The following is a 40,400-nucleotide window of genomic DNA, read 5'->3' as shown; positions in this document are numbered from 1 at the left end:
GTGCACTTAGCACTCTTTATTTTTTATTGGCACTTTAATTCTATCCAAGCGTTATGTTTTAGCGAGTCATTAGAGTGTTGGATCTTAACGTACCGCAATAGCTTCAATTTCAATTTTGACATCTTTAGGCAGACGAGCGACTTCCACACAAGAGCGAGCAGGATAGTTGGCCACTTTATGTTCATCAAAAAATCGCCCATAAACTTCATTAACTGCAGCAAAATCATTGAGATCTTTAACAAAAACAGTCATTTTAACAATGTTAGAGACGGATAAACCAGAAGACTCAACAACGGCTTTCACATTATTTAAGGATTGGCGAGCTTGCTTGGCAATATCATCTGAAACAATCTCTCCGGTAGCAGGTATCACTGGGATTTGCCCTGAAGTCATTACCATATTACCCAGATCGACACCTTGAACATAAGGACCAATAGCGGCAGGTGCTTGTTCAGTATGAAGTACTTTAGTCATTTTATATCCTTTATATTTCTTATATTGTTGTTCTATGTGAAGGCATTAGTCTGCAATAATCGGTTAGGCTTCGTCAAAGCTTTTGTTGCTAGGAATAATTCTATAGCGTTACTGTGCCCTATTTTAAACCATTCTTAGTTGTTAGCTTCTCTCGGTGACGATTTCACGAGAGAATACTTTCTCGCAATATTTGCATCTCAACTGAATTTTTTCGGCTTTCTTAATGACATTAAAGCTACTATCAACGGGTTCGCCATGACTGATACAGTTACTGTTTGGACAAGAGAATATAGCTTCTATTTTATCAGGAAGAGAGAGGGTTAATTTTTTAATGACCTCGTAATCTTCAATTTGATTTACCGTTGCTTGCGGTGCGTACAGCGCGAGTTGATTTGCTTGCTCTTCCGAAATATAAACATTTTCAACTTTAATCAGATCTTTGGCGCCTAATGCCGATGATGGTAGGTTTAGTCCCATAGTAATGCGTTGTTCGCTTTTATGCATCTGAAATAATTTGAGAACTTTAATGCCTACATGAGCAGGAATATGGTCGATAACGGAACCATTTTTAATTGCTTCTACTTGCAGTTGTGCTTTGTTTACCATTTTTTATGCCTCGCTTAAAGATCGTTATTCAGAACTAATGCTAGTAGGGCTTGACGCGCATAAACACCATTTTCAGCTTGTTGAAAATAGTAAGCGTGTTTGGTTGCGTCAACGTCGGTGGTTATTTCATCTACTCGTGGTAATGGGTGCAGAACTTTCATATTGTCTCGTGCTGTAGAAAGTTGGTTAGCTGAAAGAATAAATGCTGATTTTATATGTACGTATTCAGATTCATCAAATCGCTCTTTTTGAACTCGAGTCATGTAAAGAATGTCGAGTTCCGGTATGACTTGATCCATCTCGATATGCAAGCTATAGGGTATTTTGGCTTCGTCCAACTCTTCACAGATATAATCTGGCATAGCGAGTGCTTCTGGAGCGATAAAAAAGAATCGATTATTATCAAACTTCGCTAACGCTTGAGTGAGTGAATGCACCGTACGACCATATTTTAAGTCACCGACAAACGCGATATTAAGGTTGTCTAATCTACCTTGAGTTTCATAGATTGAGAATAAGTCCAGTAAGGTTTGTGTCGGGTGTTGATTTGCGCCATCTCCACCATTGATAACTGGAATATCGTTGGAGAACTCAGAAGCGAGTCTAGCCGCACCTTCTTGAGGGTGGCGCATAACAAAAGCATCAACATAGGATGAAATGACTTGTACAGAATCAGCCAATGTTTCCCCTTTTTTTGCTAATGATGTATTACCCGCATTATCAAAACCAACAACGGTTCCACCTAAACGTTGAACCGCCGTTTCAAATGAGAGGCGAGTACGGGTAGAGGGTTCAAAAAAACAGCTTGCGACGATTTTATTTTTTAGTAATTCTGGGTTAGGTTTCGATTTTAATTGGCCAGCTGTTTCTACAATGAGTTCTAGTTCATTCCGTTCAAGCTCTGGGATGGAAATAATGTGTTTATTAAACAGCGAATTCGCCATGATGCTCTTCCCTCTAAGGTTGGTAGAAATCTTTTTTTGACTTTTTTCATGCAAAAAAAAGCCCCCTTAATTAAGGAGGCTAATTCAAAAATAGTAGAAATAGAAAAGAATATAGCACCGATACAAGTCGGTTGATTACCTGACATTTAACAGTAATAACGGCCATTTTCTATCTCTATTTCGATAAATTGCGGCAATTATACTCGGCTTTTATGTGAACGCAAGCGATTACGTGGAATGTTTGTGAAATGCATTACATTGATGTTTTTGATTAGTCTTTTTTGTTGTTATTTCTTTTTATATCAAGTGGTTGAGTTTTAATTTGTACAGTCCAATAAGCTCGAATTTATTCGCTTTGGCTTATTGAACTGGGAGAGTTGAACAATAGTTATTATGTTTATTGACCGAGGGTAGCAACCATCACTGCCTTGATTGTATGCATACGGTTTTCTGCTTCATCAAAGACAATAGAATAGTCGGATTCAAATACATCCTCTGTAACTTCTAGTCCTGACATACCATACTTTTCAGCAATTTTTTTACCAATAGTGGTTTCATCATTATGGAAGGCAGGGAGACAATGCATAAACTTAACCTGTGGATTACCGGTAGCTTCGATGGTGTCCATATTGATTTGATAAGGCGTCATTAATTTTACGCGATCTTCCCAAGCTTGTTCCGATTCGCCCATAGAAACCCAAACATCAGTATATAAATAATCACAATCCTTAACACCTTGTTGAACATTTTCGGTTAAGGTAATTGATGCGCCGGTTTGGAGAGCAATTTTTTTACATTGTTCTACAAGTTTCTGTTCAGGCCAGAATTGTTTTGGTGCTATTAATCTAATATCCATCCCCATTTTTGCAGCACCAACTAAAAGAGAGTTACCCATATTATTACGAGCATCGCCTAGGTAGGCAAAAGTCATTTCATGTAATTTTTTACCACGACCATGTTCTAACATCGTTAAAAAATCGGCAAGAATCTGGGTTGGGTGGAACTCGTTAGTCAGTCCATTCCAAACTGGTACACCAGCATTTTCGCCAAGCACTTCGACAATCTCTTGACCAAAACCACGATATTCAATGCCATCGTACATTCGACCTAATACGCGAGCCGTATCTTTCATTGATTCTTTGTGGCCAATTTGTGATCCGGATGGACCAATATAGGAGACTTGTGCGCCCTGATCATAAGCGGCTACTTCAAATGCACATCGAGTACGAGTGGATGACTTCTCAAAAATTAAAGCAATATTTTTACCACTTAAGCGGGGTTGTTCATAACCACTATATTTAGCTTTCTTTAGATCGGCAGATAATTCTAAAAGATATTGAATTTCTCTCGGTGTAAAGTCCAATAATTTTAGAAAGTTACGGTTACGAAGATTAAAAGCCATTATAGTTCCCCCTTAAAAATTTGAATGGAAGTGGCTTAACTAAGATGATTTTATATAGACAGCTCACTTCAATTGCCTATATGTAACGTATTACGAGGTAAAAGTGAATAAATATTCTTAAATTTTGCAATAATATATGCTTCTGGCAAGGCTTTAGTCTTGAAAAGCAAGTTAGAAATTGGATAAATAATGAGACAGAGGATATTGCGTTGGTGTGCGTTATGTTAATAAAAAGAGGTTGGTATCAAATACCAACCTCTTTTTTAATGTAAAGCAATAAAGTGCTTAAACAGACAGAAGTAGCTTGCTAAGCTGAATAATTAGGAACGGTTAAATATTGTCTCTTTCTATTGGGCAACTCATACATCTAGCGCCTCCACGACCTCGACCTAACTCGTTGCCAGGAATGCTCAGTACGCTGATACCTGCTTTGTCATATTTTTCATTGGTGTAAACATTTCGTTCATAGCCAATCACCACTCCTGGTTTCACGGTAAGCACATTGTTAGCGTCATTCCACTGCTCTCGCTCTGCTTCGTAATTGTCGCCACCTGTTGTGATTAACTTGAGTTGATCAACGTCTAATGCCGATTCTAGTGCGGTAATATAATTAGGTAGTTGACGAACGTGCATTCCCCCATCATTTTTGGCTGTAAGAGACCATGTTTCTAACTTATCATTGATAATTTCTGGGTAAACGGAAAATGTATCCACATCTATATGAGTCATTACGGTATCTAGATGCATACAAGATCGATGTTTGGGTAAATTTAGCGCAATAACTTGCTTTGCTTGGCCCGATCTAAATAGGTTGGCAGCTAAATTTTCAACCCCTTGTACTGTGGTTCGTTCCGACATACCAATAAGTACCGAACCTTTGCCTATAACCAGTACATCGCCTCCTTCTATGTTAGCGTTATCGTAATGTAGATCTTGGTCGCCAAAGTAGTTGATAAAATCACTTCCTGCAAAAATGGGATGCCAACGATATATCGCTCTTAAATGGTTCGTCTCTCTTTGACGTGCAGCTTTCATCATTGGATTGAGTGAGACACCTCCGTAGATCCAACAGGATGTATCACGAGTAAATAAATGGTTTGGGAGTGGCTCAATAACAAAGTCAAGAGCCTTGTTCATCTTAGGCAAAATGGAAGATGACTGAATCGGCAATTCAGAATAAGCTAATCCACCTAGTAGAATGGTTGCTAAGTGTTCATTATCCATTTCCGCTAAATAGTTTCTTAGATCTTTGGCGAATGTTGGCCCATACCTGAAATCAGAAATTTGGTTAAGTAAAAGCCAAGTTTTTGCTTGCTCGATTGCAAGAGTGTCAACTAAAAGATTATGTAAAAGCAGAACTTCAACATCTTGGTCTCGTAGTGTTTTAGCAAAAATATCATGCTCTTCTCCCGCAGCCTCAACAGCAAGAACATCATCGAATAGTAAATCCTGACAGTTCGATGGCGTTAGGTGGGTGAGTGCTCTTTCTGGTCGGTTTAATAGCACTCTACGTAGTTGACCTACTTCTGAGCCCACGTACAACTGGTTCATTTTGTATCCTTACAACAATTATTATCCTGTCTTTATGACAAGCTTCTAGATAAGTTGCAAATTTAACGGGTAACTTTAAATATTGTCTATAATTATTTTTTTGGTTTTTAATTCTTATAATTTTATTTTTTTATCAATAAATAAAATTTTATCCTTTTACTAGCGAAAGGTTAATTTGATTGATTATGCTAAAAAAAAATACTGAGTATGTCAGTTATTTTACAAGTTAAATATTTTACTTATTGATTTTAAAGAAAAAAAATAATTTTCTTGTGCGGTGTGGCTATATGAAAGATTTGTTTTGAATAATCATATTAACGCAGTTTTTGTTCATTAGTATTAAATAGAATAAACATGATTTTGTTCTGAATATTGCCGCTAGAAGTGAAAATAGAGTGTGCTTAGCAAATAGATCATCATCAAGCTATGATTCGAGGTGGCATTTAAGGTCGATCCGTGACATATTTCACGGCAACTTAACGACCTTATTTTTAACTAGCTCATTTACTATCTGGAGTACATATATGTCTCACGAAGATGAATACCTATCTGTTGAAGCACTCATTGAAATTCAAAAAGAAGATACAAGGCAGATTATTGACGCTCTTTTGCAAGATGGAAGTGATCCGGATGCACTATATGATATCGAACATCATCTATTTGCTGAGAACTTTGAAACATTAGAAAAAGCGGTGGTTGAAGCGTTTAAAATGGGATTTGAAGTTTTAGAAGCGGAAGAAACAGAAGATGAAGATGGTAACCGATTACTTTGCTGTGATGCTACAATGGAATCAGCCTTAAATGCTGAGGCAATAGATGAACAAGTTGCTAAATTAGTCGAATTAGCGGAAAAATATGACATCATTTATGATGGCTGGGGAACCTTCTATGAAGGTGATGATGCCGATTATGAGGAAGAAGAAGAAGATCAATAATAATTAATTCTCCTATTTTTAAGGGTGCTTTAGTGCCCTTTTTTATTGCTTACCTTTAATACATTTATAGTTTATTTCCGTATATTTACTGCTTTTTTAACGCATTTATTGTTGTTTTCAGTGTATTTAGTGTTATATATAATTAAGAGTATTTTCTGGGTTTATAAATGATCTTTAATTTGTAAATTTTACTAAACTATCTTTAATGTATGCCGATATAAGATATCAGATAACAATGGATTGTTATTGTTTATTGCTTTTATCGCGACGAGGTTTTTCATGCACTTATCTTTAATTCAGCGAATTAGGCTGGGATTTATTACCATTACACTCTTTGCACTAGCAATTAGTACGTCTGCTTATTTTTCCCAAGTAAATATGTCACAACAGCTGAAGCTTACGGCTTCAACATTAACGGGGTTACTTGATCGCTCAAATGTTCTTGGTCAGCATTTGCAAAACGTTAATCGTTCGATGTTAGTTCATGCGAATAATAACCAAGAAGAGCAGAGAGCAGTATTGCGGTCGGAATTAAATGTGGCGAAGCAAGCTTACTTTGAAACCGTATCACTGTTTGAATCAGAGCTTGATAACTATCCAAATATCGCCAATCAGCTAACCGAGTTAAATGACAGAGCAAATGTATTCTTAGACGATGCTTCCGAGCATTTAAATTTGCATGATAGAAGAGTTCTTGCCCGGTCGGTTTCCACTAGTGAACTTACAAAGTTTGACGATGAATGGTTATTTTTTGAGTCGGATATTAATGATTTGATCGCGAGCGCCAAAGCAGACGATAATCAACAGTCTGCTTGGGATCTTGAATACTTGTTCATACAAGGGAAAAGTGCTGCGGATTATTTGCAAAAAGTGCTAACGGTGAACAGTAAAGAGGGTATCGAAGCGCCAAAGACTGAGTTATTAGCTCATTTAAAAGGGTTTAATGGCAAGGTAGACTCGATTTTAAAAGCAATGCCAAACTCTGAAAGTTCAATTGCTTTGTATCGTGATTTACTTGAATTTAATATTACTAATGAAAAAGGCTTATTACAGCAGCACATTAAATATATTGAACTAAATGAAACAAGCATCGCACTACTGGCAAAAATTGCACAAGAGGTCGATCAATTAATTTATCAGTCTGGCGATATCAGTGCAAAGATTCGAGCCATATCTGAATCGGCTCTTAAAAATGCGCAACAAGAATCATCCGATCTATTTATTTTGAATATAGCGCTGACCGTTATTTCGATTTTATTTGCAATCATTATTACTGTCACCGTTGTTCGTTCAATCAAACAGCCTTTGTCCGATATTATGCTAGCGATTGATAAGCTAGCAAATGGAGATTTAACTCATAAAATCAACCAAAACTATCAGTCTGAATTGGGATTAATTGCAGAAAATGTAAACAGTTTAGGGGATAAGTTGAGTGGTTTAATTTCACAAATTCAATCCTCAGCACAAACAGTAAGTGGCGTTGCTGATGAAAGTCATGCAATGAGTCAAAAGACCAATCAAAGAGTGTCTGAACAGAGTAAACAAACAGATTCAATAGCCGCTGCGGTAACAGAAATGGAGCAAGCTATTAACGAAGTGGCTTCTCATGCGGCACAATCGAGCAATGAAGTCGATCAAGTGACCTTACAAGCACATTCTAATATGGATAATATGCAAAAGAACTTGCGTTTTGTTGGGCGTTTACAAGATTCACTTGATGAAGCAACACAAGTCATTGGTCAATTGTCTAGTCAAAGCCAGCAAATAGGCGCAATATTAACCGTTATACAATCTATTTCGGAGCAAACTAACCTGTTGGCTTTGAATGCGGCCATTGAAGCTGCTCGTGCTGGAGAGCATGGACGAGGGTTTGCTGTCGTTGCTGATGAAGTTCGTTCACTTGCAAACAGAACGCAACAATCAGCCAATGAGATTGGTGTGATGATAGATACTTTGCAAGAAAAAGCAGATCAAGCGGTGGGTATTGTTGAAAATAATTTAGTCCATGCAGAGCAATCAGTTAAACAAACGAATGAAACCAATGAATCTTTAGAAGATATGCTAGCGCGTTTAACGCATATTAACGAAATGAGTCGTTCTATTGCCACTGCCTCTGAACAACAAACAGCAGTAGCACAAGATGTAGCAAAAAATATTGTACAGATATCGGATATGACGTTGAGTATCGCAGATGATGCAAAAGAGGCGGCACAAAATAGTGAATCTCTCAATCAATTATCGTCGGAACAAAGCCAATTAATTGCCCAGTTTAAGTTATGCCAATAACTAATATTTAGTTAAACTATTTGGAATGGAGATCAAAATTTTATGGGTCTCTATTCTACTATTCCAGAGAGAAGAATATGCTGCGGATAATTTATTACGTATACTATAATAAATTGATCTAGCGCAAGTATATTATGCAATTACCCCTTTCAGGACATTGGCAACTATCACCTTTAACCGATCTATCTTTACCGCAAGATGATCTCTCTTTTCCTGCGCCTTTTAGCCAAGTTTTACCAAGTCACTTAACCGAGTCGCAAATTTTACAACAAGAGTGGCATTTAATGCATGATATTGAAGTGACTGAGAATATGCTTATATTTCCGGTGGTTGACCTCGTTATTGGAGGGGTAGACTATTATGCGGAGGTAAGGGTCAATGGCGAGGCTGTGTTCGATTGTGATGGCAGTGAAATGTGCTATCGAAAAGATATTCAACAACATTTGCGTTTAGGCCGAAATCGCATTGAAATCTTATTTTTAGATCAAGATGACGATTGGTTATTTGAAGATGATGAAATATGTACCCTAGGTGGGCAGTTGCCACGCAAACGCGATAATCGATTAGGGATATGGGAAACACCTTATTTAGATTTTATTCGTAATGTTCGCTTAGATTATGTCACTACTGAGCAGATTTGGCATCATGGTGGTGGTTGTGAGTTTAAGGTGACACTTTTTTATAAGGTATATGCTGCCGGTCTGGTTTCTGCCTCAATAAAATTTGACGGTGTTACTTATCAAATTCCACTAGATGTTCGGGTTAATCATGTCACTGCACTTTTTCAAATTGATGCCCCAAAGTTAGCCAAAGAAAACTTTTGCTATTTACTCGAAGTCGAACTTGATGAGCAAAAGCATACTCATCAAGTCGGGCTACATCCTAGCCGTAATGCCGAGCATTACCCTATTCATAGTGAAACAATTTGAACCCCTGATATTGTCATTGTTGGTTAAAGCATGCTGTTGATTGAAGACAATCTATAACCTGCCTACCCATTTACTTATAATATTTTTAGCATCCTAATTTCACAATCGGTGTGGCCAGTATTCCCTATTGGCTCATCGATTACCTCAAAACCAAGTGATTGATATAAAGCAACGGCTTCTACTAGGGCATTTGTGGTTTCGAGGTACATCTTCGAATATCCCATTTTCCTTGCTTGTTTAAAACATGTTACAGCGATCGTTCTTGCTAGCCCTTTACCTCTTGCTTCGGGAAGAAAATACATCTTTTGTAATTCGCAAATATCACTTTCGCCAGCAACTGGCGCGATACCTGCACCGCCATAGATTTTACCTTGTTTTTCTAACACCCAATACTGGCTTTTTTCTGCTTCATATACTTGATAAAGAGAATCAAGAGTCGGATCGGCGACGCTAAACCCTTTGTCTTCAGACAAACCATATTCAGAAGATACTTCTCGTATAATTGTTGCAATTATCTCGTTATCGCTTGGTGCTATAGGGCGAATATTGTAATTACATTGAATATTAGAAAGGGAGAGGGCTTTAATATACTTAGCTAAACTTGATTCAATCAGGTTGAGTTCATCGTTGTCAAATTGGTCGATAACTGCTTGAACTTGTTTGTTTCTTGAGCTCTCTATACTGTCTAAAATCTGCTGACCTTTTTCCGTTAAGCGATACAATTGACATCGTGCATCATTCGGATTGGTAATAGATTCAATAAGCAACTGTTTGGCTAAAGAAGTAAGAGTACGCTGAGCATTAGAACGGTCAATTTTCAGTTTTGTGGCGATTTGGCTGATGGTTAACCTTTCCTGGCCTAACTCTACGAGAGTGTGAACTTGAACAGGCGGTAAACTAAAATTTCCATAGTGTGTTTCTAAAGCACCTAAGCTACGAACAAGATCTCTAGAGGCTTTTCTTAGTTGTAATTTTTTCATTATAATTATTAAACTTTTATAGGATATAAAACTAATATGATTTCATATCCTAATAAAGTCAATAGAGAGGAAAGCGAATCAGAAGTGGTAGTATCAGTAATAACTAATTTATGCAGTTTTTATTGCTATTGTTCCACTGGTGGTCATTAATTCATGTCTACGAAGCCAGATTTTCTCATGAAAATAGTAGGCGACTGTATTGATACTCGGTTCAATTGTTGCCATTACTCCCCCAATAAATGCATCACCTGTTAGAAGATATGTCACAAGGAAAGCAACGTTAAAATGGATGAATGCAAAACTAGCTGTTTTCACGCGAGTTTTATCTTCATTTCTTTTTAAGAAAGGTAGTGTTGCCCATATTTTTTCGTGAAAATAAAAAGCGACAGTATTCACGCTTGGTTCTATCATTGCGATCAAGCTACCAAGTAGAAAGTCGCCAGTTAAAATATAAGCAACCGTTAAGGCGATAGTGAAATGTAAGCTGGCAAATGTCATTGTTTTAATCATGGCTGTATCCTCTCAAATAAAATAGATTAATTCTTAGCATCTAAATAGTATTGATAATTATTATCATTTAGGCAAGATAAATATGATAATTAATTTGATAGGTTTGAACGATGAATCAGGTTCATTGATTAGTTAAAATAAAAAAACGCTCGATGAACTTCATCGAGCGTTTTTTTATTTTTTGCTGTTAGTGACGTTTAAACGCCACTTTCTAAACGATAGCGAATGATTAAAGGTTGCTATCGTTTTTTAAATTCAGCAATTCTGTTTAAAGTGCTGCTATTGTTGTTTTTTGTTCTTCCAATTTCACTAACGTCTCTTTATAGCCTTCGAGTTTTTCACGCTCTTTAGCCACAACTGCTTCTGGTGCTTTGGCAACAAAACCTTGGTTGTTAAGCTTACCGCTAACGCGCTTTATTTCACCTTCAATTTTTTTCACTTCAGCATCTAATCGAGCCAATTCTACATCTTTATCGATAAGACCAGCCATTGGTATTAGTAGCTCAGATTTAGCCACAAGTGCAGTTGCACAAGCGGGTGTTTCTTCATCTTGGCTAAGAACGTGAACGCTATCTAATTTTGCCAGTGATAGGATAACGGTGAGGTTATCTTGCAAACGTTTTGTATCGGTATCATCTGCAGGTTTAAGCATGACGTCTAATGGCTTGCTTGGCGCAATATCATATTCTGCACGTAGGTTACGGATTGAAGAAATGAAGCTTTTAACCCATTCAATATCAGTAACCGATTTTTCATCATAACTATCAGCATCAAATTGAGGTAAAGCTTGAGTCATGATAGTTTCACCGTCAACATTGGCAATAGGTTTTACGCTTTGCCAAATAGATTCAGTGATATATGGAATAATAGGGTGAGCGAGACGCAATGTTTTCTCAAGCACAGTAATTAGCGTGTAGCGAGTCGCCATTTGTTGCGCTTCAGAACCTTTCCATAGAACAGGTTTCGTTAACTCTAAATACCAATCACAGAACTGATTCCAGATAAATTCATAGATGGTGTTCGCTGCCATATCTAAACGGTAGTTTTCGATATGAGCATTAAAATCTTTGGCAGCAAGTTGGAATTGGGATTCAATCCATTTATCAGCCAATGAGAAATCAAGATTAGTGATTTCTTGTTCCGATAATTGCGTGGCGCAATTTTGTTGTTCGGTATTCATTAATACGTAGCGACTTGCATTCCATAATTTATTACAGAAGTTACGGTAACCTTCTAGACGTTTCATATCCCAGTTGATATCACGTCCAGTCGATGCCATTGCAGCAAGAGTGAAACGAAGAGCATCGGTTCCGTATGGTTCGATACCACCTTCAAAGGTTTTACGAGTATTTTTTTCTATTTTAGCCGCTAGCTTTGGTTGCATCATATTGCCACAACGCTTTTCTACTAACTCTTCAAGGCCAATACCATCAATCATATCAATAGGATCAAGCACATTACCTTTAGACTTTGACATCTTATCGCCATTTTCATCGCGGATAAGACCTGTCATATAAACGGTCTTGAATGGAATTTGAGGTTGTCCATTATCGTCTTTGATAAAGTGCATTGTCATCATGATCATACGAGCAACCCAGAAGAAGATGATATCGAAACCTGATACCAAGACTTCTGAGGGATGGAAAGTTTTCATTGCTTCTGTATTTTCTGGCCAACCTTGAGTACCAAAGGTCCAAAGAGCGGAAGAAAACCAAGTATCTAAAACATCATCATCTTGACGAAGCACAACGACTGGAGCAAGGTTATGTTTTTCGCGAACCTCTTCTTCCGTTCGGCCTACGTAAACTTTTCCTTCATTGTCATACCAAGCTGGTATTCTGTGTCCCCACCAAAGCTGACGAGAAATACACCAATCTTGTACGTCTCGCATCCACGCAAAATACATATTTTCATATTGTTTTGGTACGAATTGGATTTGACCATCTTCAACTGCTTTTACTGCTGGCTCTGCAAGCGGTGCAGTGCGGACATACCATTGATCGGTAAGCATTGGTTCTATAACGACACCACCGCGGTCGCCATAAGGTATAGTGAGGTCATGGTCTTTAATTTCGCCTAACAACCCAAGTTGCTCAAATTCGGCAACGATGGCTTTACGTGCAGCAAAACGTTCCATACCGTGGTATTTTTCAGGGAGATCGCTGCTGAATAAGTCGCTTTCTTCACCGTTAGCGGTGAAAACTTCTGCTTGATCGCGAATTTCAGCATTAAACGTGAAAATGTTGATCATAGCTAGATTGTTGCGTTTACCAACTTCGTAATCGTTAAAATCATGAGCAGGAGTGATTTTTACACACCCAGTACCTTTCTCCATATCGGCATGTTCATCGCCTACAATAGGAATTAAGCGTCCGACAATAGGAAGTTCAACAAACTGGCCAATGAGATCTTTATAACGAGGATCTTCAGGGTTGACAGCAACACCTGTATCACCAAGCATGGTTTCAGGACGAGTAGTTGCTACAACAATATAATTTTTGCCATCCGCTGTTTTTGCTCCATCGGCTAATGGATAACGGAAATGCCACATGAAACCTTTTTTGTCTTTGTTTTCTACTTCAAGATCTGAAATCGCGGTATGTAGCTTCGGATCCCAGTTAACCAGACGTTTGCCACGATAGATCAAATCTTCTTCATATAAACGAACAAAGACTTCTTGAGTGGCAGCAGACAAACCATCATCCATAGTGAAGCGTTCACGTTCCCAATCTACAGAAGCACCTAAGCGACGTAGTTGTTGAGTTATTGTGCCACCCGATTCTGCTTTCCATTGCCAAATTTTATCGATAAACGCATCACGACCGTAGTCGTGTTTGGTTTTGTTTTCTTCAGCAGCTATCTTACGCTCTACAACCATTTGGGTTGCGATACCAGCGTGGTCAGTACCAACTTGCCATAACGTATTTTTACCTTTCATACGTTCACAACGGATTAAGGTATCCATGATAGTATCTTGGAAGGCGTGTCCCATGTGCAGGCTACCGGTTACATTCGGTGGCGGGATCATAATGCTATAAGCTTCTTTAGATGTATCACCGTGTGGCTTGAAATAGCCTTTCTCTTCCCATGTTTGGTATAGAGACTGCTCAATTGATTGCGGGTTGTATGTCTTTTCCATAGCGTCGTTAACTGGGTACTTTTGGTTGATTCCGAAAAATAAAAATTTTATGTCGCTTTTATTTTAAAAATAATAACCGCATAAAATCATAAATTAGTGTTGATAGTTGATATCAATAGTCTGCATTTGATATCCAGCTTGGCGATAAATTTTATACCTTTCGCGGGCATTTTGCTTCGCTTTTTCATCATAAGGAACAAAGTCTATCACTTGAGCAAAGGTTCCGGCAAAGTTTGTCTGATCTTTCGCCAAATTAATCACCAGTTGACGATTCCAACTTGGTTTTAATTCGGAGTGGCCTATTTCGATTAACGTACCATTTTTTGGCCCTTCACCGACTAAGTTGTGTGCCAAAAATAGATTAGGTTGTTGTTGCCATAATCGTTCATCCCAACATAATGAATCATCTTTATTTTCTGCATTAACATACAGTTTGACGCCTTGTTCACTAAAGTGCTTTAGAAGAAATAAAACATAGGCTTGAAATCCTAGTTCGTCACATTGAGGAGAATCAGGTTGAACGATATAAAAAGTAGCCGTATTCATGCGCAGTAAACCTGAAAATAGTATTGCCTAAATAAACCGGCATTTTTGAAATAAGCCGGTATTTTGTCATACACAACAATTGTCGAATTTTAACAAAAAACAGTGCTGGTATCTAAAATCATAAATGAGAGTTATAAATTTGTATTGTGAGATCTAAAAAAAGGCCTTTCGGCCTTTTTTAGATTAAATGCTTACTCTTCAATTTCTTGGCCGCTACGATTCAGTAAAAACTGAACAAGTAACGATACTGGTCGACCTGTTGAACCTTTAGCCGAGCCTGATTTCCAAGCCGTACCTGCAATGTCAAGGTGAGCCCAGTTGTATTTTTTTGCAAAACGAGATAAAAAACAACCCGCGGTTATCGTTCCTGCTGGACGCCCACCAATATTTTGCATATCTGCAAATGGACTTTGTAACTGTTCGTGATATTCGTCCGCCATCGGCAAGCGCCATGCTCTATCGCCAGCTTGTTCAGATGCATTAATTAATTCATGAGCAAGTGGGTTGTGGTTAGACATTAAGCCGCTAATATGATGACCAAGAGCCATAACACATGCACCTGTCAATGTTGCGATATCGACAACACATTCTGGTTCAAAGCGTTCAACATAAGTAAGAGCATCGCAAAGTACTAGGCGTCCTTCAGCGTCGGTATTTAAAACTTCTACCGTTTGCCCAGACATTGTGGTGAGGATGTCTCCTGGACGGTATGCATTACTTCCTGGCATGTTTTCACAGCCAGCGAGAATAGCAACGACATTGATTGGCAACGACAATTTTGCAAGAGCTTTCATAGTACCAAAAACCGATGCAGCACCGCACATGTCGTATTTCATTTCATCCATACCAGCACCTGGTTTAAGTGAAATACCACCAGAATCAAACGTTAACCCTTTACCAACTAAAACAATCGGTTTGGCATCAGGATCAGGATTACCTTTGTACTCCATCACTGACATCATCGATTCATTGCGAGATCCTCGACCAACGGCTAAGTACGAGGTCATGCCCAGTTTTTCCATTTCTGCTTCGCCAATGATCTTGGATGTTATTGATTCATAATCATCCGCTAAGCGGCGTGCTTGTGACGCTAAATAAGCTGGGTTAGCAACATTTGGTGGCATATTGCCCAGGTCTTTCGAAGCTTTAACGCCAGAGGCTATGGCTAAACCATGATTAATTGCTTTTTCACCTAAATTTAACTCTCGACGCGTTGGTACATTGAAAACTAGCTTGCGTAATGGTCGACGTGTTTCAGGTTTATTACTTTTGAACTGGTCAAAAATATATAGTCCATCTTTAGTTGATTCAACGGCTTGACGCACTTTCCAATAAGTATCTCTTCCCTTCACGTGAAGTTCTGTGAGAAAACACACCGCTTCCATTGAGCCCGTCTCATTCAATGTGCTAATTGTTTTTTGAATGATCTCTTTATATTGGCGTTCACCTAATTCACGTTCTTTTCCGCAACCGACTAACAATACTCGTTCTGATAAAACACCGGGTACATGATGCAAAAGAAGAACTTGCCCTGGTTTCCCTTCAAGATCTCCACGACGAAGTAACGCGCTAATATACCCGTCACTTATCTTATCAAGCTGTTCTGCCACAGGGGAAAGGCGGCGAGGTTCGAATACGCCCACAACAATACATGCACTACGTTGTTTCTCTGGACTGCCACTTTTTACACTGAACTCCATGTAAACTCCTACAAGTTAAAGACAAACAGAACTAAATGTTAGATAATCGTTGCTTACATTGTTCTAATTTGAACTAAAATAAAATGAATTAACCTAAGTAATATTTGGTCTAAATTTGAAAAATAAAAGGTTCATCGAGAAATTATAGTGATTAAAGCAAAAAAACAAGTTTTCTATAGGGTCTTTTAACGTGATTATTGTCAGATATTTGATCCGAGAGACAATCAAAAGCCAAATTGCGATTTTTTTCGTACTTTTTTTGGTTTTTCTTAGTCAGAAATTTATCAGTATTCTTGCACAAGCTTCTGATGGAGATATTCCTGCGAGCTTGATTATTACCTTAGTGGCTTTGAATATGCCTTCAATGGCAGGAATGATCTTGCCATTAAGTATTTTTGTCGGAATTTTGATTACTTTTGGCCGGTTATACGCTGAAAGTGAGATTACCGTTATGAATGCAACAGGAATAGGTAATAAATTTCTGGTTCAAGCGGCGCTTTATTTGGCGCTAATTACCTCGGGATTAGCCGCATTTAATAGTTTATGGTTAACTCCTTGGGCGCTAGATAAGCGTGCTGAAACACTGGAACAACTGTCGGCAGATAATAGTGTTGATCTTCTACAAAAAGGCCAATTTCAACGAACGCCAGACGGGTCGGCAGTAGTCTTTATTGGCGATTTGAAAGATAAAAAGTTGAGCAATGTTTTTGTCGCTCAGGTTGTATCTAAAGATTCTCTGAGACCGAGTGTGATGATTGCTGATTCGGGTTTAGCTAAAGAACTTGATGATGGTAGGCAGATTCTTTCTCTCTATGATGGTGCTCGGTATGAAGGAATACCAAGTCGGCTGGATTATATGATCACAGATTATGAAGAATACGATGCATTAATTGGCCAAAGAGAAGTACAAGAGAAAGGTCGAGACTGGGATGACCTGCCTACTTTGAGTTTGCTTAATAGCGCTGAACGAAAAGCTCAAGCTGAGCTTCAGTGGCGTATCTCGTTATTTGCTTGCATTCCATTGTTAACGCTTATCGTTATACCTCTTTCCTCAGTCAATCCGCGCCAAGGACGATTTGCTAAGATGGGGCCAGCAATATTGATTTATATGACGTATTTTCTTGCGCTTAGTGCTAGTAAATCGGGCATTGAGAGCGGCGGTTTATCGGTGTTGATAGGTATGTGGCCGGTTAATATTTCTTTGCTGTTTGCTGGGCTCATTCTGAATTATATGGACAGTATTGCTGTTAGGCGTGTTATAGATAATTTTAAACAAAGAAGGTTGGCTAAACGTGTTTAAAATCCTAGATCTCTACATAGGTAGGACGATTATTGCCACCACCTTCCTTACTTTATCTACTCTAGTGGGGTTGTCTGGCATTATTAAGTATGTGGAACAGCTAAGAAAAGTTGGCCGCGGTACTTATGATCTAATTCAAGCACTTTATTTTGTATTACTTGGTGTACCAAGAGATATTGAAATGTTCTTTCCTATGGCAACATTACTTGGTGCATTGATTGCGTTAGGAATGCTTGCTTCTAGTTCAGAATTAACCGTAATGCAAGCGTCTGGTTTTTCAAAACTAGATGTTGGTTTGTCGGTTTTAAAAACCGCGATTCCATTGATGGTTATGGTAATGGCTTTGGGTGAATGGGGTTCACCGCAAACCATTAAAATGGCGAGAGAATCACGTGCAATGTCTATTTCAGGTGGAACAATAGTGTCGGTTCGCAGTAGTGTTTGGGCGAAAGATGCGAACAATTACATATATATTGGGCGTATTAACGATGAATCGTTGCAAGCATTGACTGTCTGGCAGTTTGATAACGATAACAGCCTGAATAAAATTATTCATGCTAAAAGAGCGAACTATGTTGGTGACAATATATGGCAAATGAAAAATGTCGAATTAACGAACATGAAAGATAATGTACAATTGTCAAAAGAGAAGCTTAAAACCTACGATTGGAAATCAACAATAGAGCCAGACAAATTAGAGATTGTCACAGTTAAACCAGAAGAGTTGTCCCTATCAGGGATATATGATTATGTTAATTACCTTAAAGCGTCCGAACAAGATGCATCGAGATATGAGTTGGCATTTTGGCGGAAAGTAACTCAACCTCTTTCCATTGCTGTAATGATGTTAATGGCGTTGTCTTTCGTTTTTGGACCTCTACGGACGGTGACGATGGGGGCAAGAATTATTTCTGGTATTATTGCTGGTTTCACCTTCTATATATCCAGTGAATTTTTTGGACCCTTGAGTTTAGTTTATCAAATACCGCCAGTGGTTGGTGCTGTTGCGCCTAGTTTATTGTTTTTAGTCTTTGCTATTATGCTATTACGGCGAAAGTTATAATTTAGCTATAGGCAGAGTGAATATTGCAGAATGCGAGAGCGTCGTCATATAGTTAATATGATATTGTCATCATTTGTATAAATTAGCGTCACCTGCTTGTCATTTTTATCCCATAAGTTAGTCCTATGACGTTATTTATGAGGACAAGGGAATGCGTGCTATACAACCGATTGCTAGATTTGACTTAGCCGTTTCGTTACTTTTTTTGCAGCATAGATTTAATCAAGACGTTGCTCGAGTCAGTAAAGCTATCTCTCATACCGGAGATGGTCATTTATATGGAATAATAGGCCTTATTTCTTGGGGGGTAGATAAAGACTTAGGCACGATATTTCTTGTGGTTGGTTTACTGGCTTTTGCCATTGAATTACCGATTTATTGGTTTGCTAAAAATAGTTTTAAGCGTAAGCGTCCTGAAGAATTTTCTAGCCAATTAACCTCATTTATTAAACCATCAGATAAATACAGCTTACCTTCTGGTCATACCGCTGCCGCTTTTGTTATGGCAACCCTTTTAGGTCATTTTTATCCACAATTTTATGTTATCTATTTTCTTTGGGCTAGCCTTATTGGTATTTCTCGAATTTTGCTTGGCGTACATTTTTTGACAGATGTATTGGTTGGCGTAATTTTAGGAATCGGCAGTGCCACGCTTGCTCTTCAGATTGTGGGAGGCTAGAGAATGAAAATATTATATGGAGTTCAGGGTACTGGTAACGGACATATCGCAAGAGCGAGAGCAATGGCGTGTGCTTTAAAAGAAAGAGATGTTGACGTCGATTTTCTTTTTTCTGGTCGAGATGAGAATAAATATTTTTCTATGGAGGAGTTCCGCTCGTATCAAACGAGGAAAGGGGTTACTTTTGTTACCAATAAAGGAAAAGTCGATTATTTTAAAACCGCACTCGCAGCGGCCTCTTTACCGATCATAAAAGAGATTAACAATTTAGATCTTTCGTCTTATGATCTGGTCCTCAATGATTTTGAACCTATTACCGCATGGGCTGCGAAACGGCAGCAAGTACCTTGTATTGGTATTAGTCATCAGAATGCATTTCGATACGCTGTACCGAAAAAAAATCATCGTTGGTTAGACCGGAAAATAATTCAGCATTTTGCCCCTTCAGATTTCCATATTGGATTACATTGGTATCATTTTGGACAACCGATTTTGCCTCCAATAGTGCATAGAAACAGCCACACGATAGAACAAGGGAAGGATGTTTTAGTTTACCTGCCATTTGAAAGTGTCAATGAAATTACTGACGTACTACTCGGTTTTACTCAGACTCAATTTGTTTGTTATCACCCTGACATTACTGAACCGAGTTGCTTGGAAAATATAGAATTTAAAAAAACATCGCATAGTGCCTTTCAAAAAGATTTACATCGGTGCCAAGGTGTTATTGCAAATGGCGGTTTTGAGTTACCTTCCGAAGCCTTGTCGATAGGAAAAAAATTGCTTCTAAAACCTTTAACAGGGCAATTTGAACAAGAAAGCAATGTAGCGACATTAGAGCATCTTGGACTAGCACACTCGATGGACTATCTTGATTCTACCGCTATACGAGCTTGGTTAGATGTCTCCGAGGCGGAAAGTGTTACTTATCCTGACGTTGCGCAATCAATCGTTGATTGGATCCTCAAAGGACATTGGACTTCCAGTGAGCAACTTCAAACCGAGCTTTGGCAACAAGTCGACTTCCCAAGTTATGCATTGATTTAATGTTAGCCTAAATCATAGGTAATAAAATTAAATTCTCATCCAATGGTAATTAGGTGGCTGGCTTGAATGTAAGTCGCCGCTTTATTTTTTCAAAATGATCTATTTTCGTTTCACAATAATCAGTCATTTCTCAGATTTTATTACTCCCTCTTAAATAAGATTTATCTTTATTCTTTGTGTTGTTAGATGACCAAACTAGGCATTTAACAAATATTAATTTTATTTAACGCCATTACTAACCATACATAATTTCAATTAGTCTACTCCGGTACGGCTGTTTTATATACATGAATGAAATACACACTGTGAAATTTATTAACTTAAGCTATTTATACTTTTTTATAACTATTAATAATTTTAAATAAACTATTGTTTTATATTGGTTATTTTGCTTTTTAAGTAAATCAAAGTAATTATTTATAAAGGTTATTGAAAAGATAAGAATGATTGGTAGATAGTTGCATCAAACGAGCGATACCGCTCTATCAAAGCTTAAATATTAATCACAACTCTAGCGCTCTATTGTGGTGGCGACCGTTACCATATGGCTATAGAAAAACCTTATAGGTAAACATATGCAAGATAAATATGAATTAGACAATATTATCGTTAGTGAGCGAATTGAATCCACGTTACGTAGTGTAGATTTAAATCTCTTAACTGTGTTTGATGCGGTTATGCAAGAGCAAAATATTACTAGAGCTGCGCATAATCTTAACATGTCTCAGCCTGCGGTAAGTAACGCAGTTGCGCGATTAAAAATCATGTTTAATGATGAATTATTTATGCGTCATGGAAGAGGAATTCAACCTACCCAACGTGCTCGACAGTTATTTGGCCCAATGCGCCAAGCACTTCAGTTGGTTAGAAATGAACTACCGTGTTCGGTATTTTCTCCTGAATCTTCCACGCGGTTATTTAAGCTTGCGATTTGTAGTCCAAGCGATCTACGTTTTGCTCCTGAGATTTTGTCTGGTATCGCGGATGCGGCTCCAAATATTCAATTACATGTAGATGCTGAATCTGATGTGAATTTGAGTGAAAAAATGCGCTATCAAGAAGTTGATTTTGTTATTGATTATATTAGTTTTGATCAACAAGGCTTCTGTAGCACCGAGATTTTTAATGATGAATTGGTTGTGGTTGCGGCCTCTACACATCCACGAATTGCACATTCAATTTCAGAACAAATGTTACTGTCTGAAAACCATGCTAAGTTATCTATGATAAATGGGCTGCGCAGCTTTTCGGAACAAGCTTACAAGCATATTAAGTGTAAATCTTCTTATGAAGGGACGAGTTTAAGTAATGTTTTATATGTTGTTAGCCAATCCGAACTGATTACAGTTGCTCCTCGTTGGATAGTGGAAAAATTATCATCTAAACTTGATCTTAAAGTTGTTGATCTGCCTTTAGAAAACAAACAAATTTCAGGTTTTTTGAGCTGGCATGAATCGAGTGAAAAAGATAGAGGGCACATATGGATGCGAGATCAATTAATGCTAATATGTGGCGAAACCCTGGCTAAAGGTTCATAACATAGGCAATTTTTGTTTTGAATATTAAATAAGACCTCGGTGAGCTAAATAGCGTCCGAGGCTTTTATTGGCTTCTGATATGTTTGTTGGAATAGAATTACCGCTTCCTAAATCCTTTCAAAACAATCTTAGATCAAACTTAATACACAAATTTACTAATTTGCTTACATTTGAATACCATCAATTGTTGCCTTTTTTAATGCTGAATGTACACTTGTGCGCAGATTAAGCTTACATGTGTAAGCCAAAGGTAAAGACAATGGCTAATAAAGATTTTCACCTCATAAAAAACATTCGAGAGCAAATTACCAAAGGTGGGGATCGAATTGCTCTTCGCCACAAGGTCTCTGACATATGGCAAGGAATTAGCTGGAAACAATTTGGTGAGCAATTAGACTCACTTTCTTTGGCGCTCTTAGCCCAAGGGATAAATGTTCAAGATAAAGTGGGCATATACTCTAATAACATGCCTCGCTGGACTATTGCCGATATTGCAGCACTGCAAATTAGAGCAATAACCGTCCCTATTTATCCCACAAACACAGTAGAACAATCGGCTTACATTTTACAAAATGCCGACGTTAAAGTGCTGTTTGTCGGTGAGCAGGCTCAGTACGACTCTGCCCTTAATCTATTTGATCAATGTGGTAAATTAGAACTTATTGTCGCCATGTGTGATGACGTAGACTTAAAAGAGCATCCTTGCGCATACCATTGGAATGAGTTTGTAGCTCAAGGGAAACAGACGTTTCAAGAACAATTTGTATCAAGAATACAAAATGCTAATAATGATGATCTTTTTACCCTAATTTATACTTCTGGAACGACAGGACAGCCCAAAGGCGTAATGTTGGACTATGCAAACATCGGGGCGTCTTTTAAAGCTCATAACCAAAAAATGGAAGTAACAGAGCAAGATGTTTCACTATGCTTTTTGCCTCTTTCACATGTTTTTGAGCGAGCGTGGACTTTTTATGTACTCTACAAAGGAGCAACCAACTGTTACCTGCAAGATACTATGCAAGTGCGCGACGCCTTAGGGGAGATTCGTCCTACCGTTATGTGTGCTGTTCCTCGATTCTACGAGAAAATCTTTTCAGCAATACATGAGAAAGTAGCGAGGGCACCATTCCATCGTAAACTGATTTTTGCTTGGGCGGTCAATATGGGCGCCCGAGTTTCAGTGTGTAAACAAGAAGGTCGCCAGCCGTCTTATCTGCTTAAAAAAAGCTATCAATTAGCTGATAAATTGGTTCTAGCTAAACTGCGATCTTTACTCGGCAGCAATATTAAGTTTATGCCGTGTGGAGGAGCGAAGTTAGACGCGACTATTGGTCGTTTTTTCCATGCAATTGGTCTTAACGTAAAGCTTGGTTATGGCATGACTGAAACAACCGCAACGGTTTCTTGTTGGGATGATGATGTATTTAATCCTGACTCTATTGGCGTAACCATGCCTGATACTCAGGTTAAAATTGGTGAGAACAATGAAATTTTAGTTCGAGGGCCAACCGTCATGCGTGGTTATTATAAAATGCCAGAAGAAACCGCGAGCACTTTTGATGAGCATGGATTCTTGAAAACAGGTGATGCAGGTGAATTTGATGAAAATGGTAACCTCTTTATTACCGACAGAATTAAAGAATTAATGAAAACTTCCGGAGGCAAGTATATTGCGCCACAAGTCGTAGAAGGGGCAATTGGGAAAGATCATTTCATCGAACAAATTGCCGTTATTGCCGATACCAGAAAGTTTGTTTCAGCATTAATAGTGCCTAGTTTTGAATCTCTTGAAGAGTATGCTAACGAGTTAAATATCAAATATAAAGATAGACTTGAATTACTCAAACATCATCACATTGTCGAAATGCTGGAACAACGAGTGGCAATGTTGCAAAAGGATTTAGCTAAGTTCGAGCAGGTGAAAAAATTCACCTTGTTACCTAAAGCTTTTTCTATGGATAAGGGTGAATTAACACCAACACAGAAATTACGTAGAAAAGTTATTCATGAAAGGTATGAAGTAGAAATCGAAGATATGTACACTGATAAGAAAAAGACAGGCCATGATTCGTAATTAATACTCAAACCAATAACTGAGTTTTGTGATAAAAGCCCATTGATTTAGCAAAATCAATGGGCTTTTAACTTACCTTGAGAAAAATAATATATTAGTATTTCTGTGAATATTGAAATAATTTAGCATTTAATTCTGATTTATTTTTCTTTTCGTGTTTATGTTTTTTTTTGTTTTTTACTATTGATTTCCTAGGCAATAAGTCCGAAATTAGACTCACAGTAAAAGAGAATTTCTTATACTGATTCATGGATTATTGCACTTTTAAACGAAACTACTAGAGTTCACCTCTAACGTTAAAAGCGCAGTATTTTAGGCTACGAATAAGCCCTAACTATGTAATACGACAATCAGTAGGTCTTTGGTTACAAGCCAGAGATGACGACTTTGGGCTTATCGGCAAAGGTTGATTGGACGTATTAGGAGGCAATAGAATGGAAATGTTATCCGGCGCGGATATGGTTGTTCGCTCACTACTTGACCAAGGCGTTGAGCATATCTTTGGCTACCCAGGTGGCTCAGTTCTCGATATATATGATGCATTACACGAAAAAAGTGATATAGAACACGTACTTGTTAGGCATGAACAAGCTGCTGTGCATATGGCAGATGGTTATGCTCGAGCAACAGGTAAAACAGGTGTAGTGCTTGTGACTTCTGGCCCCGGCGCCACTAATGCGATTACTGGTATAGCTACAGCGTATATGGATTCTGCGCCAATGGTGGTTCTTTCTGGTCAAGTTCCAGGGACTTTAATCGGTAATGATGCATTCCAAGAATGCGATATGGTCGGAATATCTCGTCCTGTCGTTAAACACAGCTTTTTAGTGAATGACCCGAAAAAAATTCCTGAAATTATCAAAAAAGCTTTTTATTTAGCCTCAACTGGTCGACCTGGCCCTGTAGTTGTCGATCTACCGAAAGATATGCTTAATCCTTTATTAAAATTCCCTTATGAATATCCAGAATCGATTAAGATGCGATCATATAACCCAACTACATCGGGACATAAAGGACAAATTAAGAAAGGTTTAAAAACCTTGTTAGCAGCTAAAAAACCAGTGCTATATGTGGGTGGAGGTTCAATTATTTCTGAATGTCATGATCAATTATTACAGCTTGCAGAAAAGCTGAATTTACCGGTAGTTAGTACGCTTATGGGATTAGGTGCTTTTCCGGGGACTCACAAAAATTCGTTAGGTATGCTTGGAATGCATGGCTCTTATGAAGCCAATATGGCCATGCATAACGCAGATTTGATTTTTGGTGTAGGGGTTCGTTTTGATGATAGAACCACCAATAATGTTGAAAAATACTGCCCGAACGCCAAAATTATGCATATTGATATTGACCCATCTTCGATCTCTAAAACAATAAGAGCTGACTTGCCTATTGTTGGTTCTGCCGATGTTGTACTGAATGCCATGTTGAAATTACTAGATGAGCAAGAAAGTAACAATGATGTTGAAGTAATTGATAAGTGGTGGAATGAGATATCAACATGGCAGAGTCGCAAATGTTTAGATTATCAAAAATCTCCTGATAACATTAAACCGCAGCAGGTTATTGAAGCTCTGTATAAACTAACTAACGGCGACGCTTATGTTGCTTCCGATGTTGGTCAGCATCAAATGTTTGCTGCATTATATTATCCATTTGATAAACCTCGTCGTTGGATTAATTCTGGTGGGCTCGGCACGATGGGCTTCGGCTTGCCTGCAGGAATGGGGGTTAAATTCGCCATGCCAGAGGAAGAAGTTGTGATTGTTACTGGCGATGGCAGTATCCAGATGAATATTCAAGAATTGTCTACTGCTTTGCAATACGACATCCCAGTAAAAATTATTAACCTAAACAACCGATTCTTAGGTATGGTTAAGCAGTGGCAAGATATGATTTATCAAGGCCGTCATTCATCATCTTATATGGATTCTGTTCCAGATTTTGCTGCGATTGCTGAAGCTTATGGTCACGTTGGAATTAGAATTTCTTCACCAGATGAATTGGAGTCTGAATTAAAACGTGCATTGGATATGAAAGATAAGCTGGTATTTGTTGATATTACGGTAGATGAAACCGAGCATGTATATCCAATGCAAATTAAAGGTGAAGCGATGGATAAAATGTGGTTAAGCAAAACGGAGAGAACATAATGAAACATATAATTTCACTATTACTTGAGAACGAACCAGGATCTCTTTCTCGTGTTGTTGGCCTATTCTCTCAGCGTGGATATAATATTGAATCACTGACGGTATCGCCAACCGATGACGAAACCTTGTCGCGTTTAAATATAACCACTATCAGCGATGATTTGGTTCTTGAGCAAATCGAAAAGCACCTACATAAACTTATCGATGTACTTAAAGTACAAGAAGTGACTAAGCGTGAGTATATCGAAAGAGAACTTATGTTGGTTAAAGTGAAAGCTAGTGGTTTTGCTCGAACAGAAGTAAAAAGGACATCGGATATCTTTCGTGGTCAAATTGTCGATGTGACTCCAACTCAATATACGGTTCAGCTAACTGGCAACAGTGAAAAGCTCGATGCTTTTGTGAACGCGATTTCAGATGTTACAGAAGTGGTTGAAGTGGCTAGAAGCGGAATTGTCGGTATTGCTCGTGGTGAACGCGCTTTGAAGGCTTAGTTTAATTAACTATTTGATTTATTATTGCTTTGGCAAAGCGTTTTAGTTTCAAATAGAAAATGAATAGATATAAAAAAGAGAGCTTAACTAAGCTCTCTTTTTACATCTCGCTATAAAATAAAACGGTAAGTGTAGATTACAGTTTGTAATGGCTTACCATTAGTAGCGGCTTTATAGTACGTGTACCGAGGCGGTATTGGTTGTGCCTGAAGCAACAAGCGCACCAGAAACCATAATGACGATATCGCCTTTTTTACCAAGACCAGTGCTTAAAGCAAGTTCTTTACCATTTACGTAGAAATCGTCAGTATTCGAAATAGAATCAACAACGATTGGACGAACACCTTTAGTTAATACTAATTGTGCAGCAGTTTTCTTGTTAGTAGTTAATGCAAGAATATTTGCTGTAGGGAAGTACTTACGAACGGAACGAGCTGATTTACCACCGTCTGTAGCAACAACAATAAGCGGTGCTGCTAGTTTTTCAGCTGTGTCTACTGCACCTTTACATACAGCTTCTGTAATACGTAAACGTGGGCTGTCTAGGCGATCGCCAAGTTCAGCTTTAAGTGCGCTATCAGTACGGTTACAAATTTGAGCCATGATAGTTACCGCTTCAACAGGGTATTTACCTTTCGCTGTTTCACCAGAAAGCATTACTGCATCAGTACCATCCATTACTGCGTTTGCAACGTCGCCCGCTTCAGCACGTGTAGGACGTGGGTTTTGGATCATTGAATCAAGCATTTGAGTTGCAGTGATAACCATTTTACGAGCACGGTTACATTTTTCGATCATCATTTTTTGTGCAAAGATAACTTCTTCTGCTGGGATCTCAACACCAAGATCGCCACGAGCAACCATGATACCGTCAGAAGCAGCAAGGATAGAATCAAAGTTATCTACGCCTTCTTGGTTTTCAATTTTAGAGATAATGTGGATACTTTCACCACCATTAGCTTTTAGAAGCTCACGGATCTCTTTAACATCTTCTTCTTTACGAATGAAAGAAGCAGCAACAAAGTCAACGCCTTGCTCACAACCAAACTTAAGGTCTGCTTTATCTTTTTCAGAAAGGGCAGGAAGCTTAACTGAAACTCCAGGAAGGTTAACTCCTTTGTTTTCGCCTAAAGCACCGTTGTTAAGAACTTTACACTTAACTTCAGTATCAGTAATTGCGATAACTTCCATTTCGATTAGACCATCGTCAACTAAAATAGTGTTACCAACGGTAAGGTCGTTAGCAAAACCAGAGTAAGTTACAGCCACAACGTCTTTGTTACCTACAACGCTAGTATCAGTTGTGAATGTGAATTCTTGACCAGCAACGAGATCAACGTCATTTCCGCCTTCTAATTTAATAGTACGGATTTCTGGGCCTTTAGTATCTAGAAGGATAGCCAATTGCTTACCTTTAGCTTCCATTACAGAACGGAAGTTTTTGATACGTGTACCGTGTTCTTCAAAGTCACCGTGAGAGAAGTTAAGGCGCATTACATTCATGCCAGCTTCAACAAGTTGCGTTAATTTCTCTACAGATTCAGTTTTAGGGCCAATCGTACATACGATTTTGGTCTTTTTCATGGAAGATACTCTCCGGTAAGTATGTTTACATTCTAAATATTGGGTTACGGTTTAAACTACATAAGAAAGAAAATGACAACATTTTGTTGTAAATTACATCTCTCGCTTTTTCTAACTTATGCCGTTTTAATGTGTATAAAGTCTATCATTCAGCACAGCGACAAGCCGACTACCTGTTGAGGTTATTGCTATGGCTTATACTTTGTATTTTTTTGACTCTCCCTATGTTAAAGGAGAAAAGTTGCAAAAAAATAACGGTAATTTTTGTAATTAACTTTCTTTAGGGCGCGAATTCTAACAAATAATCCGATCAAGATCACTCTGCAGAGTTGTTCTAGGACAAACTTTCAGTGCAAAATTTTTAATTTTTAGCTCAAAATAAATGGACAAATAACTTTCAATTGAAATATAATTCTTTCGTTTTGTAATTATAAGATTTCATTTTATGACAAAAAGAAACACACAACTGAGACGTCACACAATATCAAAGTTAGTGGATGAGCTTGGTGAAGTGAGTGTCGAAACTCTTGCTCAGAAGTTTGATACATCAGAAGTAACGATTCGTAAAGATTTAGCTTCTCTCGAAGTTAATGGCCTTTTATTACGACGTTACGGTGGCGCTATTTCTTTACCTAAAGAAGTTATAAATGAGACGACTATCAATAAACTTTCGACTCGAAAGGTTAAGCTTGCGAAAGTTGCTGCAAAACTAATCAATGACCACAATAGAATTGTGATTGATAGTGGCAGTACAACCAGTGCACTCATCCCAGAATTAAATTTCAAACAAGGGTTAGTTGTGATGACTAATTCAATTCAGGTAGCGAACACTCTCAATGCCCTAGAAAATGAACCTACTCTGCTAATGACAGGCGGAACGTGGGATGTTCGTTCTGAATCTTTTCAAGGTAAAGTTGCAGAATCAGTATTGCGTTCCTATGATTTTGATCAACTGTTTATTGGTGCCGATGGTGTCGATTTATCTCGTGGAACGACAACGTTTAATGAGCTAATAGACCTAAGCCAAGTGATGGCGGATGTGTCTAGAGAAGTGATCGTTATGATCGAATCGGACAAAGTAGGGCGAAAAATCCCTAACTTAGAGTTGGCTTGGTCGCGAATCGATATAGTCGTAACCGATGAAAACTTAACCGATGAACAAATGGCGACAATTGAATCTAAAGGTGTGCGAGTTATTCGGGCATCTTAAAAAGTAATAATATTGTGAGCAAGCAGAAAGCTGCACGCAAATACAAATAATTGTAAAATTTGGAGAATTCAAATGTGTGGAATAGTGGGTGCAGTAGCACAACGTGATGTGGTTGAAATATTGGTTGAAGGTTTACGTCGCTTAGAATACCGAGGATACGATTCAGCCGGTGTTGCTGTGGTCGATGCAGACAAAAATTTAACTCGTGTTCGTCGTTTAGGTAAAGTTCAAGAACTTTCCGATGCAGTTGCACAACAAGCGGTTATTGGCGGAACTGGTATTGCGCATACTCGTTGGGCAACGCATGGTGAACCGTCTGAAATCAATGCGCACCCACATATCTCTGGTGATATTACTGTTGTTCACAACGGTATTATCGAAAACCATGAGCCGTTGCGTGAAATGCTACAAGCGCGAGGTTATGTATTTGAATCTCAAACCGACACTGAAGTCATCGCTCATTTAGTTGAATGGGAACGTCGTACATCTGATACTTTAGTTGAAGCATTGCATAAAACCGCCGCACAGCTAGAAGGTGCATACGGCACGGTTATCGTTGATCGTAACGATCCTGAATGCCTTGTCGTCGCTCGTTCTGGTAGCCCAATTGTGATTGGCTTGGGGATTGGTGAAAACTTCCTTGCTTCAGATCAGCTTGCTCTTTTAAGTGTTACACGTCGTTTTATGTACCTTGAAGAAGGAGATGTGGCCGAAATCACTCGTCGTGATGTGAGTATTATTGATGCTAACGGCCAAGCGGTTGAGCGCGAAGTTATTGAATCTAATGTAGAACATGATGCTGGCGACAAAGGTCAGTATCGTCACTTCATGCAAAAAGAAATCTTCGAACAACCCAATGCACTTAAAAACACAATGGAAGGGCGTGTCACTCAAGATTCAGTAGTAATAGAAAGCATTGGTGTGAATGCATTAGAAATTTTATCTAAAGTTGAACATGTTCAAATTATTGCGTGTGGAACGTCATATAATTCAGGAATGGCTGCACGATATTGGTTTGAAGGCTTAGCTGGAGTGAGTTGTGATGTAGAGATCGCGTCGGAGTTCCGCTATCGTAAATTTGTTACTCGTCCTAATAGTCTATTAATTACGCTTTCACAATCAGGTGAAACAGCCGATACATTAGCAGCGTTGCGATTGGCAAAAGAGAAAGGTTACATGTCAGCAATGACCATTTGTAATGTTTCTGGTTCGTCATTAGTTCGTGAATCAGATTTTGCCTTTATGACACGTGCGGGAACCGAAATTGGTGTGGCATCGACCAAAGCGTTCACCACTCAACTTGCAGCAATGTTAATGCTGGTAACGGCTATTGGTAAGCAGAATAAAAATATTGACGCTGAAAAAGAGAAAGAAATTGTACAAGCAATTCATGCTCTTCCTGTTCAAATCGAAGCTGCGTTAGCATTTGATAAAGAAATTGAAGCTCTAGCCCCAGATTTTGCCGATAAAGAACACACCCTATTTTTAGGGCGTGGCGAGTACTACCCAATTGCAATGGAAGCCGCGCTTAAATTAAAAGAAATTTCATACATTCATGCAGAAGCTTATGCCGCAGGTGAACTTAAGCATGGTCCATTAGCATTGATCGATGCAGATATGCCAGTGGTTGTCGTTGCTCCAAATAATGATCTTCTTGAAAAGCTCAAATCTAATGTTGAAGAAGTTCGTGCTCGTGGTGGTCTGTTGTACGTGTTTGCCGATGAAAAAGCCGGTTTTGAAGCAGTTGAAGGAATGAAGATTATTTCGTTGCCGCATGTGAACGAAATTGTCGCGCCAATTTTCTATACTGTTCCGATGCAGTTGCTTTCTTATCATATTGCTATCATCAAAGGAACCGATGTTGACCAACCTCGCAACCTTGCAAAAGCAGTCACGGTTGAATAAGTGCTAATTTAGCATTTATTGACATTGTATTCGGATAATAAAGTTTGATCTAAGTTAATAAAGTCTGATCAAAAGTAATAAAGTCTGATCAAAAAATAGCCTCTTGGTGTATGCTAAATACATCAGGAGGTATTTTTTATGCCAGACTCAAATAAACCAGTTCATCCAGCCGACTTCAAAAAGCTCAAAATACGTGGAAAAGGCGTAGGGAAAGATTATGAGCCTTTTATCTACATTCATGAGTTAAGCAGTTTGGGGGAAAGTTGTCGAAGCAATAGCGCTACGGTTGGTCGAGTTCATCACCTCCTATCCCGACTAGAGTTAGCTGCTTTCCTCTCATTTGATTATTCCTCCAATACTATCGATATTCGCGAGCAGTTTCCCATTCCTATAGAAGATACTTTGGATATTTGTCGCCAGTTAGGAATCAAACATCCTCAAGTTTCAGGCAAGCTCAAAGTTGTTACTACAGATTTTCTGTTAGATTTTAAAAAGCAGAAACAATTGGCATTGACCGTTAAGTATTCTGAAGAGTTAGTTAATCCCCGAGTTATCGATAAGCTCCAAATTGAAAAAGCGTATTGGGATAATAAGGGAGCTGACTGGCGTATATTTACTGAACGTCAAATTGAACCTGTCCTAAAAGAGAATCTACAATGGCTCCATCCTGCATTAGTTAATGATTCCGGTGAACGCTCAAACCAAGAACTGTTGAGCATAGTGGAGCGTCTGTTAACTCATCAAAACGTAAAAGTCGGTGGATTGTGTGCTCAACTCGACGATAGCTACCAAGTTGAACCTGGTTTTCATATAGAAGCTTTTAGATTAGCTATTTCGAGAAAGATAGTTTTAGCACCATTGGCGCTATCATTTTACCACTGGACAACAAGTGAGTTGGTTATTACTGAGCACTCCTTAGCGTTAAGGAGAGGCAATGTATCTTAATCAAGTGTATTTAGATAATTTAACTCAGCATCGCTATCGGGTTGTATGGGAACACCTGAACTTTTGTATGTTGATCGATATTGATGATGAAAGCGCATGGCCGATTCAGTTTGATATTGATGACTTATTGAATCCCGAGCAATTTTCACAAATCAGTGAGCCATTTGTTTTACCGTCGGTTGAAATAGGGAGTATTTCGACAGAAAGAAGAGATGAAGCTTATCGTGCCATTTCACATCTCCTTGATAACTACACTTTACTTTTTGATAAGGCGACTCGTAATCAATTAATTCGAGAGCAATTAGAAAATACCGATAAACCTAGAATCTATATTCTTCGTCAGCTTAGGCGTTATTGGAAACGAGGAATGGCGCCCGATGCTTTAGCTCCTGATTACGAGAAGTGTGGGGGCGCTGGTACTCCAAGAAGAAATGTTAAAAATAAGCTTGGTCGTAAACGCAAACATGCTGATGGTGAAGGAATTATTATTACCGACGAAGTGGCAGACTTATTTCGTTTGGCAATAGATGGCTTTTACTTGAAAAATGAAAAAGTGAATCTCAAAGATGCTAAAGACAGAGCTGTAGGTTTTTACAAATCTCGTTATCCTAAAGCGGATAAAACGAGCATACCCACACTCTCTCAATTTAAATATTTCTACAAAACCAACTATCAGACTACCCATGTTCTCAAAGCTCGAACCCCACAAATCCAATTCAATAAGGATACAAGCCCGTTAACGAGTACTTCTGCTTATTTGAATTTTGGGCCCGGTGCTAGATATGAAATTGATGCAACAATTGTTGATCTGTATTTAGTATCTGGGTTAGATAGAAATCGCATCATTGGGCGGCCCGTTATTTATTACGTTAAAGACGTATTCAGTCGCATGGTGGTGGGGTTATACGTGGGTCTAGAAAATCCATCTTGGGCGACAGCAACCATTGCTTTAGCGAATGCCTTTTCAGATAAAGTGAAGTATTGCCAACAGTTCGGGATCGAAATTGATTCATCAATGTGGCCAAGTGTTGGGATTCCAGCCACGATTACGGCTGATAGAGGTGAAATGTTAGGGAGGCAAGCCGACGTTCTAGTTAACCGCTTAGGTATTTCACTAACCAATACCCGAGCGTATCGGGGTAGTGATAAAGGTGTTGTTGAACGAGCGTTTAAGGAAATGCACGCTCATATAAAGCCTTATGCTCAAGGTGTTGTAGAGCCTCTTAATGGCAAAAAGCGTATCGGACATAGATATGAGTTAGATGCTGAACTAACGCTTACAGCATTTACTAAAATCGTGATTCATCATGTGATTAATCACAATACCACTCACGTTGTTACTGAATATGATTTTTCTCCTGATATGCCAACTGACCTTGCATCTAAGCCAATTGATCTTTGGAATTGGGGAGTGAAAAATCGCACTGGTAAGCTAAGAGTTGTTGATGAGGAACTCGCTTTTATCAATATGCTTCCACAAGGTAAAGCAACGGTTTCTGTCACTGGAATCAAGTTTAATGGTATGTCCTATACCTGTAGTGAAGCTATGCAGATAGGATGGTTTCATCGGTCGAAATCAGTGACTAGACCAGAATTTGTTGATATTTCCTATGATCCTAGGAATACAAACGTAATTTATTTAAGACCTGATACTAGATTCGATTCTTATTGGGTCTGTTTATTGTCGGATAAAAGCCGAAGATATCGCGATATGACGTTTGCTGAAGCTAAGCTTTTGCTGTCACAGGCCAAGAAAACGGAAGCAACCAATCAGCAACAAGAAGACTTTGAAGCTCCAGATTTGCAGCAGGAAATCCTGCAGATTGTCAAACAAGAGCGAGATAAAAAAGCACAATCTCCATCATCTCAGACTAATACTGAAAAGCTTCGTGGCATTCGGGAAAACCGGAATGCTGAAAAAGAATTAGAACGACAAAAAAATAGAGATGAGTTGGCTGATAAATCGAAAAAACAAGAACTTGCTCCAGTTGTTCCAATTCGTTCATCCGATTCGGATGAATCTTTTGATTTTCCAGATTTAGATTCATTCTTGGAGGATGATGATGAATAGAATTTGCACTGCATGTTACATTGATGCTGAAATTCAAGAGTATGAAGGCCATCCGTTAATTAATGCCTTGCCACCAATTAACTCTCCGGAACAAACCGCTAAGTTATTGTTTAGATACCCTAAGATCACCGATGAAGAAAGGGCTTTACCGGGGCATATTAAACGTCATGCGATGATGAGAATACTGGATAAGTTTTTGTATCCAACAAAAGCTCATTCTCAGCTCGAACAAATGATATCTGGGATGATACGTAGTGGGTATCTGAGCAGAAATATTGCAGATAAAAGCTATGTCGAATCATTAAATGCTGTCGATAGAGTCAAGAGTGTTAAATCTCGAAGGAATGCAGGCAATGAAGCTTTAGTTAGCTCTGTTATTGGCTGCTCTGGTGCAGGAAAATCGACGGCGGTTGAAGCGATTTTAAATAGTTATGAACAAGCCATATTGCATCCAGATTATCAGCATGTACAACTCGTATGGTTAAAGTTGGAATGCCCACATGATGGATCGGTTAAGAGTTTATGTATTAATTTTTTCAGGGCTGTTGATGAAGCATTGAATACTGATTATCAAGAAACCTATGTAAAACCTCGGTCATCGGCAGAATCATTGCTGGGTGATATCGCCAGAGTTGCTGCATTGCATTCGATTGGCATTTTGGTTATTGATGAAATTCAGCACCTTGATCATTTTAAGTCCGGCGGATCAGACCGAATTCTAAACTTCTTTGTGGCGTTAACTAACGTTATCAAAATCCCCGTTCTTTTTGTCGGCACACCAAAAGCAAACCAAATTTTTAGTCCAACTATGCGCAGTGCGAGGCGCGCAGCTCAATTTGGTAGTTTGAATTGGGGGCGTTTTAACCGTTCCACTCAACCTCAAAAAGACGATGAGTGGGAAAAATTCTTTGCTCGTTTATGGAAACTTCAGTGGTTTCAATCACCAGTTCCGTTAACCGATGGTATACGTGACTTATTTTGGGAGTATACTCAAGGAATTGCGCATATAGCTGTAGTTCTGTTTTATCTTTGTCAGGTTCGTGCGGTTATCGTTGGAAAAGAATTGATCGATAGAAAGCTTGTCGAGAAAGTGTATAACGAAGAGCTATCTATTGTTCATCCGATGATTAACGCTTTGCGAGGTGGGCGGGAAGAAGAGATTCTGAAATATGCGGATCTTGATTTGCCGCTCAAAGAGGTCTTGGTTCTTGCTGAAGGCTCTGATGAAGTCATTGAAGATGCGTTGGAACAAGATGAATCATCATTAAGTTCTGATAAGCAATCCCAATTAGTAGCGTTGCTTAAACAGTTTAATATCGGTAGCGATTTGGCTCCTATTTTAGCAAAACAAGCAATGGAACAGTTTCCAAACGAAGATCTGTTTGGCTTAGTCGCTAAAGTTAAAGAATTGAAAGATCCAACACCTCAGATTAAAAAGAAAAAGCAGAAAAAAGAGTTAGGCTACACTCCGGTTTATATATCTAATGACTTACGAATAATGAGAGATGATGATCCTGAGTTTACCTACCAAAACTTAGTGAAAGGTGGTGTGGTAATAGACTTAATGCAATATATGAGTTAGCGAAGAAACATCACTGACGTCAGTACATAGGCTACTAAAAAGAAAAAGCACGGATGATATGAAATTTAATGAAGACTCGCGGGTGAAAATACCCGCAATTTTGCATTTGATGAGACTTGGGTATAAGTATCTGTCACTTAAGAATACTATCTGGGATTTGGATACTAATATTTTTCCTAATATATTTATTGAGTCTGTTTCCAAAATTAACCCTGGTATTGAACAGGACGATATCGACCGTTTACTCGATGACGTAAAACTTTTGCTTGATAACGAAGATTTAGGACGTGCATTCTTTGAACGTATTTCCGAACGTTCCAACACCAAACTCATAGATTTTGAAGATTTTAACAACAATAGTTTTCATGTTGTTACAGAGTTGACATGTCAAAATGGCGATGAAGAATTTCGGCCTGACATTACATTACTTATCAACGGGATGCCTCTGGTGTTTATTGAGGTGAAAAAGCCCAATAATCGTGAAGGAATACTGGCTGAACGTGATCGAATAAATAGACGTTTTCAGAACCCTAAATTTAAACGATTCGCAAATATTACCCAGTTTATGATCTTCTCCAACAATATGGAGTACGACGATGGTGATCCTGAACCGGTGCAAGGAGCGTTCTACGCCAGTAGTTCTTATAACAAGCCAGTGTTTAACTACTTCCGAGAAGAAGAGGTTTTCAATCTTACTGCGTTGTTAAAGACGGTGTCAGATGAAGATGAACTTAGGGTATTAAAAGACAATAACCTTGAAGTTATCCGAAGCAACCCTGAATTTCAGACAAACAAACAAGCAGAACGTCCGACCAATCGCATTTGTACTTCTCTTCTTAGTAGAGAGCGCTTAGCCTTTATTTTACGTTATTCCTTAGCCTATGTATCCGAAAGTGATGGTTTGCAAAAACATATCATGCGTTATCCACAAATGTTTGCCACTAAAGCGATTGAGTGCAAACTCGACGAAGGAATTAAGAAGGGAATTATCTGGCATACTCAGGGGAGTGGTAAAACAGCTCTTACCTTTTACAATGTCCGATTCTTAACCGATTTTTTCCAAAAGCAGCACATTATCCCTAAATTTTATTTTATTGTTGATAGGCTTGATCTGCTGCAACAAGCACAGCGTGAATTCATTTCTCGTGGGCTAATTGTTCATACTATTAATTCTCGTGATGCCTTCACTAAAGATATTAAGACCACTCAGGTTATTCACAATCACTCCGGTAAACCTGAAATCACCGTGGTGAACATTCAAAAATTTAAAGATGATCCTGATGTGGTTTCTACGAAAGACTATGACGTAGATATTCAGCGGGTCTACTTCCTTGATGAGGTTCATCGTAGTTACAACCCGAAAGGGAGTTTTCTTGCCAATTTAAGCCAATCAGATAGTAATGCCATCAAAATAGGTTTAACCGGTACGCCATTACTGGGAGATGACTACAATTCACGATCCTTGTTTGGTGATTATATCCATAAGTATTACTACAACGCTTCAATATCTGATGGTTATACACTGCGTTTAATTCGGGAAGAAATTTCCACTCAATATAAAATCGAGTTACAACAGGCTCTAGAAGAAGCTGAAGTGAAAATGGGCGATGTAGATCGTAAGTTGATTTATGCGCATCCAAGCTTTGTGGAACCAATGCTCGATTATATTGTTACCGACTTTGAGAAAAGTCGTGGTGCGTTGAACGATGGTAGTATTGGTGGAATGGTAATTTGCGATAGCTCCGATCAGGCTAAGCAAATGTTCGAGATTTTCAATTCGGTTTATGCTGAAAAACGAACAGATGGAGAGCAATCAAGCTCTGAACTTGAGGTTTCTGAACCTTCACCGGTTGCTTATTCAGAATCGATTAAGCAAGATAACAAAGTTAAAAGTGCGGCGCTGATTTTGCACGATATCGGCACTAAAGACGAACGCAAAAACTGGGTTGAAGATTTTAAGGCAGGCAAAATAGATTTTCTCTTTGTCTACAATATGCTTCTAACCGGCTTTGATGCCAAACGCCTGAAAAAACTTTACCTTGGTCGGGTGATCCGTAAGCACAACCTGTTACAAGCCCTTACACGAGTAAACCGTACTTACAAAGATTTTCGCTACGGCTATGTGGTGGATTTTGCTGACATTCGCAAAGAGTTCGATGCTACCAATAAAGCCTATTTTGATGAGTTACAGTCGGAATTGGGCGATGAAATGGAGCATTACTCACACCTATTTAAATCTCAGGAAGAGATCAAGCTAGAAATCGAACATATTAAAGACGTGTTGTTCCGTTTTGATACTGACAACATGGAAGAGTTCTGCAATCAGATCAGCCAAATACAAGACCGAGATACCGTACTTGCACTAAAAAAAGCCTTAGCAGATGCTCGCAGTTTGTATAACTTGATCCGCTTGCAAGGTGAGTATGACTTTCTCGATGAGCTGGATTTTGCCAAGCTGAATGTGCTTTATCGTGAAACTAGCAATCATCTGGACTTACTGAATCTTAAAATTGATTTAGAAAGCGGGCAAGATACCACTAACCTGCTCAATCGTGCTTTAGAAGATGTTATCTTTAAGTTTGTAAAAATCGGCGAAGAAGAGCTGGTACTGGCCGACAAACTTAAAAACACGCTACGTCAAACTCGCGAAGCACTGGCTAGTAACTTTGACCAGCAAGACCCGCAATTTATAAGTTTGAAAGAAGAGCTGGAGCGCTTATTTAAGAAGAAAAATCTTAGTGAAGTAACTCAAGATGAAATGGTTGCCAATATAGATGCATTGAATAAAATACACGACCGCGTTAAAGAGCTTAATCGCCAAAATAACCTGTTAAGGCAAAAGTATCTAGGCGATGCCAAATACACTCGTATCCATAAACGATTGCAGGAGCGACAGAAAAGTCAAAGTGATATTAGCGAGTCAGAGCGTAAAATATTTGAAGCCTTGGCGGGCGTGAAGCTAGATGCCGATGAACAGGTGCTCAACAACAGCCAGATTCTCGATAACGAAAGTTACTTTGAACGCCAAATGATACCGTTGGTGATCGGTCGTTTTATGAGAGAGCAGAAGATTAAACTTAATCCTGATGTTTCACGTTACATCAATCATTTGGTAGTAGCGGAATATTTAAAAGAATTTAATACAGGTAGCCAATCCTGGTAGGACATAAACGTGATAGAACTCGAATTTCAAGAAAAAACTAAAACGCTAATTGATAGTCTAAAAAGTATTTGTGCGAACTATGGGCTGGGAAATGATGGTAATGAATTCAAAATCATTACTCAAACGTTTTTGTACAAGTTTTTAAACGATAAATTTGCTTATGAAGCAAAGAAAATTGACGACAGCATAGCTCAGGCAGAAAAGTGGGAAGAAGTTCTGAGTTCCATGAGCGAAGATGATCTTGAGATGATGCAACTTCAAATGGGTGGTGACACCGCCCGTTTAAAGCCTCACCACTTTATTAGCTATCTCTTTAGCCAACAAAATGCACCAGATTTTGCCAAGTTATTTGATGACACCTTACGTGATATCGCTATGACAAATAACGAAGTATTTGCAGTAAAAACAAATGGTGGTGCAAAGGTTGTTTTGTTTGACCGTATTAGCGAATATGTCGCTGATGAGTCTCAAAGAGATGATTTTTGTCGAGCAATTATTAATAAACTGGTTGAGTTTAGCTTCGAGCGTATTTTTACTCAAAAATTTGACTTCTATGCGACCATCTTTGAATACTTAATCAAAGACTACAACAGTAACTCCGGTGGTAAATACGCCGAGTATTTTACTCCTCATGCGGTAGCACGCATTATGGCTGAAATCTTAGTACCCAAAGAGCAACGTGGTACAGTACGCAATGTTAGTTGTTACGATCCATCGGCAGGTTCGGGTACCTTGTTAATGAATGTGGCCCATGCTATTGGTGAAAACCGCTGTAGCATTTATACACAAGATATTTCGCAAAAGTCATCAAACCTGCTGCGCTTAAACCTGATCTTAAATAATTTGGTGCACTCCATTCCGAATGTAATTCAGGGGAATACTGTGCTGCACCCTTATCATAAGGATGGCAAAGAACTAAAACGCTTTGATTATATTGTCTCTAACCCGCCGTTTAAGCTCGATTTTAGTGATTTTCGTGATGAGTTGGATAGCAAAGAAAACAAAGAGCGATTTTTTGCTGGTATCCCAAAGATTAAACCTAAAGCTAAGGACAAGATGGAAATCTACCAGTTGTTCTTGCAACACATTATTGCGTCGTTAAAGGCGGGAGGAAAAGCGGCAGTTGTGGTGCCTACTGGTTTCATTACAGCTCAATCAGGAATCGACAAAAAAATTCGTGAACATTTGGTGAAAAACAAAATGCTATCGGGCGTAGTTTCCATGCCATCGAATATCTTCGCCACTACGGGGACGAACGTATCGATCATATTTATCGACGCCAGCAATGATGGCGATGTGGTATTGGTTGATGCTTCAAACTTGGGTGAAAAAGTCAAAGATGGCAAAAACCAAAAAACCGTATTAACACCAGATGAAGAACAACAGATTATTGAAGTGTTTAACGCTAAGAAAGCAGTAGACGATTTTTCCGTCGCTGTGAGTTATGACGACATCGAAGCCAAAAACTACTCGTTAAGTGCAGGTCAGTACTTCGATGTGAAAATCGAATATGTGGATATAACCCCAGAACAGTTTGCTGAAAAGATGCAGGGCTTCACCAGCAATTTAGATAGCCTGTTTAGCCAG

At 38.7% G+C, this 40,400-nt stretch carries 29 protein-coding genes (1 of these 29 only partly in view); 18 read left to right on the top strand and 11 right to left on the bottom strand.

Annotated elements, in window-relative coordinates; genetic code table 11:
• Positions 1-84 precede the first annotated feature (84 nt).
• From R3X26_RS13515 to arcA, 5 genes are all read right to left on the bottom strand, one after another.
• Entirely contained in the window at positions 85-474 is a 390-nt protein-coding gene (locus tag R3X26_RS13515) for a RidA family protein (protein ID WP_317717861.1), read from the bottom strand.
• Between the two features lie 141 nt (positions 475-615).
• Positions 616-1,080, bottom strand: coding sequence for an aspartate carbamoyltransferase regulatory subunit (pyrI, locus tag R3X26_RS13510; protein WP_317717860.1), 465 nt, complete (start codon positions 1,078-1,080; stop codon positions 616-618).
• A 14-nt stretch (positions 1,081-1,094) separates the two neighbouring features.
• Positions 1,095-2,024, bottom strand: coding sequence for an aspartate carbamoyltransferase (gene pyrB / locus R3X26_RS13505; RefSeq protein ID WP_317717859.1), 930 nt, complete (start codon positions 2,022-2,024; stop codon positions 1,095-1,097).
• 397 nt (positions 2,025-2,421) lie between these two features.
• Positions 2,422-3,426, bottom strand: a complete 1,005-nt coding sequence (gene argF / locus R3X26_RS13500; protein ID WP_317717858.1) for an ornithine carbamoyltransferase — start codon at positions 3,424-3,426, stop codon at positions 2,422-2,424.
• A gap of 330 nt (positions 3,427-3,756) precedes the next feature.
• Entirely contained in the window at positions 3,757-4,977 is a 1,221-nt protein-coding gene (gene arcA, locus R3X26_RS13495; RefSeq protein WP_317717857.1) for an arginine deiminase, read from the bottom strand.
• A gap of 524 nt (positions 4,978-5,501) precedes the next feature.
• Here arcA and rraB point away from each other — a divergent pair.
• The 3 genes from rraB (at position 5,502) to R3X26_RS13480 (ending at position 9,127) form a co-directional block, all read left to right on the top strand.
• The gene (gene rraB / locus R3X26_RS13490) at positions 5,502-5,912 is read left to right on the top strand and encodes a ribonuclease E inhibitor RraB (protein ID WP_317717856.1); all 411 of its coding nucleotides are present in this window, start codon (positions 5,502-5,504) and stop codon (positions 5,910-5,912) included.
• A 279-nt stretch (positions 5,913-6,191) separates the two neighbouring features.
• Complete coding sequence (locus R3X26_RS13485; protein ID WP_317717855.1) at positions 6,192-8,198, top strand: methyl-accepting chemotaxis protein; 2,007 nt, start codon at positions 6,192-6,194, stop codon at positions 8,196-8,198.
• A gap of 134 nt (positions 8,199-8,332) precedes the next feature.
• Positions 8,333-9,127, top strand: a complete 795-nt coding sequence (locus R3X26_RS13480) for a glycosyl hydrolase 2 galactose-binding domain-containing protein (RefSeq protein WP_317717854.1) — start codon at positions 8,333-8,335, stop codon at positions 9,125-9,127.
• 74 nt (positions 9,128-9,201) lie between these two features.
• Here the strand turns inward: R3X26_RS13480 and R3X26_RS13475 are convergent, their stop codons facing one another.
• The 5 genes from R3X26_RS13475 to pepA all read right to left on the bottom strand — a co-directional run bounded on the left by R3X26_RS13475 (position 9,202) and on the right by pepA (position 16,002).
• On the bottom strand, positions 9,202-10,107 hold the full coding sequence (locus R3X26_RS13475) for a bifunctional helix-turn-helix transcriptional regulator/GNAT family N-acetyltransferase (protein WP_317717853.1): 906 nt from the start codon (positions 10,105-10,107) through the stop codon (positions 9,202-9,204).
• A 108-nt stretch (positions 10,108-10,215) separates the two neighbouring features.
• A complete protein-coding gene (locus tag R3X26_RS13470) occupies positions 10,216-10,617 on the bottom strand; it encodes a DUF2061 domain-containing protein (RefSeq protein ID WP_317717852.1) in 402 nt (133 codons plus the stop codon).
• 268 nt (positions 10,618-10,885) lie between these two features.
• A complete protein-coding gene (locus R3X26_RS13465; RefSeq protein ID WP_317717851.1) occupies positions 10,886-13,756 on the bottom strand; it encodes a valine--tRNA ligase in 2,871 nt (956 codons plus the stop codon).
• Between the two features lie 93 nt (positions 13,757-13,849).
• Positions 13,850-14,302, bottom strand: a complete 453-nt coding sequence (locus R3X26_RS13460) for a DNA polymerase III subunit chi (protein WP_317717850.1) — start codon at positions 14,300-14,302, stop codon at positions 13,850-13,852.
• A gap of 191 nt (positions 14,303-14,493) precedes the next feature.
• Positions 14,494-16,002, bottom strand: a complete 1,509-nt coding sequence (gene pepA, locus R3X26_RS13455) for a leucyl aminopeptidase (protein WP_317717849.1) — start codon at positions 16,000-16,002, stop codon at positions 14,494-14,496.
• Positions 16,003-16,192: 190 nt separating this feature from the next.
• Here pepA and lptF point away from each other — a divergent pair, with 190 nt between their 5' ends.
• The 8 genes from lptF to ilvN all read left to right on the top strand — a co-directional run bounded on the left by lptF (position 16,193) and on the right by ilvN (position 26,353).
• Entirely contained in the window at positions 16,193-17,302 is a 1,110-nt protein-coding gene (gene lptF, locus R3X26_RS13450) for an LPS export ABC transporter permease LptF (protein ID WP_317717848.1), read from the top strand.
• A complete protein-coding gene (lptG, locus tag R3X26_RS13445; RefSeq protein WP_317717847.1) occupies positions 17,295-18,365 on the top strand; it encodes an LPS export ABC transporter permease LptG in 1,071 nt (356 codons plus the stop codon). Before lptF ends, lptG begins: the two co-directional genes overlap by 8 nt.
• A 151-nt stretch (positions 18,366-18,516) precedes the next feature.
• Positions 18,517-19,044, top strand: coding sequence for a phosphatase PAP2 family protein (locus tag R3X26_RS13440; protein ID WP_317717846.1), 528 nt, complete (start codon positions 18,517-18,519; stop codon positions 19,042-19,044).
• 3 nt (positions 19,045-19,047) lie between these two features.
• Positions 19,048-20,091 (top strand): MJ1255/VC2487 family glycosyltransferase, encoded by a 1,044-nt coding sequence (locus R3X26_RS13435; RefSeq protein ID WP_317717844.1) that lies wholly within the window; start codon positions 19,048-19,050, stop codon positions 20,089-20,091.
• A 575-nt stretch (positions 20,092-20,666) separates the two neighbouring features.
• Positions 20,667-21,629, top strand: a complete 963-nt coding sequence (gene leuO / locus R3X26_RS13430) for a transcriptional regulator LeuO (protein ID WP_317717843.1) — start codon at positions 20,667-20,669, stop codon at positions 21,627-21,629.
• Positions 21,630-21,888: 259 nt separating this feature from the next.
• Entirely contained in the window at positions 21,889-23,706 is a 1,818-nt protein-coding gene (locus R3X26_RS13425; RefSeq protein ID WP_317717842.1) for a long-chain fatty acid--CoA ligase, read from the top strand.
• A gap of 434 nt (positions 23,707-24,140) precedes the next feature.
• On the top strand, positions 24,141-25,859 hold the full coding sequence (locus R3X26_RS13420) for an acetolactate synthase 3 large subunit (protein ID WP_317717841.1): 1,719 nt from the start codon (positions 24,141-24,143) through the stop codon (positions 25,857-25,859).
• Positions 25,859-26,353 (top strand): acetolactate synthase small subunit, encoded by a 495-nt coding sequence (gene ilvN / locus R3X26_RS13415; protein ID WP_317717840.1) that lies wholly within the window; start codon positions 25,859-25,861, stop codon positions 26,351-26,353. Before R3X26_RS13420 ends, ilvN begins: the two co-directional genes overlap by 1 nt.
• A gap of 171 nt (positions 26,354-26,524) precedes the next feature.
• Here the strand turns inward: ilvN and pykF are convergent, their stop codons facing one another.
• A complete protein-coding gene (gene pykF, locus R3X26_RS13410) occupies positions 26,525-27,937 on the bottom strand; it encodes a pyruvate kinase PykF (protein ID WP_317717839.1) in 1,413 nt (470 codons plus the stop codon).
• Positions 27,938-28,382: 445 nt separating this feature from the next.
• On the opposite strand from pykF, the gene R3X26_RS13405 reads away from it, so the two are divergent.
• The 7 genes from R3X26_RS13405 to R3X26_RS13375 form a co-directional block, all read left to right on the top strand.
• Positions 28,383-29,147 carry a DeoR/GlpR family DNA-binding transcription regulator gene (locus R3X26_RS13405; protein WP_317717838.1) on the top strand — a complete coding sequence of 255 codons (765 nt, stop codon included), beginning with the start codon at positions 28,383-28,385 and terminating at the stop codon, positions 29,145-29,147.
• A gap of 72 nt (positions 29,148-29,219) precedes the next feature.
• Positions 29,220-31,052, top strand: coding sequence for a glutamine--fructose-6-phosphate transaminase (isomerizing) (gene glmS / locus R3X26_RS13400; RefSeq protein WP_317717837.1), 1,833 nt, complete (start codon positions 29,220-29,222; stop codon positions 31,050-31,052).
• Between the two features lie 138 nt (positions 31,053-31,190).
• The gene (locus tag R3X26_RS13395; protein ID WP_317717836.1) at positions 31,191-31,997 is read left to right on the top strand and encodes a TnsA endonuclease N-terminal domain-containing protein; all 807 of its coding nucleotides are present in this window, start codon (positions 31,191-31,193) and stop codon (positions 31,995-31,997) included.
• Positions 31,987-34,068: a Mu transposase C-terminal domain-containing protein gene (locus tag R3X26_RS13390; protein WP_317717835.1), complete on the top strand. Its 2,082-nt coding sequence runs from the start codon at positions 31,987-31,989 to the stop codon at positions 34,066-34,068. The genes R3X26_RS13395 and R3X26_RS13390 overlap by 11 nt, the downstream gene beginning before the upstream one ends.
• Positions 34,061-35,650, top strand: a complete 1,590-nt coding sequence (locus tag R3X26_RS13385; RefSeq protein WP_317717834.1) for an ATP-binding protein — start codon at positions 34,061-34,063, stop codon at positions 35,648-35,650. Before R3X26_RS13390 ends, R3X26_RS13385 begins: the two co-directional genes overlap by 8 nt.
• 58 nt (positions 35,651-35,708) lie before the next feature.
• Positions 35,709-38,813 carry a type I restriction endonuclease subunit R gene (locus tag R3X26_RS13380; RefSeq protein WP_317717833.1) on the top strand — a complete coding sequence of 1,035 codons (3,105 nt, stop codon included), beginning with the start codon at positions 35,709-35,711 and terminating at the stop codon, positions 38,811-38,813.
• Positions 38,814-38,822: 9 nt separating this feature from the next.
• Positions 38,823-40,400 carry the 5' portion of a class I SAM-dependent DNA methyltransferase gene (locus tag R3X26_RS13375; protein WP_317717832.1) on the top strand. The gene runs 57 nt beyond the window's last position, so the window shows 1,578 of its 1,635 coding nt (coding positions 1-1,578); the start codon lies at positions 38,823-38,825; its stop codon lies beyond the right edge, outside the window.

Origin of the sequence: Vibrio sp. TH_r3 (assembly GCF_033101115.1) — a bacterium.
GTDB lineage: Bacteria > Pseudomonadota > Gammaproteobacteria > Enterobacterales > Vibrionaceae > Vibrio.
Note: the sequence above shows the minus strand (reverse complement) of the source record. Positions and strands in the feature narration are given on the sequence as shown.

Excerpts from the sequence above, each read along its gene's own strand:
- R3X26_RS13515 (WP_317717861.1), bottom strand. The coding sequence starts at position 474 with ATGACTAAAGTACTTCATACTGAACAAGCACCTGCCGCTATTGGTCCT.
- pyrI (WP_317717860.1), bottom strand. The coding sequence starts at position 1,080 with ATGGTAAACAAAGCACAACTGCAAGTAGAAGCAATTAAAAATGGTTCC.
- pyrB (WP_317717859.1), bottom strand. The coding sequence starts at position 2,024 with ATGGCGAATTCGCTGTTTAATAAACACATTATTTCCATCCCAGAGCTT.
- argF (WP_317717858.1), bottom strand. The coding sequence starts at position 3,426 with ATGGCTTTTAATCTTCGTAACCGTAACTTTCTAAAATTATTGGACTTT.
- arcA (WP_317717857.1), bottom strand. The coding sequence starts at position 4,977 with ATGAACCAGTTGTACGTGGGCTCAGAAGTAGGTCAACTACGTAGAGTG.
- rraB (WP_317717856.1), top strand. The coding sequence starts at position 5,502 with ATGTCTCACGAAGATGAATACCTATCTGTTGAAGCACTCATTGAAATT.
- R3X26_RS13485 (WP_317717855.1), top strand. The coding sequence starts at position 6,192 with ATGCACTTATCTTTAATTCAGCGAATTAGGCTGGGATTTATTACCATT.
- R3X26_RS13480 (WP_317717854.1), top strand. The coding sequence starts at position 8,333 with ATGCAATTACCCCTTTCAGGACATTGGCAACTATCACCTTTAACCGAT.
- R3X26_RS13475 (WP_317717853.1), bottom strand. The coding sequence starts at position 10,107 with ATGAAAAAATTACAACTAAGAAAAGCCTCTAGAGATCTTGTTCGTAGC.
- R3X26_RS13470 (WP_317717852.1), bottom strand. The coding sequence starts at position 10,617 with ATGATTAAAACAATGACATTTGCCAGCTTACATTTCACTATCGCCTTA.
- R3X26_RS13465 (WP_317717851.1), bottom strand. The coding sequence starts at position 13,756 with ATGGAAAAGACATACAACCCGCAATCAATTGAGCAGTCTCTATACCAA.
- R3X26_RS13460 (WP_317717850.1), bottom strand. The coding sequence starts at position 14,302 with ATGAATACGGCTACTTTTTATATCGTTCAACCTGATTCTCCTCAATGT.
- pepA (WP_317717849.1), bottom strand. The coding sequence starts at position 16,002 with ATGGAGTTCAGTGTAAAAAGTGGCAGTCCAGAGAAACAACGTAGTGCA.
- R3X26_RS13440 (WP_317717846.1), top strand. The coding sequence starts at position 18,517 with ATGCGTGCTATACAACCGATTGCTAGATTTGACTTAGCCGTTTCGTTA.
- R3X26_RS13435 (WP_317717844.1), top strand. The coding sequence starts at position 19,048 with ATGAAAATATTATATGGAGTTCAGGGTACTGGTAACGGACATATCGCA.
- leuO (WP_317717843.1), top strand. The coding sequence starts at position 20,667 with ATGCAAGATAAATATGAATTAGACAATATTATCGTTAGTGAGCGAATT.
- R3X26_RS13425 (WP_317717842.1), top strand. The coding sequence starts at position 21,889 with ATGGCTAATAAAGATTTTCACCTCATAAAAAACATTCGAGAGCAAATT.
- R3X26_RS13420 (WP_317717841.1), top strand. The coding sequence starts at position 24,141 with ATGGAAATGTTATCCGGCGCGGATATGGTTGTTCGCTCACTACTTGAC.
- ilvN (WP_317717840.1), top strand. The coding sequence starts at position 25,859 with ATGAAACATATAATTTCACTATTACTTGAGAACGAACCAGGATCTCTT.
- pykF (WP_317717839.1), bottom strand. The coding sequence starts at position 27,937 with ATGAAAAAGACCAAAATCGTATGTACGATTGGCCCTAAAACTGAATCT.
- R3X26_RS13405 (WP_317717838.1), top strand. The coding sequence starts at position 28,383 with ATGACAAAAAGAAACACACAACTGAGACGTCACACAATATCAAAGTTA.
- glmS (WP_317717837.1), top strand. The coding sequence starts at position 29,220 with ATGTGTGGAATAGTGGGTGCAGTAGCACAACGTGATGTGGTTGAAATA.
- R3X26_RS13395 (WP_317717836.1), top strand. The coding sequence starts at position 31,191 with ATGCCAGACTCAAATAAACCAGTTCATCCAGCCGACTTCAAAAAGCTC.
- R3X26_RS13390 (WP_317717835.1), top strand. The coding sequence starts at position 31,987 with ATGTATCTTAATCAAGTGTATTTAGATAATTTAACTCAGCATCGCTAT.
- R3X26_RS13385 (WP_317717834.1), top strand. The coding sequence starts at position 34,061 with ATGAATAGAATTTGCACTGCATGTTACATTGATGCTGAAATTCAAGAG.
- R3X26_RS13380 (WP_317717833.1), top strand. The coding sequence starts at position 35,709 with ATGAAATTTAATGAAGACTCGCGGGTGAAAATACCCGCAATTTTGCAT.